Genomic DNA, 57,671 nt, shown 5'->3' with positions numbered 1-57,671 from the left:
TCAAAAAGTATAATTTAACTATAGCTACTTTTCATTAATGTATGAGGTGATAGCATTTTTCAGCAATTTCAATACCTTTTTGCCAAATTATTAAGTCTTTATAATCTCTTATTTCTGACATTTTCTAATTTTTAATAAACTTAAAATACAATTTTCTCTTCCCTCTTTCCTCTTCCCTTTTCCCTATTTTAACTAATAATTTATCATAACTATTGTAGAAGAGCCTGATTTATTCAGCAAACCCTAATTAAACAGAAAAAATTTGTTTTACAGTTAAGTTTAAATCAGGAAAAAGAGCAGATTTAAGAGTTTCTTCTCCTTGAAATTCAGTTACTTCATAAAAACCAGAAACTAACAATAAAATCGACACTTTTTCTAATATTGGATCAATAATCCAATACTCAGGAATTTCTCTGACGGCATACTCAGAGCGTTTATAACGATAGTCATCTTCACCATTATTTGGACTAACAATTTCTATCACTAATAAAGGAGAATTTTCGATAACTGCCGTTTTCATTTCACGAACTTCTTGACATTGATTTGCTGATAAAATTACTAAGTCTGGAATCCTCGATTTATTATAAGCTGTTCTTACACCTACTGTCCCCGGCATTACCTTCCAATCTTGTTTTAACTTGTCTATTTGTTGTTCCAATATTTTAAAAATAAAATGCAAAATTAAGGCATGAAAACCACTAGCAGTAGGCATAAGTTTTAATTCTCCATTGAATAATTCATATTTGTTATCAGTACCGTCATGGTAAGTTAAATATTCTTCAAAAGAATAAGTTTTTGTTAATAATTGAACCATATTAATAATTCCTGTTCTAAGTTTATATATTAATCACGATCGAGATTTATACTTTATTTAATAATAAGATATATCAATCCTCAATGAGTTGTAAAAAATTAATTAATTATTAGAAAAAATATCCAAGATACTTCCCCTTTTTGATTCTTCCCCTTTGACAACAAGATAATTTACACAACTCAAATAGGATGGCTATATGTTAGTCTAGGGCTAAATTTAAAGATAGATTAAGCTAATGGCAATGGAATCTTCATCATCAAATCAAAAATTTAGTATCACGGGTTTATCTATTCGCCGTCACATTGCAACGATTATGTTAACCCTTGCAGTGATGGTAGTCGGTATCTTTTTCATTTCTACAATTCAAGTGGATTTATTGCCGTCTATCACTTATCCCCGTATTGGGTTAAGGGTAAGCACCGATGGTATTACTCCTGAAATTGCCGTAGAAGAAATTACTCGCCCTTTAGAGGAGGCTTTTTCGGCAACGGAAGGAGTTGAGTTAGTCTATTCTCAAACCTCAGAAAATCAAATTAGTTTAGATTTATTTTTCCGAGTTGGTGGTAATATTGATCAAGCCTTAAATGATGCTACAGCTTCTTTTAACCGTGCTAGGGGTAGATTACCAGATAATTTGGAAAGCCCTCGCATTTTTAAATTTGAGCCTTCTCAACTACCAGTATATGAGTTTGCGGTTACTTCTGATATAAGGAATGTTTTGGATTTAAGGGTGTTTACTGATGAGGAGTTAGCCAGAGAGTTAACTGTTATCCCCGGTGTCGCTTCCGTTAATGTGTCTGGGGGGGTGGAAGAAGAAGTTAGAGTGCAAATAGATTTACAACGGTTACAGGCTTTGGGATTGAGTTTAAATGATGTCTTAGACGATGTAAGAGATGCCAATCAAGATATAACAGGAGGGCGCTTAAAGGGTGAAAATAATGAGCCTTTAACAAGGGTTGTAGGTAGGTTTAAAAGCGCTCAGGATTTGAATAATTTGTCTTTTGCCACTCCTGCAGGAAGGGTTTATTTAACGGAATTTGCGGATATTATTGATGGTGCGCAAGAACAACGTGTTTTTGTTTACCTTAATGGTACTCCTGCGGTAAAAGTCAGTGTGCAAAAACAACCTGATGCAAATACGATCGAAGTAGTGGACTTAGTTAAGGCAAAAATTGAGGAGTTAAAAAAGGCTAATACTATTCCTAATGATATAACAATATTGCCTACCCTTGATGAGTCCATTTTTATTAACAATGCCATCAATAATGTAATTACTTCGGGGTTAATCGGCACAGGATTAGCAGGTATTGCGGTATTATTCTTTTTAGGTTCGATTCGTCAAACTATCATTATCGTTATCTCTATTCCCATGGCTACTTTAGCGGCGGTAATTATGATGAAAATGTTTGGCTTAACTCTCAATGTTTTCAGTTTGGGAGGCTTGGCTTTAGGGGTTGGTATCGTTGTTGACAACTCGATCGTGATGTTAGAAACTATAGTAGAGGGTACAGAAAAATTCATTCATGATCCTCATCCAGATAAGGGAATTTTTCGCCGTCAAATTATTTCTCAATCGATCGAAAGTTCATCGGAAGTAGAATCGGCGTTAATTGCTTCCACCAGCACTAACTTAGTGGCAGTGTTACCCTTTTTGATGATAGGGGGTTTTATTTCTCTGTTGTTTAATGAGTTGGTGTTAACCATTAGCTTTGCCGTTGGTGCTTCGATCGTGGTAGCATTAACGATCGTACCCATGCTCACATCAAGACTTTTAGCTATCAAATTTTCTAGTCGTATTCGACATTTTTTCATCATTTCATGGTTTAACAAGGCTTTTAATGCGGGTAATAATCTTTATAGCGTAATTTTAGGTTTTTTGATCAAAATTCGTTGGGTAGTAATTATCAGTTTATTTTTCTTCTTAGGAAGCACCAGTTTAAGCCTAGCTCAACAATTACCCCAAGAGATTTTACCCACCATCAACACAGGGCAAGTTAACTTAAATGTGCAGTTTCCCCCCAGTACCACTTTAGCCACTAATCAAAAAGTTATGGGGTTAGTTGACGGGGTAATCTTAAACCATCCTCAAACACAATATGCTTTTACCACTTCTGGAGGTGGATTATTTGGCACTACCACTTCAGAAAATGTCTTACGAGGTACAAGTAACATCACCCTCAAATCAGGCACAAATGTTGATGACTATATCGCTAACCTCACTCAAGAGTTAGACAAACTCAACTTAGTTAATATTCGTTTACGATTAAATGCTGGTACTATTCGGGGTTTATTCTTGAGTAATTCTCCTATTCGTGCCGATGTCGATGTCATTTTACAAGGTAATAATCAACAACTATTAGAAGAAACAGGCAGACAAGTATTAAGAGTATTAGATGACAAAGCCCAATTAGTCAGATTTCGCCCTGATGCCGATGCTTCTCAACCAGAAGTCACTATCATTCCTGATTTACAAAGATTAGCTGACTTAAACCTCAATATCACTGATATTACTGATTCGTTACAAACAACCATTAGTGGTTTAGTTGTCTCTCAATTGCAAAGGGGCGATCGACTCATCGATATTCGAGTACAATTAGATTCTAACCTCGTCAAAAATGTCGATGCTTTGTTAGATGTACCCTTATTTACTAACGATAATCGCTTGATTCGATTAGGGGATGTAGCTTCTATTGGTAAAGGTGTCGCACCATCGCAAATCCAAAGAATTAATCAAAGACAAGTATTTCTCATCGCTGGAAGTTTAGCAGAAGGGGCATCTTTAGGAAACGCTTTAGCAGAAGTGCAAGGGATTTTAGATGACATTGATTTACCCGAAGGCATCCGCATTTTACCTAGTAGTGCGGCGGAAAGTAACGCTAATTTACAAGGTAGTTTACCAATTTTAGGAGCTTTGGCAGGTTTCCTCGTTTTTGTAGTTATGGCTGTTCAGTATAACTCTTTAATTGATCCTTTAGTGATCATGTTTACCTTACCTCTTGCTTTATCAGGAGGAATTATCGGGTTATACGTCACGGAAACCCCTATTGGCGCAACGGTAATTGTGGGCGCGGTTTTACTCATTGGGATTGTGGTAAATAATGCCATTGTTATGGTGGAGTTAGCTAACCAAATCTATGAGAAACAACAACAAAACCCAGACATCAAAATCCCTAGTCGTTATATTTCGATCGTACAAGCATCATCCCAAAGATTACGCCCAATTTTCATGACAACGATTACTACAGTTTTAGGGATGTTTCCTTTAGCCTTAGGAGTGGGAGAGGGAGGCGAGTTTTTGCAACCTTTGGGCATTGTGGTTTTTTCGGGGTTATCTCTAGCAACCATCTTGACTCTATTCTTAATTCCCTGTCTTTATGTATTACTCCATGAGCCTTTCACTTTGAGAACTCGATCAATCATATTTCATGAAAATACAGTTAAGAGTTCGATCGAAGCAGAGGTTAAGGAAGTGGTAGCAAATAAGTAATTAGGGGTTGCCTCATAGTCTTTTGATAAAGACTAGGTGTCAGGTTTTAGGTTTTAGGTTAAATAATTAAGAATCAAGGCTTTGAGGTTTTGTGCAATATATACATAAACAAACTGGTTCTAAAAAAATAAGTGAAAAATGCTAAGTTTTTGAGTAAAAATTGCTAAAACTGCGCACTTTTTGGTTAATGTAATATGCCTTAATCCTTAATTTTTATAGTTTTTAATTTATTTCTGAAAAGTTACGAGACTGACGGGGTTTACAAGGATTTCCCCAAGCGATCGATTCTGATGATATGCTTTTAAATACGCTACTTCTAGCACCGATAAGAGTATTTGCACCAATTTTAACATCAGGAGCGATAAAACAGTCCGTCGCAATCCAAACTCCGTTACCGATGGTGATGGGGTTGGTAATTAAGGGAAATTTGACATCGTCAAAATTATGACTACCTGTACAAAGATAGCTTTTTTGAGAGATGACAGTATGACAACCGATTTTAATATAATCTAAACTATAAAGATATACTTGATCTCCTACCCAACTATAGTCTCCAATTTCTACTTTCCAAGGAAAATAAATTTTGACGGTAGGGCGAATTACTACCCCTTTACCAATTTTAGCTCCAAATAGTCTTAATAAGCTCGATCGAAAACCGTTTAAATTATGGGGTGTTAAGGGGAAAATAACTCCTTCTATTAACCACCATAAAAATATCATCCACTGGGGTTTACCTCGATCGAACTTGGAGTTATATTGACTTAAATCTATCCAAGGGGGATTATCCATTATCGGTTCTGATTCTGATAAATTATCATTCATGGTAAAGTTGTTAACTTAACTAGGATTTTTTTGATAGGATTTCACCACCAGAGAAATAACAATCCATCCTACCATAACTAATAGGGCGACAATACCAAATTGAGCAATAAGATGAATTAATTCTTCTAAAGGGATCATTTTACCGACAAAATAAGACAAAGTGACGATAATAACTCCCCATACCGTTGCTCCCATAAAGTTATAGAATAAAAATTTAAAATAGGGCATTTCTACAATTCCGGCGATCGGACCTGCAAAAATCCGTAATAATGTGATAAAGCGCCCAAAAAATACTGCTTGAGGAGCATTTTCCAGAAACTTAGTTTTTGCTTTTAATACTTCTTCATCGGGAAGACGGAAGAAACGAGATAGTTTCAATAACAGTTTCCACCCCCCAATTCTTCCTAACCAATAACCGCAATTATCCCCGATTACTGCCCCAGCAATGGCGGTTACTAAAACTAACCAATACTTTAATTCTCCACTACCTGCTAAAAACCCTCCCACAATGGTAATAGTTTCTCCCGGAATCGGTATGCCAGTATTTTCGATCGCAATACCTGCAAATACCGCCCAGTATCCATAGTGACGAGCTAATTCTTGAATTTGTTCGAGTGAAAAAAACTCCATGAAACAGATATTTCCTGATTAATGATCATTAAATTTAATAAAACTCACACAACAATTACGGCATTGTGTCATTGCGAAGTACGAAGCAATCTGAGAAAAGCTATTGTTAACATTGAGAGAATTTATTCGCTAATCGCAAAATTTGCCCTGCCAACATCGCCCCACCAAAACCATTATCTATGTTAACAACCCCGATGCCCGTAGCACAGGAATTAAGCATAGTTAACAAAGCCGATAAACCACCAAAACTAGCACCATAACCGATACTTGTAGGTACAGCAATTACGGGGCAACTGGCTAAACCAGCTACTACACTAGGTAATGCTCCCTCCATTCCAGCTACCACAATCAAGACATCCGCTTCGGCGATTAAATGACTATGACTGAGAAGACGATGGATTCCTGCCACTCCCACATCCCATAATCTTACCACTTCAAAACCGCATAATTCTGCTGTTATAGCTGATTCTTCCGCTACGGGTAAGTCCGCAGTACCCGCCGTCACGATCGAGATTTTACCCCGATATTTAACGGAATTTTGCCCAATAGCGGCAATTTTTGCCAGAGGATAGTATCTTAAATCAGGTACTTGAGCTTGTAGTATTTCTGCTATGTCTGGTTCTAAACGAGTAGCCATGACAATAGGGGATTGAGTGCGCATTACTTGCATAATTTGGATCATTTGTTCGGTGGTTTTACCTTGACTCCAAATCACTTCGGGAAATCCCGTGCGTAGTTGTCGATGATGATCTATCTTAGCAAAATCTCCGATAGGTTCAAAATCTAAGTATTTTAATTTTTCGATGCCTTCTTTTGGGGATAATTTCCCTTGGGCTATTTCTAATAATATCTTTTCTAAATAAGTTCGATCGACCATAAAAAAAAATTAAGAATTAAGAATGCAGAATTAAGAATTAGGAATTAACAACCATCCACTATTGATTATTCACTATGGTTATCGAGGGTAGTCGGGATTCACTATTTAGTTAATTCAACGAAGTTAGTGAGGATTTGTAACCCATAATCGGATGATTTTTCGGGGTGAAATTGTACCGCCATGAGGTTATCTTGAGCTATAGAAGCTGTAACTGTTTGTGTGCCGTGAGTGACTTGAGAGGCAATAACATTTTTGTCGTTAGGCTCAACATAATAAGAGTGTACGAAGTAGAGATAGGGATTAGGGGGGAGATTTTTCCATAAAGGATGTTGATTTTGCGTCAAATTAAGGGTATTCCAACCCATGTGAGGAATTGTTAAATTTGCCTCAGATTTAAAGCGTTTTACCCTACCTTTGATAATACCTAAACCCTCCTTTTTGCCTTCTTCCGATGATTCAAATAAAATTTGTAATCCTAAACAGATACCTAGAAACGGTTTTCCGCTTTTCACCGCCTGTTGTATGGGGTAAATTAAATCTCTTTCTTGTAAATGTTCGATGGCTGGATCAAATGAACCAACCCCGGGTAGTACGATCGCATCTGCTTGAGCAATTTCTTGAGCGGAATCAGTGATTTTGGTAGTTGCACCCGCTTTTTCTAAACCTTTACAGGCAGAGTGCAAATTTCCCATATCGTAATCAATAACGGCAATAATAGACATAAATGAATAATGAATAATGAGGAATGAGGAATGAGGAATGAGGAGTGAGAAATGAGGAATCAGAAATGAGGAATGAGGAATCCTGTCAACTATTCACTATGCACTATTAACAAGGTTTTGGCTAAAATGGCGTTAACAATATCTGGTGCTTCATCTTGAGGACAATGCCCTAATCCTTCCAATTCGATAAAGTCTTTCACACAGGGATAATTGGCTAATTCTCTCCCTAGTTCGATCGATTCCCATGGATCATTTGTACCCCATAAAAAAGTTACAGGGCAAGATAACATAGGTAACAAGTCTTCGGGTAAAGCGCCTTGAGAATAAGCGGTGAAGGCTAAAAAGACTTCGGATGCGCCTTTGTCTTGGGAAGGTTGATAGATTAAGTCGATTAATTCATCGGTGATAGCTTCTTTTCGTTGATAGGCTTGAGATAACAAGTTTTTAATTACCTTGGGTTTGGCTATTTGTTGATAAAAAAAGTTGCCAATGGTAGGGTTTGTTAATACTTTTTGCATCACCGTTGCACCATAATTTTTAATCCAAGGGAGATTTTGTCGTTTTCGATCGTGCAATAATCGTAATGAACAGTTAAGGGCAGTAATACCTAATACTAAATCTGGATTATCTACCGCCATTTGCATTATCACCACACAACCGATGGAATTACCCACTAAATAAACAGGGGTTTTGATGACTTCTCGACAAAAATCCGCCACTTGTTGTGACCAAGTTTCAAAAGTATAGGATAAAGGATTATTGGGTGTTGGTTTATCGGATGCGCCAAAACCGATTAAGTCTAAGGCATAACAACGATAATTTTTAGCAAAAAAAGGCATATTATGTCGCCAATGTCCACTATTCGCCCCAAATCCGTGAATAAATACTATTGCTTCTCCTTTTTCTCCCTCACTGCGATAACCGATATTAAAGCCTTGCCATTGCCAATGTTTGTAGTTAACCATCATCCATTAATGTTCGATCGAAACTCAGTACTAATTAATTATTTCTCTTTCATTAATTATATAGACTCCAGTCACTTTGTCTATGGTCTGTTAACAACTCAGTGCTATCAGTCAAATTTCTTGACATTTGCGTTGTGATTCTTTACGAGTATTTTTTGAGGCAGGTTGTTGAAAAATTTTGTCTCTGGTGAAATTGATACTTTAAGAGTAAAGAATTTGTCACCACAATAATCGAACTTAGTGCCATTAATGCTCCAGCCGTGGCAGGATTTAACAAAATTTGATACTTCGGTAATAAAAAACCACTAGCTAAGGGTATTGCCATGAGGTTATAACTCAATGCCCAAAACAGATTCTGTTGAATTTTTCTTAGGGTTAGTTTACTTAAATTAATGGCTGTCACCACGTCTTTTAATTTCCCCGTAGTTAAGACAATTCCTGCGGTTTTGATGGCAATTTCTGAGCCTTGATTCAGGGCGATGGAAAACTGTGCAGTAGTCATGGCTGGTGCATCATTGATGCCATCTCCCACCATAGCCACAATATTTTTTGACTGTTGTTGTAGCTTACTAATTAAATCACTTTTTTGCGAGGGTGTCAAAGCACCATAATAAGTTTTAATGCCTAGTTTTTCCGCTATATATTGAGTTGTCAAGGCTTGATCTCCACTCATCATAATTACGTCTAAGCCCATGTTTTGTAGGGTTTTAACGGTACTTTCTGCATCAGGTCTAATTTGGTCTGAAAGGGTAATTAATCCGATTAAATCGCTATTTTTGCCCAAATAAACAACAGTTTTACCCTCCCTTGCCCATTGCTCACTTTGAATGATAATTGTAGAGTTAAGTTCGAGCGAATTTTCCCGTAGCCACGATCGATTACCAAGATAAAACCAATCACCGCCGAATTTCCCCTTAACCCCTTTTCCTGCTTGATTTGCCACGGATTCCATGGGCAAAATCTCAAGGGATAAATTTTGGGCGTGGTTAACGATAGCTTTGGCGAGGGGATGATTAGCAGAAATTTCCAAGCTGGAGGCTATCTGTAAAATTTCCTTGTCGGAATGTTGACTAAAAGTCACAACATTTTCCACTTGGGGGTATCCTTGAGTTAGTGTACCAGTTTTATCGAATACGATCAAACTTAGATTCTTAACTTGTTCTAGCACATCACCCCCTTTAATTAATAATCCATTTTCAGCGCCCGTAGTCGTGCCAACTAAAATTGCTGTGGGAGTGGCTAACCCTAAAGCGCAAGGACAAGCTATAACTAAAACATCAATGGCTAACTTTAAACTGAGGATAGTGCGACTGGTGTCTAATTCTACCAGAAGATTTGACCAAATTTGTGTTCCCCAAAAGTACCAGAAACTAAACACTAACAGTGCGATCGAGATAATGGTATAAGTAAAGTAACCTGATACCGTATCCGCCAATTTTTGCACGGGCGCTTTACGAGTTTGAGCATTTTCTACCGTAGCGATAATTTGACTCAAGGCGGTATTTTTCCCCGTATTCACCGCCTCCAAGATTACCACATCACCATTATTAATTGTACCTGCGGAAACCTTATCTCCTTTTTGCTTAAATACTGGCAACGATTCTCCCGTTAACAAAGACTCATCAACAGTAGTTTCTCCCTCCATGATGATACCATCTACAGGAAACTGCTCCCCCGATAACACTCTCACCCATTCTTCGGGTTTAACTTGTCTAGCAGGAATTTCTAAACCTTGATCTTGATTTGAGTTCATTTTACCAACTAAACGGGCAAATTGAGGACGTAAACTCAGTAAACTTTCTAAAGACTCAATGGCACGACTTCTCGCTCTTGATTCTAACACCCTACCGAGAAAAATAAAACCCAGTAGCATAACAGGCTCATCAAAAAAACACTCCCACCCCAAAGAAGGATAAAGCAAAGCCACGCAACTGGCAATATAAGCAAAAGTCGTTCCCAATCCCACTAGACTATTCATATTGGGTTTTTTTTGCCATAATCCTTGCCAACCATTGAGTAAAATTTCTCTCCCCGGAATCAATAAACTGGCGGTAGCTAAACCCCAATGAAACCAAATATTTGTTAACCAGTGTAAGGAGTGAAAGCCTAAATGATGTAAATGTCCGATAGAAGAAAATATCAGTAAAAAAATAGCACTAATTAACTGATATTGTTGTATTTTCTGCTCTAATCTGCGTTTTTCTTGAATTTTCTCTTGAGGATTCTCTAAATCGTCATCCATTACCCTCACTTGAGAGGGAAAACCCACCGCCGTTAATTTTTGGGCTAAGGTTTCTGGTTGTACGATCGAGCTTTCATACTCAATTAAAGCCACGGAAGTAATTAGATTAACATTAGCGGAGATAATGCCTTGTTGTTGGGTGATTTGTCTTTCAACGGCTTTGACGCATCCAGCGCATTTCATGCCTGTAACATCGATGGTGATTGTATCAGTAATTTTTATGTTTGGGGAGGTGAAGCTAGGAGAAACCATTATGAAGAATGAAGAATGAAGAATGGAGAATGGAGAATGGAGAATTAAGAATTAGGAGTTAGACTTTTCCAGAAAAGATATTTTATCCCTTTATCCTAGGGGTTGAATATTATTCAATCCTTATTTTATCAATTAATTTAATGAAAATAGAAAATATAGAATTATATAACTTATCCATGCCTTTTATTTCTCCCTTTAAATTTAGTAATGGAGAGTTGCTTAATCATACTTGCTTAATTGTTGCAGTAAAAAGTGAAGGCTTAACAGGTTGGGGAGAATGTCCAGTTTTTACTCAACCTTATTATACCTATGAGACGATCGAAACTGCTAAACATATTTTACAAGATTTCTTAATACCAAAACTCTTAGGAAAAACCATTAACTCTCCTACCGAAATTAGAGATTTATTCGCTTTTGTGAGAGGGCATAATATGGCAAAATCAGCTTTAGATTGTGCTGTTTGGGATGTGTTTGCTAAGGCTGAAAATGTCTCTTTATCTACATTTTTTTCTCAGTTTTTATTTAATAGTTATGATAATATTTCACGCAAAGACGCAAAGACGCAAAGTTTGATAGTTGATTCTCACAATTTCTCGTTAAGCAATACAAGGGATAAAGTTAAGGTTGGGGTGAGTGTTTCTTTGACTCAAGATATAGATTTGTTGTTAGCAAAGGTTGAAGATTTCGTCAATCAAGGTTATCAACGAATCAAGCTAAAAATCTCCCCTGATTGGGCATTACAACCTTTACAAGCCGTCAGAAAAAAATATCCTGATTTAATGTTAATGGCGGATGCTAATTCTGCTTTTACCCTTGATGATTTGCCGTTGTTTCAAAAACTCGATGACTTAAATTTGATCATGATTGAGCAACCTTTGGCTTATGATGACTTATTAGATCATCGTTATCTACAAAGTCGTATTAATACCCCCATCTGTCTCGATGAAAGTATCAACTCTGTCCATGATACTCGATTGTCGATCGAACTTAAATCTGCCCAAGTCATCAATTTAAAAGTATCCAGAGTTGGCGGTATAACTAACGCTTTAGAAATTCATCACTTATGCCAACAAGCGGGGATAAAATTATGGTGTGGCGGTATGCTAGAATCTGGCATCGGAAGGGCGACAAATCTACATCTAGCTAGTTTACCTAATTTCCTCTTACCTGCGGATATTTCTGCCACTAATCGCTATTTTCGAGAAGATATAATCACCTCCCCTATAGAATTAAATCCTCAAGATTCTACTATTAATGTGCCTCAAAATGTGGGGATTGGTGTAGAAGTGGATGAAAAAATGATTTCAAAATTTACAATAAAGTAGGATTTATTCTTTTAAAACGTCAAATTTTTAATAAAATAATATCTGTAACAATCTATAAAGTAATCAAAATGAGTTATAAAAATTTACTAATATCTATTTATAATGATGCTCTTAAAGAAAAAGATTATACATCAAAAATTGATAACAATATTTTAAACAATATTACAATTATTGCAGAAAAAAGTTTTAATCAAAAAGGTGTTTATACTGTTTTAGTTACTTTATCTATTTATAAAATTTTACATCCACAACAAGATATTAGAAATCATCAAACACAAATTAAAAATGGTTTTTCAGGAAGAACAATTGATACACAATACATTACTCCTACTTTGAAAGAATTGGGTTTGCCTTCAATGGCTGAAAGTGGTTGGTTAACTCGTTCATTAGAACAACCTAATCCTTATACTTTAGATTATAAGGGGAAAATAGCAAATAAAGAAGTTAAAAAAGCATTTTTAGAGCTAATTCATGACATAGAAGTTAAAAAAATTAATCCTAAATATATATTAGTAGAATTATTCAAGCAAATAATGAATCTTCAAAAACAAAATAAAGTTATTATTCAACCTTTAAATAATCCAGATAAGCTAACTATATCTAAAATTATATATATATTAAATAATCAATTTTCTTTTAATTATAGTATTTTTGGAGGTTCTAAATTACCAGTATTAGCTTTTTATGCTATTTATCAAATACTTATAAATGAAATTGCTAGATATAATAACTCTCAAATTAAGTCATTAGGAAATCATACCGCTTCTGATAAAAGTTCAAAAAGTGCAGGAGATATTGAGATTTTTAAAGAAGGTAAATTATTTGAAGTTTTAGAAATAAAATTAGATAAAGCTATTGATACTAATATTCTAAGAATTTCTGAGGAAAAAATAATTAAATATAACCCTGAAAGATATTATATATTTTCTTACTCAGCTATAAAAAAAGATGAGGATGATAGTATTAATGATATTATAAATCGAGTCAAAAAAAATCATGGTTGTCAAATCGTTGTTAACGGGGTAATTCCTTCATTAAAATATTATTTGAGATTAATTTCTAATTTAGAACAATTTATTAATATTTATTCTCAATTAATAATGAATGATACTGAGTTAAAAACAATACATAAACAGAAATGGAATGAGTTGATAGAGGTATTAGAAAATGACTTATAAATTTATAGATTTATTTGCAGGAATTGGCGGATTTAGATTAGGTTTTGAAAAAGCGGGTTTTGAATGTGTATTTAGTTCTGAAATTGACTCCCATGCTCAGGAAATGTACTATACTAACTTTGGTGATTTCCCTTCGGGAGATATTAGAGAAATAAGTCTAAAAAGTATTCCTTCTTTTGATATTTTATTAGCTGGTTTTCCTTGTCAACCTTTTAGTATTGCAGGAGAAAAAAAGGGGTTTAATGATATTAGGGGTACTTTATTTTTTGATATTGCTAAAATTCTTGAATATTATCAACCAAAAGTAGTAGTTTTAGAAAATGTGAAACACTTTAAAAATCACGATCGAGGTAAGACTTTAAACACAATTTTAACTACTTTAAATAATCTGGGTTACACAACTAATTGGAGTTTATTAAATGCTATCGATTTTGGTGTACCTCAGAATAGAGAAAGGACTATTATTGTAGGTTGTTTAGGTGATATAGAGTTTGATTTTAGTAAATTAAAGAAAGTTAAAACTAGAAAATTAGAAGATATTTTAGAAGATGAGAACAAAGAATTTGAATATTTAAAAGAAGATGAATATACCTTAATTGAAAATCCTAAACAACAAATGTCAGGGTTAATTTTTGCTGGTTATCTTAATAAAAATATTAGAGTTAATGGTATTCGCCCTGATACGAAACATTTATCAAGAGTGCATAAACAACCTAATCGAATTTACTCCTCCCAAGGCACTCATCCCACATTATCTTCTCAAGAATCCGCAGGAAGATATTATATTTTACACCATGAAAAAGTAAGGAAATTAACCTTAAGAGAATGTTATCGTTTAATGGGTTTTCCTGATGATTTTAAGTTAATTGGTAGTAGAGCAAAACTTTATAATCGAGTAGGTAATTCGATCGTTATTCCTATGGTTCAAGAAATTGCTATACAAATTAAAGAACAATTTTTTAATCCTAATTTTATCATCAAATATCCACTATCTCCAAAACAAATGTCTTTGTTAGATTTAGGTTTATTATGTCATTAAAATATAACTTGATTTATAGCTCTAAAACTTAATATATATTAAAAAGGTACTTAGTATATTTTGTTGTGTGCATAACATCATAAAATACAAATACCCGTTTCTAACCTTCATCAATAATCAATAAAAACTTTACCAGTAAGTAATGATATAGTAAAATATTAAGTTATTTTAAGAAATATCACGGAATCATAAAATATCCGCTACTTTTAATGGTGTTGAAAATTATTACCACTTCCCTCCATAATATTCCCCAAGATACCATCATTTCCCCTTGTGCCATTGCCCTTGGTAATTTCGATGGTATTCATAAAGGACATCAACAGGTAATTCAACCGATTTTTGACTATCCCCATTTAACCCCCTCTTTAGTAACTTTTATACCTCATCCTCAAGAATTTTTTACAGGCACACGAAAACAGTTACTTACTCCTATTCCTGAAAAGTGTCAAATTTTAGAAGACTTGGGTATTCAACAATTAATTCTATTACCTTTCGATCGAGATTTAGCCCATTTAACTCCAGAAAAATTTGTTAATAATATTTTAATTGAACAAATTCAAGCTAAATTTATTAGTGTGGGAGAAGATTTTAAATTTGGTTATCAAAGACAAGGTAATGCAGAATATTTGCAAACTTTAGCTAATAAATATAATGTCAAAGTTAGCATTACTCAAGAACAAAATTTAACGATTAATAATCAATCCATGAGAATTAGTAGTTCTTATATTCGAGATAGTTTATTAACGGGTAAACCAGAATTAGCCTCGCAAATGTTAGGTAGAGAATATCAACTTATTGGACAAGTTATTGAAGGACAAAAATTAGGAAGAAAAATAGGTTTTCCCACCGCAAATTTAAGAGTTTATCCCGAAAAATTCTTACCAAAAATAGGGGTTTATCTTGTTCAAATTTTCTTAGAAAATAAGCATTTATGGGGTGTAATGAACTTAGGAAATAAGCCCACTGTGGACGGTAAAAATATTTCGATCGAGGTTCATGTATTCGATTTTAATAATGACTTATATAACAAAAAAATAACCGTAAAATTAATTAAATTTCTGCGAAATGAACAAAAATTTTCTTCCTTAAATGAGCTAAAAAAACAAATACAAATTGATTGTGAAAAAGCTAAATTTATCATCTCAGATTTAAGTAGAAAATAAGAGTTAGCCATCAGATTGAATTACAAAAGATAATTTCAAAAAACCCCCTTTGTTAACAAATCTCAACATAAAATAAAAAAAAGACGATCAGTCAAAGAGAAAAACTAACTAAAATGAAAAAGTTATTAATAAAATTGACTCATCATCCCCTATGGATTTTCTTTCCGATACTTTAGTTTTGTCTAGGATGCAGTTTGCCTTTACTGCTATTTTCCATATGTTGTGGCCTGTTTTAACTACAGGTATGGCAATATATTTAGTTATCGTAGAAGGCTTATGGCTAAAAACCAAAAATCCTACTTACTATTATCATGCTCGATTTTGGGCAAAACTCTATGTACTAAATTTTGGTATCGGTGTCGCATCAGGCTCACCTATGGCATTTCAATTCGGCACCAATTGGGCGCCCTTTTCTGAATCCGTAGGAGATTTTTTTGGTAGTGTCTTAGGCTTTGAAGCAACTATGGCTTTTATGCTAGAGGCAGGATTTTTAGGAATTATGTTATTCGGTTGGGAAAGAGTGCCTCCAGTTATCCACTATATTGCCACTATCTTAGTAGCGGTGGGTGCAAATCTTTCTACTTTCTGGATTTTAATTGCTAATTCTTGGATGCAAACTCCCGCAGGAGGAGAATTTATTGAGGGTAAATTCATCGTCGGCAATTATTTTGCGGCTATGGCAAACCCCTTTATGATTAAGAGTGTTTCCCATATGTTTTTAGCAACCCTCGAAACCTCTCTTTTCGTTATTGGCGGTATTAGTGCATGGTATCTAATTAATAAACGCCATACGGAATTTTTCTCAAAATCTCTCAAAATTGTTTTAGTAATTGCCATCGCCATTACTCCTTTACAAATTTTTGTCGGACATTTAAGCGCCGAACAAGTGTATCATTATCAACCCACAAAATTAGCGGCAATGGAAGCGCAATGGGAAACTATCCCCGCAGGAGAAACAGGGGATTGGAGTTTACTAGCATCCCCCAACGAAAAAGCAGAAACCAATAATTGGGAAATTAAGATTCCTAACGCATTAGGTTACATTTTAGAATTTAAACCTCGTTTAAGTGCGCCTGTTTTGGGTTTAAAAGAATTTGCTCCGATCGATCGACCCAAAATGGTAGGATTGATTTACTATGCTTTTCGTTTAATGAGTGGTATTGCCTTTATTTTAGTGGGAGTAGTTATCGTTTCCGTCATTCAATGGCTAAGAGGAAAACTATCTTCAGAAAATATCAGTCAACAAAAATTACTGCTTTTATCATGGATATGGAGTGCGCCTCTAGGTTATTTAGCCGTGGAATCTGGTTGGATAGTGCGGTGTGTAGGCAGACAACCTTGGACTGTTTACGGGCAAATTCGCACAGCAGATGCGGTTTCTAACCTTCCTGCGAGTAATGTCTTAACATCCCTGTCAATTTTTCTAATTATCTACACTTTACTCTTTTTCTCGGCGTTATTCTTTGGTAGTCGCATCATCAAAAAAGGGCCAGATTTTGATTTACCCATTCCGGGGGAAGAAGTGCCTGTCACTGTTAATCCTTCCCAACATATACCAGACAGTCGCCCGGTTAATTAGGTAAGGAGTAAGGAATAAATGAGTAAGGAGTAATGAGTAAGGAGTAATGAGTAAGGAGTAAGGAGTAAGGAGTAATGAGTAATGAGTAATGAGTAATGAGGAATAACGTAGGGGTTAAATATATTAAACCCACCTCCACCAACAAATATCATTATTTCTTTTTCCTCCCCTCCCTCTCCCTCTCTCCCTCCCTCTCTCCCTCCCTCTCTCCCCCTCTCCCTCTCCTCCCCCTCTCCCTCTCCTCCCCCTCTCCCTCTCCTCCTCCTCAAGTAATTATTCACTATTCATTATTTATCATGGAATCACTAAATTCGTTTTTGCCTTTGGTATGGTTTGGCATTTTAGCCTTATTTTTATTTATGTATGTCATGTTAGATGGCTTCGATTTAGGGGTGGGAATCCTCTCTTTAACGTCATCTTCCGAAGAAAGGCGCGGTATTCTGATGACAAGTTTAAGTAACGTTTGGGATGCTAATGCTACATGGTTAATTTTAATGGGAGGTAGCCTATTTGGTGCTTTTCCCCTTGCCTATGCTACTATTTTAAGCTCACTTTATATTCCGATTATGATTATGGTTATCGGCTTAGTTTTTCGCACGGTATCCTTTGAGTTTCGGGAAAATTCCGAGAATAAAGTTTTTTGGAATTATGCTTTTGGTATCGGTAGTTTTGTCGCAACTTTAGGGCAAGGTTTTGCTTTAGCAGGAGTTATTGAGGGCATCAAAGTCGATGTGAGTGGACATTTTATCGGCACAACATGGGATTGGTTAAATTGGCGTAGTGTCGTCATTGCTTTGACTCTCATTCAAGGTTATGTTTTAATTGGCTCTTGTTATTTAATTATGAAAACCTCTGGTAAGTTGCAGGAAACTCACTTTAAAACCGCTAAACTTGCCACTATTACTACTTTTTTAGGTGCGATCGCAATTACAACAGTCTTACCGATATTTTCTCAATTTGCTAGAGAACGTTTGTTCCAACCTCCTTTTATTTATGTGTTTAGTATCATCCCAATTTTAGGCATACTTTTAGTTGCTTTATTGTTAATTAGCTTAAATAAAAAACAGGAGAAATTACCATTTATTTTAACAATTTTAATTTTCTTGTTAACATTTTTGGGATTAGCTTTAGTCGTTTTTCCTTATATTATTCCCCCTAGTATTACTATTTATCAAGCAGCTGCTTCCCCTAGCTCTCTTGTTTTTATGTTAATATTTATTGGGTTTTTAATTCCTATTATGTTATTTTATAACATCTATAATTATTTTGTTTTTCGAGGTAAAATTACTACCTTAAATTAATCATTAACTAATTAACAATTAACATATTATTAAATGGATAATTCCATCATCGTTAAGAATCTGTAATAAATAGGATTTGACAAAATGCTCAATATACACTATGGTAATGAGTTCGATCGAGCTTAATATATTTATGTCTAATAACAGTTTTCCGTCAGAAACTTTTTTGCCTAACGTGCTAAATTTAACCCCAGAAGAAAGAGAGTCTATTCCCTTAGAATTGGCGTTGAAGGTTTTAGAGTTAGGGAGTTTTGAAGAAAAATGGATTATATCGAAGGTATTAGTCAAATATGGAGAAGCTGTTATTCCACCTCTGAAAAAGATAATTCTCGATGAAAATGTTGATACTGAATCCCGTGGGTATGGTTTAAAAATCCTCAGTCAAATTCAACACCCCGAAATTATTTTAATTGTCACGGAATTATTAAGCAAAACTCAAGAAGAAGAATTAATTACCATCGCTACAGAAACTTTAGTTAGTCAAGGAAAACAATCGATTACTTTTCTTTCTCAATTACTGATTAATCCTGATTCTCGTCTTTTGGCGACAAAGGCTTTAACCCAAATTCCTCGAAAAGATGTCATCCCACTGTTATTGTCTCTAGTTAATGATGATGATACCACTATTCGATCGATCTCCATTAGTGCCTTGGGTAATTTTGACACTCCAGAAATCAAAATTGCCTTGATTAACGCGCTTAAAGATTATGCTTCATCCGTGAGAAAAGAAGCGGTGACGGCATTAGGATTAAAACTTAAATCCACTGAAGATGTGGAATTAATTAACCTTATCACTCCATTATTAGAAGATATAGATTTATCCGTAGCGCAACAAACGGCGATTTCTTTAAGTCGATGTCATCATCCCATAGTGATACAATCCCTCGAAAAAGTTTTGTATTCTTCCTATACACCGCAACCCTTAAAAATTACCATCGTGAAGGCTTTAGGATGGATAGATACCCTTGAGAGTATCCAATGTTTAGGAAAAGCTATCCATAGTTTTGATACATCTATTACTTTACCGATAATTAATATTTTGGGAAGGATAACTAAACCTAGTTTAAAATCTCCAGCCGTGACAATTCTTACCAATTTTTACTATAGTCAGTCATCAACTTTAGACTATACTGAAATTTTACAGGCTCTTTGTTATAGTTTAAAACAACTTGGCTCGATGGATGGTATTTTTATTTTACAAGATATAGTTACCCATCATAATCCACAAGTTAGTCTGTATGCTCAATCCGCCTTAGAAGAATTACAAAATCTTTAATTAGTCATGGCAAGACACTAAGCAATCTCAACATTAATATTTTTCTTCTGTCATGGCGAGGCACGAAGCAATCTCTACTCAGACTTGGATTTTGCGGTAATTACTTCTACATAACGAAGGATTTTTTCTTTTATTTTAAACCCTTGACGGACAATTTTGGTGACGGTTCGATCGGGTATATCTTCTCTTTCCTCTCGATCGACTACCTGACAGATGCTAAAATCTGGAATATCCCCATTAAAGTCGATTTTTTCGACACCCCTACGAGACAAAATAGTTAATAATTTTTCTTGCATACTAGCGGTAAATTTTGGCAATCTTTTTAAGGCTTTCTGGTTAACATTTTCTTCTTGTAAATTCTTATCCAGATAGTTAATTAAAAATTCTAAACTATCAAAAATATCCAGTAATTCCCCGTATAAAGCCTCCTCTTTTGCTTCGTTTTCTTGTTGCTGAATTTTGACAGTTTGCTGTAATTTTGTCTTGGTTTTTAATAAGTCTTCTATCTCTTTTAATAATTCATCTCTTTGTTTTAAGGAGATGTTTAAATTTTCTTGATTTTGGTTTTCTTTTATGGTAGGTTTGAAGATTCGATCGAGTAATTTTTTCATAATTTTTAGGGGTTATTTTTTTCACGCAAAGGCGCAAAGACGCAAAGTTGTTAAGTAAAAATAGTTTTTAGAAAAAGGAAAATAAGAGGTTTTTTCTGTTTAGTATAGTTTTGAGATTACCATTAACTAAATAATTCTAAACCTAATTTTTTATCCTCTGCTGAGATAGATTCACTTTCTTGATAAGCCTTATCTAAACCATCAAAGTCAGATAATAACTTTATCGCTGGTATCGGCTCATTTAATTTCGATAAATCCTCTTTTTTAAACCTTTGAATTAAAGGTAAATTCGGACGTAAATAATCAGCAATTAACCTTTGTTGACTATCCATTAATTGCTTTCTCGCTTCCGCAATTTGCTTCGGATTATACTTTTTTTTCTTCATTGCCATAGCAAATGCTTTGGTTATCTCTGCGGTAGATGCTAAAGGAGAAACTTCTAAAACATCATAAGGATTCGGTGTTATATTTGTTAAATTATTCATAATTATTACTCCTAATTAAATAATTTTTAAAGCAACATATACTTCTTGAAAATCAGCCTCATAAGGGCAAATTTCATAAGCCCATCTTGCCAATTGTTGTAAAGTTTCCCAATCTAATTCTTGGGCTTTTGCACCATTTAAAGCAATCTCAATGCAAACAGAAGCAACTAAATGTTTTATCTCTTGATTCGATGAATATTTAGCTTTTCTTACCGCATCTTCAAAACGATTTTGCTTCATTAATTTATCAATTTCTTGGGCTTCGATACTATATTCTAATCGACTCATTAAGTCAATCACTAAAGGATTATTTTTATCTATTTTTTGCACTTCTTTTAATTTCTTTATCCCCTCCCCAAAAGATAATTTTTCATCAGCTACTTGTTGTACAATTTCTCTTGCTTTATATTCTGCTAAATAACTAGAAGATTGTCCTGATTTTAATAAATCATACCAAAATTGAGCAAATTGTAAATGTTCGTTAAATTCTTCAATTTTTTGTCTTTGTTTTTCACATAATTGGTTAATTTCTTTACTCCATTCCTGATTATTTTTAATCTCACTTTTGGCATTTTGTAAGGTGATTTTAGCTTTCTTCCATGAGTTGTGTTGTAAATGATAACAACCTTCATGATAATTAATCAGACTATAAGCTAATTTTTCTATGTCAGAAGAAGGAGTTAAATTAGGTTTAATTTTTATTCCTCTTTCTACGTCATTTTTTAAACAAGCTGACACTGCTAAACCCCAATCTGTAAATAACATTCCTAAGTTATTTTTAGTTAAGGAAATATTTTTTAATTGGGATTTATGCTGTTGATAAAAAGCAGGAGTGATGAAGATTTCTTGAATTTTTACTCCAGCATTAGGGGGATTTCCCATTAACTCCATAGCTAACATTTCTCTCCGAAAAATATCCCTTAATTCATAATATTTATTTAAGTTACTCTCTTTATATTTATCAATGGCATTTTCTAGGATTTTGATTAATTCTTCTTTGGTTTTTTCATAGTCAATATGATTACTTCCTAACCAAGCTATATTTTGCAAAATCTGATTTTGTTTAATGTTTACTAATCCTGTCGCCCATACTGCTATCCATTTTTCCAGATAATTTTCATCTATTTGAGCTTGATAGTAAAGTGCGATCGAGATATTATGTAAAATAGTAATATTGGGCGTATTTTTAAAATCTTTTTCCAGTTGATTGATAACATTGACAAAATTATTAGATTGCCATAATTGACGCTGTAAAGCTGGTTCAATATGTTTAGTTAAGTTATGATTAATGTGATCATCATAACCATATTTAGTGATTAAATTTTCAGCACATTTTTTGGCTTCTTGATAGTTTTCTTGACTAACTAAATTTTCAATATGTTGAATAATTTGTAAGCGATTTCGTTGAATTAAAATTTTCAGAGATTCTTTTTGTTGATTGACTAAAGGATGATGAATTTGTTTCCATTCTCTAGTCGTATTTAGCCAGTCATTTTTCTGCAAATAACAAAATCCTCTTAAATAATTGCTTCTTTCTCCTGTAAATTTTGCTAGGCAAGATAAAGCTGAAGAATAGTCATTTTGTTTGATATAAATTAAGGCTAAACGATAACGAGCTAAATCGAAACTATGCAAATGAGATAACGCTAATTGATATTGTTTTTTAGCAATGGTAAAGTTACCTATTTTCTCCGCTAATAATCCCTGTCTATATTCAGTTTTGGCATTAATAACCGTCTCTAATTTTTGCTTTAATTCCTTTCCATCTTGACGACTAAATTTTGCTAATACTAAATCTAATTTATTTTTGGCAATAATAAAATTACCTTCTCTTGCAAGATTTTGAATTTGCTTTAAATTATTCTCATATTGAGTTTGCAATTGTGCTAAATTTTCATACTCTTTAATTTTTTTGGCGACAGTGATAACTTTATAAATTTTTTCTGCCTCCAAAAGATAAGTTAAACCTTCTCGATAAAATCCTTTTTTACCTTGATTTTTACCTTCATTATATAAGGATTGAAATTGATTTCTGCGCTTAATTTTATCCTTTAAAATTTGTTCATTAACTACATACTCTGTCTCATATAAAAGCTCGTTACATTTAGTAAAAGAATCTAAGGCTTGAGTAAGAATTGTACTGTCAAAAGGATCATTTTTATCTAAGGCAATAAATTCTTTTCCTTGACTAGCGAAAGATTCTCCTCTTTGCAGTCGCATTTTCCATGTAGTAAGCTCACTATTGACATTATATAATAAGTCAGTTATCACCACATCTCGCACTAATTGTTCGCGCCAAGAGGGATTTTCTTTCCATAAAGATTTAACTTCTTCTGCTAATTTGATAGCTTCTTTTAGTTTCTTTAATTGGGCATATTCTTTTGCTTTACTAAATTTTTCTTGACTAATTTCTTTATTTTCAAAAACCGCTTGAGTTTTGCCGATAAAATCAAATAATCCCATATTTTTTTACCTCTTTATTTAATTAAATATTAAAATTATTGACAAAAGTTTGTCAGATTAGGAATCAAAATTACTTGCCCAACTTCTAAATTTTGCGGTGAAATAATACTCGGATTTGCTTCTGTGATTAAATGCCATGCACTGCCATCCCCATAAAAACGTAAACCTAACATATATAAAGAATCTCCTGATTTTATTTGATAATTAAACCCTCCACACCATTTTAAATCTGGTTTTGATTCTTCTTTATTTACCGTAATAATAGGCTTTTGTTTATCTTGATTTATAGCATTTAAACTAGCTTGATAATTATTTTTTGCGATCGAATACCCTCCATAAATTCCTGCTATTATTGCTAATAATGCAATAACTAAAACTATGTAAATTAATGATTGTTTAACAGGTTTTGATTCGGTTTTTGTATCTAAAAAAGGTAATTCTTTTAACATCCGAATTGTTGATAAATCTGTCTCACAATTAGGACAAGTATTCGTTTCAATTTCAGCTCGATCGCACACAGGGCAGATTAATTTTTCTGTCATAAAAACTCCTTTATTATTAATTTTTTTGGGGTATTTTTGATTGTGTAGGGTGGGCATTGCCCACTAGATAACTAATATTGTGAATAAATATGACTAATTTAAGCTCCAAAAAATTGAGATAAATTACCAATAAAATTTAAAATACCTCCAACTATTTGACAACAAATATCTATCAGAAAACCAAAAAAGCCAAAGTTATAACGTTTTTTTGTTTCTTTTTCTGAATTATCAGTTTTTTCAGGGTTTTCTTTTTTGTCTAAATCCATAATTTTTGTTCCAATTTTTGTTTAAAATAACAATGTATTTGGTAAGAAATTGCTTCGTGCCTCGCAATGACAATCAGTTTTGGTGGGGTGTGCATCACCCTACAGTGTTTAATAAATAGTAGGTTGGGTTAAACAACGTGCAACCCAACATTTTTTATCGTTGGTTAACGGGTTAAGCCAGTAGCAATCGTGCCAGTAGGTAAATCTCGATCGATATACTCCCGTATTTCTTCGATTAAATCTGGTAAAATCCTATCGGCGGTTGTGCCGTCTCCCCGTTGAATGGCATCTAATACGGTGTAGAATTTATTTTCTAATACCTTGCCGTGCGCAGGTGCGATACGATTCGCCCGAACTATTCCCATACGCACTAACAGTAAAATATGGATTAGGTTGGGCAAGTTATCAAATTCTCGACTACCATCCTCTGCTAATTTCTGCATCGCCGAAATATTATTGGTATCGATCGAATCATTCATTTGTGTTAATAATATGTTCAAACGATTAATTTGATCATCGTGCATCAGATTCGTGCCAAACTTGAGGGCAAAATCAAAATCTCTTATGTACATCAGGATAGTATCTCGATCGCTACAAGCAAAAGCCTGTAACTCTTTCAACTTTTCTTCCGCAACCTGTTGTCGATCGTGCTGTAAAACTCCGTTAAGATAGATTTGATTCGATGCCCTGACTATCTCCCCTGCTAATTCATTAACCCGTTGCACACCAATTTCTGTTAATTCCCCTTCGTCATTGAGTTGTTTAATTAACCCCTCCACCTGAGAAGCAATTTTTTCGTCTTGATTACCACGAGAAAATGAGCCACTGACACGAATAGCATGATTATTTTTGAGACTGGCAGTCATGGTTAAAGCAGAATTTTCTTCGTCTAACTCCACCATCACATCAACTTCTGTGCCTTTAGGGTAAGGTTTATCTAACGCCAACCACATATCGCCAATGCGCTCATCATTTTTGCGAAAATCAATACCTTGTCTCACATCATCAGGGCTAAAAAACTTAAAATGAATTAATTCCTGCCCATTTCCTGCGGTTTTAAAAGTATGATTTTTTTGAATGGGTAACACATCCCCTTGTTTAATTAACTGAAAACGAGGATCATCATCTAATTGAATACAATAATCACGGGATACCGTGCCGACAATTTCCGTAACTCCAGCCGAAACAATACCTGCACCTTCCGCTACTCCATACATCGGGCGTGGATGCACCACCACTTTATCACTACCAAAAGCCTTTTTAACTTCCTGTTGTACTAAAGGAATTTGACTTGAGCCACCCACTAATAAGATAACATCGATCATATCTTCGGGATAATCAGAATATTTGATGGCATCTCGACAAATTTCGATACTGCGCTTGACTAAGGGTAAAATCATCGCCTCAAATTCTCCCCTTGTGATAGTCACACTAACTGTAATAGCCATACCAAACTCATCGAGAAGGGGAGTCGAAGGATTAACCATCGCTTCTGTTTTGCTACTCAAGTCAATTTTTGCCTTTTCTGTCGCCATTTTCAAATCTGCCTTAAAACGCACTTGCTGATAATAGGGCATATTGGCGATTAAGGTATCAATACTGTCTAACCCTTCCTCTTTAGCGACTTTTTGCTTCACTAATTCTGCTAATTTATCATCAATGTCGTCACCCCCTAACCACAAATCCCCTGCTTTCCCTGACTCGATAAACTGATTTCCCGAAACTGTAATTAAAGATGAGTCAAAAGTACCTCCACCAAAGTCATATACCAGAATGGTTTTTACATCATCGCTATTAGGATTAAAACCGTAGGAAATAGCTGCGGCGGTGGGTTCAGGTAATAAAATTGGTTTTCCTAAACCAGCTCTCACAGAGGCGTTTTCGGTGGCGTAACGTTGCTTATCGTTGAAATACGCAGGAATAGTAATTACTGCTTTGGTGATTTTTCCCTGTTGCCCTACACTTTCTTGATAGGCTTGAGCATTGTTTACTACTTGTTTTAAAATTTCTGCGCTAATATCTTCGGGTTTATATTCTTTTCCCCCTAAAGATACCGCAATACTGTTTTCTGTGCCTTCTTGGGATTGGGTGATTTTATAACCAAAGTTTTTTAACTGTTGTTGCACTACTTCATCGCCGAAACCACGCCCCATTAAACGCTTAATGGAGATAATAACGTTTTCTGGGTCTTGCAATAACTGATTATAGGCTTGTTGACCTACTATTAATTTATTATCACGAAAGGCAACGATCGATCGAACTAATGCACCTTCTTTTCCTTCTACTACTTGAGTTTGTGCAAATTTGAAGGAGGCAACGGAGTTGGTTGTGCCTAAATCGATTCCGACTATGTTTCCCATAAGTAAATTTCCGATTTTTGATTGTCTATTTACTTATCAGGGAGACTTTGCTAATTTATGCGCTTTTTTGGAAAAATTTTTGAAAATGATTTTTGAGATAGCATTCCTATATGAATTGTAAGAATTTGATTCCCCCTTAATACAGGCGAGGAGGAAATTGAAAAGAGTTTGTCCACAAATGATTTAGGATCGCTATATATGTTTTTTATTATTAATGATTAAAAAAAATTAAAAAAATTATGGCGATCGCAACTTTAATTAAGAGTATTCAAGACATCATGCGTAAAGATGTAGGCGTGGACGGAGACGCACAACGCATCAGTCAATTAGTATGGATGTTATTTTTAAAGATATTTGATGATAAAGAACAAGAATGGGAATTTACCATTGATAATTATAAGTCACCTTTACCCGATCGTTTTCGGTGGTCATCTTGGGCTAAAAATGACGAAGGGATTACGGGGGATGAGTTAATCGATTTTGTCAATAATGAGTTATTTCCTAATCTCAAGGAATTAGCTACTACTTCGGGAGTTTCTGAGCAAGGTAGGGTAATCGGTTCGGTGTTTGAAGATGCCTACAATTACATGAAATCAGGGACTTTATTACGTCAAGTCATTAATACCATCGAGCAAGATTTAGATTTTAACTCCTCCGACGATCGACATTTATTCAATGATATATACGAAAAAATCCTCGCTGACTTGCAATCGGCAGGAAATGCAGGAGAATATTATACTCCCCGTGCGGTAACACAATTTATGGTGGACATAATTAACCCCCAGTTAGGGGAAACTATCCTTGATCCTGCTTGTGGTACTGGCGGTTTCTTAACTTGTACGATCGATCATTTACAAAAACAAGTCAAAAATCCTGATGATCAAAAAACCATCGAAAATACCATTCAAGGGGTAGAGAAAAAACCCTTACCCCATATGTTAGCGATGACTAATTTGATGTTACATGGCATTGATGTTCCCACCAAAATTCGCCACGATAACACCCTAACACGCCCTCTCAAGGATTATTCTAATAAAGATAGGGTGGATATTATCCTCACTAATCCGCCCTTTGGAGGGGTTGAAGAAGACGGCATCGAGAACAATTTTCCCAAAAAATATCAAACCAGAGAAACCGCAGATTTATTTATGGCGTTGATTATGCACCTATTGAAAAAGGAAACGGGAAGGGGTGCGATCGTACTACCTGACGGATTTTTATTTGGGGAGGGGGTGAAAACCGCTATCAAAGAGGAACTTTTAAAGAATTTTAACCTCCATACCATTATTCGTTTACCGAAAGGGGTATTTAGCCCTTATACCAGTATTTCTACTAATATTTTATTCTTCGACCGAACCCAAGCAACGGAAAATATTTGGTTTTTTGAACATCCCTATCCGCAGGGTTATAAATCCTATTCTCGATCGAAACCCTTAACAATTCAAGAGTTTGACAGGGAGAAAGCATGGTGGCATCAACGGGAAGAAAACGAATATGCGTGGAAAGTATCCGTAGAGGAAATTATCGCTAAAAATTATAACCTTGATTGTAAAAACCCTCATCAAGAATCTATTAATCATGGAAAACCCGAAGATTTAATGAAAGAATTTACTCGAATATCTCAACGGGTTAAGGGGATTCAGGATGAATTAAAAACCCATTTAACCGAATCTTTAAAAAATTAAAACTTATATTAATATGTTTGTAGGGTGGGCAATGCCCACCAACCTCGATCGAAACATGATATTAGTAGGTTGGGTTGAGGTAACGAAACCCAACAAAAATCTTTGATACAGATAACGAAACCCAACAAAAATCGTAGGTGATGGTGGTGTTAAATCGCTATGAAAGGATTGATCCCCCCTAACCCCCCTTACCAAAGGGGGGAAAAGATAATACGATCGCACCTTTGTTAGATAAATTTAATAAACATCATCATGAGATCCAATATCTAACAAAAGAACAACTTTTTGCCCCGTATTTTTATCCACATTTAATGAAAAAATAATCCTACAATCATAACCACAGGAACAAGATAATAACTCTGATAATCTCCCCGATAGTTTATGAGTTCCTAATTTTGTCGAAAATATGTCGTTTTCCATAGTTACGATCGCATCTTGTATTTTATTTTGTAAATCAGGATGAGAACGAGCAAATTTTCGCAAAGTCTTTTTAAACTTGCTACTGATGACTATTTTATACATCTTCTAGGTTAGGATTATTCAGATAATCTTGTAATTCTTGAATAGCCTCCGAAGCGGTTTGAATTTTTAGCTTACCCGTCTCAAATTCCGCAAGGGAAACTAAGGCATCAGAAGCAATTTGTTCTCGTCGATTCTTACTGATTCGATTCTTGAGAATTTGAACTAACATTTCTTGTTGTTCTAGTGAAAGCTCCATTGCTTCATCTAAAACTTTATCTAGTTTATTCAATGTTCTCACCACCTTTAGTTTAGGATTAGTCGATTAATTATAACAAAAAATTATTGATACTCGATCGAGCCTTGAGTTAACTTTTGGTGATGATGGGTAGTGTTAAACCGTTATGAAAGGATTGATCCCCCCTTACTAAAGGGGGAAAAAGATGAGGGTCTGGTATAATGACAAAATTATCGTTATGGGGTACAAAAATTTCTATGACCATTTCTAAAAGTAAAACCGCTACGATCGAACTTTTAGATCAATATTTTAATACTGCCTTTTCTGCGCCCGAAGGGATACCCAAATTACGAGAGTTGATTCTTTCTTTGGCAATGCAAGGGCAACTTGTACCCCAAAACCCTGATGATAAACCAGCACGGGAGTTATTAAAAGACATTGAAGCGGAAAAACAACGGTTAATCAAGGAAGGAAAGCTGAAAAAATCTGATCCTTTACCAGAAATTACTCCTGATGAAATTCCCTATGATATTCCAGACACTTGGGAATGGGTGAGACTTGGAGATATAGTTTCAATACTAGGTGACGGTCTTCATGGTACACCAATTTATAACGAAACAGGAGAATATTTTTTTATTAACGGAAATAATTTATCTGATGGTTTCATTGAGATTAAACAACAGACAAAAAGAGTATCATTTGATGAATATTTAAAACACAAAAAAGTCCTTAATAACAATACCGTGTTTGTATCAATAAATGGAACGATAGGGAATGTTGCTTTTTATCGTAACGAAAAAATTATTTTAGGTAAAAGTGTTTGTTATTTTAATTTATTGTTGGATATAAATAAGTTTTATCTGAAAAAATTTATAAATAGTCATTATTTTTTTAATCATGTTTTAAAATTAGCAACAGGTACAACAATTAAAAATGTATCTTTAAAAATAATGAGAGAATTACCTATTCCTCTACCACCATTAGAAGAACAAAGGAGAATTGTAGAGAGAATAGAGTCATTGATGGAAAAGTGCGATCGACTTCAAAACTTCCATCAACAAAGGGAAGCCACAAGATTAAAAATGCAACTAGCCGTAGGGCATAAACTCTTAAATGCCCCCGATAAGAAGACATTTAACGAGGCTTGGCAATTTATGGCGGACAATTTTGAGACACTCTACAGCGTCAAGGAAAACGTTAAGGAATTAAGGAAAATCATCCTCCAATTAGCGGTAATGGGTAAATTAGTACCACAGGATACAAGAGATCGATCGGCGAGGGAATTGTTAAAGGATATTGAAACAGAGAAGGAACGGTTAATTAAGGAAGGAAAAATTAAAAAGCAAAAACCCTTACCAGCAATCACTCCCGATGAAATCCCTTATGATATTCCCGACACTTGGCAATGGATTAAATTAGATCATATTTGTTCTTATATTCAAAGAGGAAAATCTCCTAAGTATGTTGAAAAAAGCGACTTTCCTGTTATTGCTCAAAAGTGTATTCAATGGCATGGGTTAGAACTTTTTAAAGCTAAATTTATTTGTCCTCAAAGTATAGAGACGTATTCAGAAGAAAGATTTTTAAAAACAGGTGATTTATTATGGAATTCGACTGGATTAGGTACTTTAGGACGTGCTTTAATTTATGTTCATGAAAATAATATATATAAACAAGTTGTTGCTGATTCTCATGTAACAGTTATTCGACCTATTTTTGTCAAATCTAAATTTTTATATTTTTGGATAGCTAGTCCTTTTGTACAAGATTTAATAGTATCAAAATCTTCTGGATCAACTAAACAAATAGAATTAGCAACATCAACTATTAAAAATCATATTTTTCCCTTACCTCCACTTGAAGAACAAAAAAGAATAGTAGAGAAAGTGGATAAAATGATGAAGTTATGTGACGAATTAGAGAAAAAAATAACCGCTCAAACGGACACCCAAACAAGGCTTTTACACAGCACGATCGCACAAATTTTCCCCTAAATTCTCCGCTTATTAAGGGAGGTTAGGAGGGATCATATTTTTTATAAAAAAGGTTGAGTTCGATCGAATTTTATAGAATAGTTTAGGGGTTCGATCGTATAAATTGAGCCATATTTTAAGAGTGCCAAGGATTGATAATATTAATGCCACAATGTTGAAAATCATTAATATTACGAGTTACTAATGTTGCTTGATAACTATAACAAATTGAAGCTATTTGAGCATCAGCCTGAGAAATTGGTTGCCCTTTTTTTCTTCTTTCTGAGGCTATTTTAGCAAAGGCGATCGCCGATTCTTGATTAAAAGTGAGAATCCGATTATTAAAATCTTCTTGAAACATTAAATTAGCTAAATTTAACAGCTTTGTTTGGCGTTTTCCCGAAGGTAATATGGCAATTCCATAAAGAATTTCTGCTTGAGTAATAGTAGTGGTAAATAAATCTTCTATGGGTTGTTGAGAAATCCAATGATAGACATTTTCTGAACATTTATTACCCTTCATTAATTCAGAAATAACATTAGTATCTAAAATTTTCATTCGTTAAAATCAATATGATTTCTTATTTTGTCTCTGGTTATTTGAGGAATATTTATATCGTCAAACTCAGCAAAACGTAAATTAATTCTTTCTGCAAGATTTAAAGATTTTGACTGATTTTTATTTAATAAAACATTGTCTATATCTTTTTTCTGAACATCATTAATAACCTCAATTTGATATTCTTGATCAATATCTAAATCTAAGGGAGTTTTTGGTTTAAATACCTTTCCATCATAAGTGGCGGTGATTAGCATATTTTTTCGATTTTATTAGGTTCGATCTATCATAACAAAAAGAAGTGTTTAGAATAAACGAAAGTGTTAGTTAGGTATCTGTCCAGATTTTAACCACTCAACCATCAAAAAAGGATGAACTATAATTAAGCGATGATTGGCACTCGTATAAATAGCATAACGTTGTTCAATAATAATTTTTGTATCTTTATTGATAAAATCTTTAAAATTAGCAGTAACCAAAATATCGGCTTGAGAAGCCAAACAAGTTTCTAAAACATGACTATCTTCAATATCTTCCATTGCAATCACCCCTGAACCGCCTAAAGTCAACTGTGGCACATAATCCGCATATTTGCAAATAATGTTTAAGTAATTTTTTGCAGTGAAAGAAGAAACTTGCAAATCTTGTTCTAAAACTTTCTGCAATCGATTCATCATTCCCCAAGATACAATTAATTTTACTTTTCCTAAACTACATTCTCTTTGACGTATTGTTTCGACTAAAATTTGACAAGCAGTTTCATTTCTACCTTTAAAATCTGCCAGTAATGACGCACACCAAATATTCAAATCAAGACATAAACGAATAACCTTTGACATTATGAAGTAAGTTTAATTGCAGCGTTAATTATATCTTCTTCGGTTTCTAAATTTCCTAAAGATTCCACTTTCATTTGAGCAATAACTTGTTGATGTGCTAATTCGTAGGTGCGATCGAGTAAATCATCATCGGCAATAGAAATTATAATTTCCTGCCCATCAAGGATATTCAAATTTTCTTTTAATTCTAAAATATTACCTTTTTTAATCGCTTTTATTTTCATACTTTGAGTTGGTTATATGATTAAAGATTTTATTAACAATAACATTAATTTTCCTGCCATCCGCCTTGTCTAATAGCTTTTTCTCGTTCAACTTCTTCTTCACTTAACAATGGAATACCAGAATCAACTATTTTTTGACGAATTTTTCTTAATTTTTCTCCTAATGAAACATTGTCTGTATCTGTTTTCTTAACATCATTAATCACCTCAATTTGATATTCTTGATCAATATCTAAATCTAAAGGGGTTTTTGGTTTAAATACCTTTCCATCATAAATAGCAGTAATTAGCATATTTGTTCCATTTTATTAGGTTCGATCGAGCGGCGCAACTTTTAGCTCTCGATGATTTTATTATAACAGTCAAAAAAGTTAAAGAGGTTCGATCGAGATTGTTATAATCGAAAGAACTGCATAATTTTTGGTAGAATCTTAATAAATGAGTGATCCGAACTTAATATCATGAGAATAATTCAGACAAAAGGACAGATAAATAACGGTGAAATAACAGTAAAAATAGAAAAAAAAATAAATGATGGGGAAGTAGATGTACTTATTATTGCGGAAAAAGAACCTGATGAATTTGATTATCGCTATGAAATTTTGAAAGAAAAAGGTTATGATAATCGAGAACAAATTTTAAACTTAATTAAAGAGATAAGACTGGAGATGTTAGAGGAAGAAAATAATAATAAAAATGTTTGAATTTAAACGTATTTTCTTAGATACAAATATTTATATAATTGGTGATGCTGATAAAAAAAGCCCTGAAAGTATAATCCTAGAAGCCTTTGGCTACAGAAATAAATGCAAAATATTAAAAGGAGAAATCATTTTATCAGATATATTATTAGATCAAATTAGAAGGGTAGGAAAATATTTATATGGGAAAGATCAAGCTGGAGAAATTATTTCAAATATTTGGCGTTGGCTTGACATTTATTATTTACCATCTACAATTAATTGGCAACAGGAAAAAGTATTTTTAGAAAAAGAAAATTTAATTCCCCGTGAAGATATTGAAATTTATTTAACCGCTAAAATCGCAAAGGCGGATTGTTTTATTTCAGGTAATAGAAAATTACTTAAAAGTATTGCTGATTTTGACTGTTTAACCTCTGAAGATTTTATCCAGAAATATCTGAATAAAGTTATTTGATCAAACTCAGGTGATATAGATGAAAGACGCACGGGTTGATGATAAATAAATATGTTATTCTAAAAATATACTCACAACCCCTCTTATTAATTTTCAATTCTCCCCATGAATAAAAAAGAATTGTCAGAAAGAGATATTTGCACCAAATTTATCACCCCCGCTCTCATCAAAGCAGGATGGAATCTGCAAACCCAAATCCGAGAAGAATTTAGCCTCACCAAAGGGCGTATCATTGTACGGGGGAAACTCCACACTAGGGGGCAACAAAAACGAGCAGATTATGTCTTATTTTATCAACCGAATATTCCCCTTGCCGTCATCGAAGCAAAGGATAATAAGCACAGTGTCGGGGATGGAATGCAACAGGCTTTAGAGTATGCAGACTTACTGCAAGTTCCCTTTGTGTTCAGTAGTAACGGCGATCGATTTTTATTCCACAACAAACTAAATCGAGACGGGAAAATCGAACAAGAAATCGAATTTGAGCAAATGCCAAGCCCTGATGTATTATGGCGTTGGTGGTCAGATGCTCAAGGTTTAAGCGAACAACAGGAAAAACTCATCACCCAAGATTACTACAATGACGGAAGCGGAAAAACTCCCCGTTACTATCAACTTTTAGCCATTAATAAGACGATCGAAGCTATATCCCAAGGGCAACGCAGAATATTATTAGTCATGGCAACAGGCACGGGAAAAACCTTTACCGCCTTTCAAATTATCTGGCGTTTATGGAAATCTCAACACAAAAAAAGAATCCTCTTTCTAGTCGATCGAAATATTCTTGTAGATCAAGCCATGACTAACGATTTTAAACCCTTTGGTTCAACTATGACCAAAATTCAAAAACGACAAATCAATAAATCCTATGAAATTTATCTTTGTTTATACCAAGCTGTCACAGGCACAGAAGCCGATAAAAATATCTATAGACAATTTAGCCCCAACTTTTTCGACTTAATTATTATTGATGAATGTCATCGAGGTAGTGCTTCTGAAGATTCTGCATGGCGAGAAATTTTAGAGTATTTTTCCGAAGCCACCCAAATCGGCTTAACCGCCACCCCCAAAGAAACCAAAAATGTCTCCAATATCGACTATTTCGGCGAACCCATTTACACCTATTCCCTACGACAAGGCATCGATGATGGTTTTCTTGCGCCCTACAAAGTAGTGAGAATTGACATCGATAAAGATTTGTCAGGATGGCGCCCCCAAAAAGGACAAACCGATAAATATGGTTATCAAATCGAAGATAAAATCTATAATCAACGAGATTTCGATCGAACCTTAATCCTCGAAAAACGTACCGAATTAGTCGCCCAAAAAATTACCGAATTTCTAAAAAATACCGATCGTTACAATAAAACCATTATCTTTTGTGAAAATATCGATCATGCTGAAAGAATGCGTCAAGCCCTAGCTAATGCCAATAGTGATTTAGTCGCCCAAAACTCCAAATACGTTATGCGCATCACAGGGGATAATCCAGAAGGAAAAGCCCAATTAGATAACTTTATTTTTCCTGAAAGCGTTTATCCTGTCATCGCCACCACTTCCAAATTGATGACAACGGGAGTCGATGCTCAAACTTGTAAGTTAATCGTACTAGATCAACGCATCCAATCCATGACGGAATTTAAACAAATCATCGGTAGAGGCACAAGGATTAACGAAGAATACGATAAATATTACTTTACCATCATCGACTTTAAAAAAGCCACTGAACTCTTTGCCGATAGCGACTTTGACGGCGATCCAGTGCAGATATACGAACCGAAAACCCTAGAAGATTCCCCCGTACCACCTGACGATTTCGATCGAGCAGATGAGCCTTATAGCTACTCAGAAATGAATAATAATAAACGTAGGGGCAAAACCTCAGAATTATCTGCTCATTGGGGAGCATGGACAAACGAATATCAAACAAAACAATATGTAGTCAATAATGTAGAGGTAAGAATCGCCTCCGAGAGAGTGCAATATTACGACGCAGAAGGCAAATTAATCACCGAATCCTTAAAAGACTATACCCGTAAAACCGTTGGTAAAAAATATCAATCCCTCGACGAATTTTTAAGAAAATGGAGTAAAACGGAAAAGAAACAAATCATTATTGAGGAATTAGCCCAAGCAGGGGTATTTTTCCCCGAATTAGCCCAAGAAGTAGGCAGAAATTACGATCCCTTCGACTTAATTTGTCATATCGTTTGGGATGTACCTCCCTTAACTCGTCAGGAAAGAGCGAGGGAAGTCAAAAAACGTGATTACTTCAGTAAGTATGTCGATCGAGCGCGACAAGTATTAGATGCCTTATTAGATAAATATGCCGATGAAGGCATAGATGCAGTAATCGAACCTCAAATCTTAAAAATCGATCCCTTTGTGGGTATCGGTACACCTATGGAGATAGCGAAGTTATTTGGAGGAAAGAAAGGTTATCTTCAAGCCGTCAAAGAATTAGAAACACAATTATTTGAAATAAATAGGTAGGGTGGGCATTGCCCACAATTTCATCACAATTAAGCTCAATCGTATTTAACTTATTTAACTTACTTTTTTTTCTAATTGTTAAAATGTTATGATTTGTGAAACATTTATTAAGATTGAAATGAAGGAAGTTGTTACAGTATTATTTGATGGAAAAGTATTGCTTCCAGAAAAACCTTTAAAGCTGATTCCTAATCAAACCTATACAATTACGATCGAATCTGAAAAGAAAATTTCTGATGATGAACAAGGTTGGGATTGTCTTGAAAAATTAATTGGCACTGTTGAAGCACCTGAAGACTGGGCTTTAGAACACGATCACTATTTATACGGATTACCGAAAAGATATAATAAAAACAACTTGATACTTTCAAAGAAGCTGTTTAAAAAGTCGTAATTTTGACAATCAATCCTCCCTTATTGAAAAAAAGGGAAATATGACAAAAAGTCCCCCTTATTAAGGGGGATTTAGGGGGATCAGAAACTTCTAAGCAAAAAAAAAGAGTGTAAAATCTTTACACTCCCTCTATATTTGATAATCAATTCTGTTGTTAACTGTTATTTTTTCTTCCAGAAGATTAATTTTTTTGTGCATTATAAGCGTCGATCGAGTAAGCTGGAACTCTTACGAGATAATCAGTTTCAGTACCAGTAAAGGACTTTGCGAGTCGATCGAACGATTCCGAATTCCAGTTACGTTGATGAATGGGTTTTGTTTGCTCTCCTAAGAAGTACGCTTGAGTACCGATAAGAGAAACTGCTAACCAACCGATGATGAATAATGATATTAAGATTGCCATTTGTTTGTATCCTTTGTTTTCTTACTCTTTTATATTAACTTATGTAAATTTTTATTGCAAAGTGTTGACACTACCTTAATTTTCGGTTAGCAAGGGTTGACATTCAGGAAAAGATGTTATAAGATTTTTGGTCAAAATGAGCTACTATTAATTTTTTAGTTTTATTAATAGGGTGATAATCCATGACTAAGTTAAAAGTAGGCTTATTATTTGGTGGTAAATCAGGAGAACATCAAGTTTCCATTATCTCAGCTCGATCGATCTTCAAAGGCTTAACCGAAGGAAGCAACGGGGATAAATATGAGGCTATTCCTATCTATATCGATAAATCTGGTTACTGGTGGGGTAGTGACACCGCCCAAGACATTTTAACTTCTGGCATTCCTTTAGATATAGAGTCTATCACCGTTTCAAAATGGAATTTTCCCTCAGAATGCAACAATGTGGACGTTTGGTTTCCCATTTTACATGGTCCTAACGGTGAAGATGGTACAGTACAAGGACTATTAACTTTAATGGGTGTACCCTTTGTTGGTTCTGGTGTACTAGGTTCAGCCGTAGGCATGGACAAAATCGCCATGAAAAATATTTTTGCCCAATTCGGTTTACCCCAAGTCGCTTATATCGGAGTAAGTCGAGATGAAATTTATAGTGGAGCTTGTGTATTTCCTAAATTGTGTGATGGAATTGAGGAGAAATTGGGCTATCCTTGTTTTGTTAAACCTGCTAATCTAGGTTCATCCGTTGGTATTGCTAAGGTAAAAACTCGATCGGAATTAGAAACCGCTTTAGATCATGCCGCCAGTCTCGATCGACGAGTTATTATAGAAGCAGGAGTAAAAGCCAGAGAAGTGGAATGTGCCGTCTTAGGTAACGATAACCCAAAAGCCTCCGTTATCGGAGAGATAACCTATGATGCAGATTTTTACGACTACGAAACCAAATATACCGATGGTAGAGCAAATTTAATCATTCCCGCCGACATTCCCCCTCATATTGCTACTAAAATTCAAGAGATGTCTGTTAAAGCCTTTCGTGCCGTTTGCGCTAGAGGATTATCGAGAGTTGACTTTTTCTTCAACCCTGACACTGAAGAAATTTTCATCAATGAAATTAACACCCTCCCCGGTTTCACTTCTTTGAGTATGTATCCTCAACTTTGGGAAGCATCAGGAGTGAGTTTTTCTGATTTGCTTGATCGATTAATTACTTTTGCTTTATAAAATTAGATAATCCACCGTGTAATTCATAAAATTATCGGTTAAGATAAGGTGTCAGGTATCAGGTAAAGATAAGGTAAAAAAGTTGAACAAAAATTGATCTAAACAAAGAAATTATTAACCTGCAACCTGCACCCTGTCACCCGAAACCTATTAACCTCAAGAATTCTTTTATCTAATTCAGGTAGTTTTGGGGATTTTTATTCAAAATTTTTAATAATATTTCTATATTTTTTTGTATTGTGCAAAGTCTCAAAACCTTGATTTTTCATTTTTTAACCTAAAACCTAACACCCTAATCGATAAAGACTTTTTCAGGAAACCCGAATTATAAATTGGGAGTGTTTCTGAATATCCAAAAAAAAGAAGTCAAAAAACCCGTTAAAAGAATGATGGATATTTGTTTCCAGTTTTTATATTCGCCTATTTTTTCCGATAGGTCAAGTATTTTATCGAAAACTGGTTTCATGGTATTGACTTTAGTTTCAATATTACTAACACTTTTGTCGAGACTGATATAATTAGATTCTAGGTTATCTATTTTAGTTTCAAGACGATCTATTTTAGTTTCAATATTGCTAACACTTTTCTCAAGACTGATATAGTTAGATTCTAGGTTATCTATTTTAGTTTCAAAACGATCTAATCGGTTATTAATTAAATCCTTTAACTCTTTTAAATCATTATCTGTTACTGTACTCATGGTAAAATCCCCTTATGAATGATTGAGTTAGGAGTAGTTGCTTCTTATTTTTTACACCTAACTCTAATTGTAACAGGACTTACGCTGAGATAACGCTATTACGTCATTCACTATTCACTACTCACTATTCACTACTGAGATTGATATTTCTCAATCATCTCGATCGAACCTGTAACACTTTCAGGGAAAATAACTACTAAACCACCTTTATCGACTTTTTTGAGTCCAGTTTCAATGGCTTCGGTTTCATCGAGGATGACATCATAACTAGCGTTAGGATTTTCAGCCACAATACCTTTAGCTATCAAATCAGCTACAGTACCTCGATCGCGCCCTCGATTATCGTCATCTTCTTTGATGATAATGTGATCAAAAATTTGAGAGGCAATTTTACCTAAAAGCATCAAATCCTCATCCCGTCTGTCACCCGGTCCTCCGATTACTCCAAGGCGATCGCCCTTCCAATTTTTCACAAACTCCCCTACGGCTAAATAACCCGCAGGATTATGGGCGTAATCGATCAACACAGAAAAATCTTTCATGTCAAAAAGGTTCATTCTGCCGGGGGTTTGATTCGCCCCAGGGTTAAAACTGCGTACCCCTTGACGAATTAATTCGATGTCGATACCGTGAACAAAGGCGGCTAAGGATGCGGCTAAAGCATTGGCAATCATAAAAGGCGCCATGGCTTTCATGGTAACAGGGATATTTTCCGCTTTCTCAATTCTTAATGTCCATTCTCCTTCAAAAATGGAAAGATAGCCGTTTTCATACACCGCCGCCATACCATTACGCCGTAAATGATCGATAATGATGGGATTATCTTTACTCATGGAAAAATAAGCAATTTTACCCTTGACATTTTTCGCCATTTGTGCTACTAAAGGATCGTCTGCATTCAGGACTGCATAACCATCGGCATTGACTGATTCGGCGATGACTCCTTTTACTTTTGCCATTTGTTCGATGGTGTCTATGTCTCCCAATCCTAGATGATCTTCGGCTACGTTTAAGACAACGCCAACATCACAGCTTTCAAAGGCTAAACCCGATCGTAAAATTCCCCCTCTAGCACACTCTAACACGGCAACTTCTACGGTGGGGTCTCTCAAAATCACTCCAGCGCTCACAGGACCAGTGTTATCGCCTTTTTCTACCATGTAATCACCTAAGTAAATACCGTCAGTACTGGTATAACCCACAACTTTCCCCGTTTGACGATAGATATGGGCTAATAGTCTAGTCGTGGTGGTTTTTCCGTTTGTGCCTGTCACCGCTAAAATGGGGATGCGACTAGGGTGATTATCAGGGAATAACATATCGATGACGGGAGCGGCTACGTTACGGGGTAAGCCTTGACTGGGGGCAACGTGCATCCTAAAGCCGGGGGCAGCGTTGACTTCCACAATTACCCCATCGACTTCTGTTAAGGGTTTGGTAATGTCTGGGGTAACTACGTCAATTCCAGCAATGTCTAAACCAATAATTTTGGCGACTCTTTCGGCTATCCAAATATTTTGAGGATGTATTTCATCGGTTCGATCGATGGCAATACCCCCGGTACTAAGGTTAGCCGTAGCTCGTAAATAGGCAACTTCTCCTTTTTTGAGAACGGTATCCATCTCGAAACCTTGTCTTTTTAAGACTCCTAAGGAAGTTCGATCGATACTGATTCTAGTTAAGACATTATCATGACCGTCACCTCGATCGGGATGTTCATTGGTTTCTTGAATCAATTCCTCAATGGTAGAAGAACCATTGCCCGTGACGTGGGCGGGGATTCTCTCGGAGACTGCCACCAGTTTACCATTGATGACTAAAACCCGATGATCATTACCTTTATAGTATCTTTCCACAATGACTGATCGAGTTTTAGAAGCGGCACTAGCCAAATCATAAGCCTCCTCAGCTTCCTGTTGAGAGTTAATATCAATGGTAATGCCTCTACCATGATTGCCGTCTAAGGGTTTGAGAACAATGGGATAACCACCGACATCAGCGATGGCATCAGCTAATTCATCAGCATAGTAAATAACAGTCCCCCTAGGCACAGGAATACCAGCTTCCGCTAAAGTGGTTTTAGTGCCTTCTTTATCACAAGCTAACTCCACCCCTAAGATGCCCGTTTTATTACTCAGAGTTGCTTGAATCCGTTGTTGATTTGCCCCATAACCTAACTGTACCATTGCCCTTGCACTAAGCAACATCCAAGGAATTTGTCTCGCTTCGGCTTCTTTGATAATAGTTTCGGTGGAAGGACCTAAAGCAGAATTGGCTCGTAAATCCTTGAGATCAGATAAATCTTGAGCTAATTCGTCTAGCCCATAAGCCCCTGTAGTAATGATAGAGTTACAAAGTCTGACGGCGGCTCTACCTGCGTATCTTCCAGCCTCCTCATAAACATACTCAAAAACTACGTTATAAATACCCGGAGTTGAAGTTTCTCTGGTACGCCCAAAACCTACAGGCATTCCTGCTAATTCTTGCAATTCTAGGGCAATGTGTTCAATGATATGCCCCATATAAGTACCTTCTTGTACTCTTTCTAGGAAGCCTCCTCGATGATCTCTGGAACAGAAATGTTCTACTAAAGAGGGTAATATTTTCACTAAGCCTTCATAAAACCCCGGTATCAGGTTAGAAGGTTTTTCGGCTACGTCTTCTAAATCCAGACGCATTTGGATTAATTTTTGGCGACGGATACTCCAATAGTTAGGTCCCCGTAGGGTTTGTGTTTTGAGGATTTTCATGATTTTTGCTCTTTAACGGTAATCACTTTTAGAGGCATTTTTTAGTGTCTCGTTTTTAATCTTTATTTAACTGTTCAATTTGAACATTTTTTGTTTTTTTTAGGAAAAAACTGTAGGTAGTAAGCAATTTATTTTTGATGGTAAAGCGCATTGATGAAACAATTATTTAAAATTCCTAGAAATACTGAAAATTAAAGATTTTCTTCCTGCATTCTACATTATAAATTTTGCATTCTACCACTAGCTTTTGTCTTGGATTATTCAACAATTCCCGCCATGGGTTGATGAGTTTTGCGGTTATAACGATCGCCATGACCGAGAATATGTAATCTGAGGTTATGAAGTGCCAAAGGGTCTTCGGCGGCTACTTTTCCATGATTAGTATAACTCATGGCTTGACCATCTACGATCGTCACTGTACCTTTACCAATAACTTCAATATATTCATCTTTTTGAAAAACGGCGCAAGTATCTTCATCGATACCAATACCTAACCTTTCAGGGTGATTGGATAGGGCGCTTAATAACCTTGCCATACGGTTACGATTGTGAAAATGTTGATCTACGATCACTTCGGGAATGATACCCAACCCCATAGCCATATCCACTAAAGCCCGATTAGGAGATTCGCCACTGCTACCTCCGGCGATCATGTGATGCCCCATCACCGCCGCCCCTGCACTTGTTCCCCCAAGGGTAACTTCTCCCAACTTAACTCGTTGACGGATTCTTTCCATGAGGGGAGTATCTGCTAATAAACCGCATAATCTAAGTTGATCTCCCCCTGTCATAAAAATAGCAGTGCATTTTTCTACATATTCTTGATAGTCTTTATCTTCTCCTTGAATACGATCTCTTACATCTAGTACTTTTAAATCTTTTGCACCCATTTCGCTAAAAATACTCACATATCGATCGCCGATAATGGTAGGTTCACGGGAGGCGGAGGGAATAATTCCGATAATTGCATCAGTACCACCAGCACAATGCCAAAAACTTTGTAAAATTTCTTTGCCGTGGACTTTATCTTCTGCACCTCCTATGACTAGGACAGAACTTCTAAGATATTGCTTCATGTTATTTTATATAATTCCCTACTTAGACTAAATTTTCATATCTTCAAGTTTACAGCAATTAGGAGAATGGGGAATAATCAGGAATCAGGAAAACAAGACAGGAGGGGTGGAGAGAGACAGGGGAATAGGATGACAGGGATAAATTGATAATCTGCTATTTTCTTGACCCTTAATGCACTATAATTAGCAAATATAAGCCTATACTCCATTAAGTCAAATTATTATCGAGAATTGCCGTGCAAATTGATGTTATTACCATTTTCCCTAATTTTTTTCAAACACCTTTAGAATGTGGGTTGATGGGAAAGGCTTTAAATAAGGGAATTGCCACGGTTAATCTAATTAATCCAAGGGATTTTACTACGGATAAACATCATCATGTTGACGATATTCCCTATGGCGGAGGGGTTGGCATGGTTTTAAAACCTGAACCAATTTTTGCGGCGGTGGAGTCTTTACCTATTTTACAACCACGAGAGGTTATTTTACTTAGCCCTCAAGGGCAAACTCTCGATCAAAATTTATTAAGAGATTTGGCGATTAATTATCAACAATTAGTCATGATTTGTGGACATTATGAGGGGGTTGATGAACGAGTACAACATTTGGTTACAAGAGAGGTTTCGATCGGAGATTTTGTGTTAACCTGTGGTGAAATTCCTGCTTTAACTCTGATTAATGGGGTAATCAGGCTTTTACCCGGTACGGTGGGGAAGGCTGAATCTATTGATGCGGATAGTTTTGAGGATGGTTTATTGGATTATCCCCATTATACTCGTCCTCCTGTGTTTCGAGGTTGGGAAGTGCCTCCTGTATTACGATCGGGCAATCATAAGGAAATTGCGAAATGGCGTTATCAGAAACAACTGGAAGCTACAGACAAAAAACGCCCTGATTTAATGACTAAATATAATTTAGACAGGAGAATTGGAGAATTAGAAGAATCGCCATAAGAAACAAATTAATTACTATTACCATCTTTGAACTTGAGCTAGTACAATGGGTTAAATTTAAGTTCTAATTTGATAGTTTGTTCACAGAATTAAGTCCTGATTAAAAATATCTATTTTAATTTACTCGATCGAACTAGCCTAGTATGAGAAATGTTTAAGTTACAAAAAATATTATATGAGGAAACTGAGACTATGAATAAATTTACTTTTACCCTTCATAATTTATCTCCCCGTATCGGATTATTGTCTCTAGGAATTATGGGATTATGGATTTCTCCGATGTTAACTCTTAATGCTTTTGCCAGTATAGAGATTTCGATCGATCCTTATAATGATTCTGGATTCAATAGTACTCCAGTAATGACGCAACCTCTACCCATTAAAAATAATTCTCCATCACCTGTGACGAATAGTCCACAACTACCGCCGACTAATAGTCAACCTCTACCCACAGGCAATCAAAATAACGTTATAGGAGAAGTATTTATCAATGGTAATCCTACCCCGAATCGTCCCGAAGTGGTATCAGGAAATGTGATCAAGTCTAATCAAAGTTTACCCCAAATACCACCATTATCCGAACCCTATCGTTCTCCTAATAATAACCCCACTCCAGCGGATAATGAGACCATAGAAAGCAATAATCCTGTTTTATCGGTATCTTCGGTTTCTCCATTTGATGAAACTCCTACAGATAATCAATCTACGGTAGAGAAAAAACCACTTAATAATTCTCATACCATGAGATCGATCGATCTTAGTCCCAATTCCCCCCCCTCCCCTCTTAATAAAGTTGTTACCCCTTCAGTATCTCCTACCACAGAAACGAGTATTCCTTCCATCACATCCCCTAATACTTTAGGACGAAGAAGAAGTTTAAATGATATTTTAGTATTATCTAATCCTTCTGCTAATCCTCCTAATCCTGCTAATTCTTCTCCGACAATGGCTTCCTCATCTTCCACCACTCAAAATGTGTATAAAGTTTTAGTAGGGGTTACGAATGCTAGTCAAGAATCTCAGGTTAAATATCTCTATCCCGAAGCCTTCCGAACGGTTTTTAATGGTCAATCTATGCTACAAGTAGGTGTTTTTAGTACGGTTAATAATGCCGATGATGTAGCTCGATCGTTACAAAGTAGAGGTTTTAAGACAGAAATCACGAATTAATGGAGAATGGAAAATGGAGAATGGAGAATGAAGAATGGAGAATGAAGAATAGAGAATGAAGAATGAAGAATGGAGAATGGAGAATGGAGAATGGAGAATGGAGAATGGAGAATGGAGAGAATGGAGAATGGAGAATGGAGAATGGAGAATGGAGAATGGAGAATGGAGAATGGAGAATGGAGAATGGAGAATGGAGAATGGAGAATGGAGAATGAAGAATGAAGAATAAATAGGCGAGATTTTTAATTGTTAATTGTTAATTAGGGTTTGCTGAATAACTCAGAAAGCTATTAAAATCAAGGATTTAGGCATAATACATTAAGAAAAAAGTGCGCAGTTTTAAGGATTTTTATTCAAAAATTCAACACTTTTAACCTTATTTTTAATAATATCTCTATATTTTTTTATTATGCAAAGCCTCAAAACCTTGATTTTTCATTCTTTAACCTAATACCTAACATCCTTTCCGATACCTATCCTCATCAAAAGACTATGAGGCAACCCCTAATTATTAATTTCCTTCAAGGCTTGTTGAATGCACTCTACCTTAATGGGTTTGGAAATATAATCATTCATCCCCGCATCTAAACAAATTTGTCGATCGCCCTCCATGGCATTCGCCGTCATAGCTATAATATAAGGTTGAATGGGGAGATTTTCACGAATCCACTGGGTAGCTTGTAAACCATCCATTTTTGGCATTTGCACATCCATAAAAATAACGTCATAATTCTGAGATTGCACGGCGGAAATAACATCTAACCCATTGGTAACGACATCGGCTTGATAATTTAATTTTTTGAGGGTTAATAATGCTACTTTTTGATTAACTTTGTTGTCTTCTGCTAACAAAATTTTGAGAGAATTATTGACAGAATTGCTAGTTTCTACCATTAAAGTGTTTGTATTTTCTATAATTTGTGCCGCTATTTCCGTCATAATGGTGAAGTAAAAAGTTGAGCCTGTACCCATTTCTGATTTTACCCACATTGTACCCCCCATAATCTCCGCTAAACGCTTACTAATAATCAATCCTAGCCCCGTTCCGCCATATTTACGAGATACGGTAGCATCGACTTGAGAAAAGGCTTTAAACAGGCGATTTTGTCTTTCTAGGGGAATGCCGATACCTGTGTCTTGAATGGAAAATATAATTTTATATCGATTGTCTAAGTAATAATTACAGATGACGTTTAGGGTTACTGAGCCTTTTTCTGTGAATTTGAGGGCATTACCGATAAGATTCACTAAAATTTGTCTAATTCTGGTTACGTCACCGATGAAAAAAAGAGGATTTTCAGGGGCATAATTATAGCTAAGTTGTAGATTTTTTTCTTTTGCCTGAAATTGTAGTAAATCGATAACGCTTTTAATGGATTCTAAGAGATTGAAAGGTAGTTTTTCTAATTCTAATTTTCCTGATTCTATTTTGGAAAAATCGAGAATGTCATTGATAATAACTAAGAGACTTTCTCCACTATGACGAATAGTTTTAATATAGTCTAATTGTTCAGGGTTTAAAGGGGTATCTTGTAAAAGGTTAATCATGCCGATTACTCCATTCATGGGAGTGCGGATTTCATGACTCATCATTGCTAGAAATTCACTTTTTGATTGATTGGCTAAGTCTGCTTCTTTTCTGGCTTGTTGCAATAATTTATTTTTTAAGGCTAGTTGATGTAATCTTTGTTTTTCTCTTTTGAGTAAATCTGCTTGGGCGATGGCAATGCCTAATTGAGAAGCAACGGCTTCTAATAATTCTATTTCTTCGTCACTCCAAAGGTGATATTCATGGCAGTTATATAAAACGATACTACCGTTAACTTTATTTTGATAAAATGTACTGCAAACTAATAGGGATGTGATATTTCTTTCTTTTAATTGTGTTTGAAACTGAAGCAGTAGAGGATGATTGGAGACATCATCAATGGCAATGGCTTTTTCTGTGGATAAAAAGGCTTCGATGTTAGTATTATCAAGGCTTAAACCTAGCAAGGATTCTACGTTGTCTTTGATATATTCAGAAACACAATTAATTTTTTTCTTGTGGTTGATGTCTGAAGATTGGTAAGTAAAAATTAAGGTATGACTGACTTCAAAGGCTTTGCCTATTTCTTGGGCTGCGGTGGCAAATATTTCTTCTGGGTTTAATGTTTGACGGATTTTGTCAATGATGGTGGTTAATAATAAATTTTTGTTGAACTGCTGTTGTAATTTGTTCTCTGCTATTTTTCGATCGCTAATATCAGTACAAGAACCAATATAGCCTAAAAATTCCCCCGATCGATCGTAACGAGGAATTGCAACATTAAAAAACCAACAATACTCTCCATCATAACGACGCATTCGATATTCCATTTGAAAGGGAAAATGATGATTAAAACAAGAGAAATAAATATTTTGACAGGATTCTTTATCATCGGGATGCACATTAATTAACCAATCATTGCCCATTTGTGCCTCGACATTGCATCCGATAAAATCTAACCATGTTTTATTAAAATAGTTACATAAACCATCTTTACCAGATACCCAAATTAACACGGGGGCGTTATCCGCCATCATCTGAAAACGTTTTTCACTTTCTTTTAAAGCCGATTCCGCTTGTTTTCTGGAGGTTATATCATTACCAATGGCAAGAAATACAGATTTGTCATCCTGTTTAACTAACTGTAAATGAATTTCCACGGGGTAACAAGAATTATCCTGTCGTTGATGGATGGTTTGAAAAACAAGAATTTCTTTTTCTTGGGTTAATAAGGGTTGAATCAAATCATGAAATGTCTCTAAAGAATATTCTGGCTGAATATCAAGGGGGGTTAAGTTTTGTAAAGTTTTTAAGTCATAACCAATGTTTTGTAATGCGCCTCGATTGACATAAATGAATTTAAGAGTATCCGCAGAAAAAACATAAATTTCATTGAGAGACACTTCGAGAAAATAAGCCAATTGTTTTCTTTCTTTTTCTAAGGCTACTTTTTCGGTAATATCCCTTAAAATTAGTGTCGAGATAATTTTATTGTCAATGGTTAATTGAGAAAGGGAAGCCTCCGCAGGAAATTCGATGCCATTTCTACGTTTTCCCCAAATTAATCCATTTTGATTTTGGGTTATCGTATCTTGGGCATGATTGACTAATGAAGCAAATGGCGACAATGTTTCACTATGAGGTTGAATATATTTTGAAGGTAACAATACCTCTAAGGGGTTGCCGATAATTTCTTCTGGGGTATAACCAAAGATTTGACTTGCCCCTTGATTAAACATAATAATATTTTGGTCTTCATTGACGGATATAATGGCATCATTAGCAACATCGAGAATCCCCGATAAAGTCTTTTGAGTGCGGATTAATTCTAATTGGGTTTGTTGTGTTTTGATTAATTCTTGTTGATATTTATAGTTTAATATCTGTAATTCTTGGGTACGTTGATTGACTTTAAATTCTAAGTCATTACTGGCTTTTTGTACTTCTTTTAAGAGGGTAGCTTGTTTAATCCCGATGGCTAATTGTACTGATAATTGTTCTAAAAATTCGATTTCTGGTGCTAACCAAGTATGGGGATTGGTGCAGTCATGGGCGATTAATAACCCCCATAAGCTATCACTAACTATAATGGGAATGACTAAATTGGCTTTGACATCAAAGGTTTCTAATAATTCTTTATAGCAAAGATGAATATTTGCTTGGGCGACATTTTCGATAATTTTGACTTGGCGAGAGGTTTGCGATTCTATCCATTGAGGGGTAAAACATTCATCTTTTACAATATAACCTTCTAGGGATAACCTCTTGTGTTTTACTGCTTCTACGGCAATTTCGCCGTCTCCATCAAGAAAACGATAGATAATGACTCTATCTACTTCTAAAATGGGGAGAATTTCATTGACGGCTGTTTGTAAAATGGTGGTTAAATCTAGGGATGAGCGAATGCGTAAGGCTATATCTGAGATTAGTTTACTTCTTTGCTCTACGGATTGTAAATTTTGTTTTTCCTGTGCGATTATTTTTTGCAATAATTTGGTTTTCTCGGTTTGTAACATTTCTACTTGACGTTCTAAAACGTTGATTACGCCTTGTAACTCTCTAGGGTCTATTCCTTCTAATACGCTACTTTGAGTAATGATTCCTGATAAGTCTCCTAAGTCATTGACTACGACTAATCGCCGTAGATAATTATTTTGCATAATTTGATGAGCATTCCAAAGACATTCATTTTCGGAAATGACTATCAGGGGTTTAGTCATGACTTCTTCGGCGATGATATTTTTTAAGTTTAGCCTTTGAGCTTGATAACGCACTATATCTCTTTCGGTAATAATGCCGATGGGTTTTAGGGTTTCTCTGTCGGTATTTTCGACAATTACGACACAACTAATATTTTCTTTTGCCATGAGGTTGACTAAATCTATCACCCTTTGATGGGCAAAGCCATAAATTATATTTCTACGCACTACATCACTAATGTGTCGGTGTTTGAGTAAGTCGAGGGGTTGTAAGCTCGATCGAATGCTATCAGGGGTAACTATTCCAACTACTTCCGTTCGATCGTTCACAATGGGTAAATGTCGGATATTATGTTGTTTAAAAATATCAATTAAATCAATAATATTAACTAATTTATCGGAGGGGAAAGTAATTAAATCCCGTGTCATTACCTCTGCCGCTACCATTTTATCTAAAGGCAATAACTGGGAAGATAGTTTAACGATGTCTCTTTCGGTGATTAACCCTACTAAACGATTATTACTTACGACAAAAACACAACTTACGGAAAAATTTTGACAGTTATTATTATTATTATTATCTCTTTTAAAATGACGTTCACTAATTTTAATAATAACATCTAATAAAGGGGTATCTAAAGCAACAATGATAAAATGATCGCTTATGGGAGGTTTTTTATCGGCTTTAAACATATTTGTTCTTTTCTCATGTAGAGATGCTCAGGATACTGATAACTGATACTCAGTTTTAGGCACAATTAGTATAACTAATTATAACTTTTTTTTGCTTCTCTTATATTAGACTTCGATCGTGTTTGAGGTAGAGACGTAAAATTTTACACCCCTACAAATGAATGGCTAAAGCCATCACTACAAACTTAAAATCCTAATTACTTGCAAAGTTCTTCACCACGACGATATAATTCACGAGCATAATCTGTCCATGTGCCTTGCCCCCAATAACGGAAACAGCTTGTTTGTACCAATAAGTTATATAATAGAGCTTCTTGATAGTCAGGGCGTTGTGTGACTGTAGGGTCTTCTGCTACCAGTCGATCGAACTTTTGATGAAACATAGCGCTTAATTTGTTCATCGGTTCAAGAACATTCTCGTAACCTCTTACCCAACTTAAATCATTAGTCCATGATGCACCATCCATGTGAAATTGATGATCATTTTTGTTAAGATGTTCGATCGAACTTTCTACATTAGCAGGGGTAATCTCATCCCCCACTTTAGCCCAAATTTTATGTTGCCCGACAGGTTGACAGACAGGGAAATCTTCAGGATTAACGCCACTAGCTTCCACTAACTCAAGATATTCAGTACCATTGAAACCAACCACATCACCATTACCCTTGATCTCATGCCAAACAGGGAAAAACCCTCCCGGAAACTCATTCATCATCACCCCACCGTTTTCGCCGTCAGCAATTTGACTAACACAGGAAGGAATAGACACTCCCCCTATGTCTTGTTTGCCTAAAGTTTTGGCTTCATAATAGGGTTGCATTTGTGCCACTAACTTAGTATCCGAGCCTTGAGTTTTAATTAAAGCCGTGATACTAATGGTTTCTCCACGGGAATTTTTCGCTACTAAACGATTAGGCACATATTTTTGTTCATGATGTAACCCCGAACCGTCAGGACGCTCTACAGTATGCTCTTGTACTAACAACCAACGATAACCGCAATCTTTCAACGCTTTCACATATTCAAAAAGGGTGTCAGGGTGATTAGGAAGGTGCATTTCTGGAGGCGAAAAACCTTTAACTCTTGATAAGGCTTCCTCCCCGAAAATAGACGAAAAATGATGTTGCCATGCTTGAATTTGTAATTTTAAGTCAGGAATTGGAGTTGAAGGTGCTACGGCATGAGACCACATTGTACCTAACCATTCTACATAAGGTTGATATTGGGCATCACAGGCAAGTTTTTTGAGATTATCAAGTACATCATTGCGCCCCATTTGTTGTAAACCCCAGAGTAAATTGCCTGAGTAATCTAACATGATGCGAGGATTGCAACCATCGGCGACTAATTGAGGGATAAATTCACCCATGCGACTGTAACACCAAGCAAAAACCCCAGCGTTGTGGTTATCACCATCACCCTGATTATTGAACATATGCTCTAAATTACAGATTAATGAGCCATTATGCCCTGCGGGAATGGTGGGTTGGTGCATATGTAAGGCACAGGCAAATCCCGATTTTATGTTATCTAATTTTAAGTTAGTCTTAGGTAAATATACTCGATTATTATTGTTAACTAAGGCGGAGATTTTTGTTTCTAAACCGCAGATAGGAGGAAGATGGGATGTATTTGTAGCAAAGGTTTTGGATTCTGCTGTAGCAATCATAAATTTTTTTTAAAGTAATTATTTAAGAGATTAACTTTTTTTTTAAGTATTTCTTTTAACCTTTATTTTACCTTACGTTTTCGCAACATTTTTTCTAAGATTTAATAAGTTAATTTCAGAATTTTAATATTTATTCATAAAAATTGATATTTCTTATTATATTGTTATATAAAGTTCGGATAATCAGTTATAAAAAAGTTTGTAGTGATGGCTTTAGCCATTCATGAATAAGGGTTAAAACCTACAAACTTAGAAAATTTTTTAATCAATTTTTTATCTCCTGTCTCCTGTTTTCTATCTCCTACCTTCATCGAAAATTTGATAGCTTATTGACATTAACACCATGCGTGAAAAATTGCTCTATCTTTACGCCATTTTACTAATTCTGCTTTTCTAAATCCTGCGGTGAGTAACCAAGATTTTACTAAAGCGATATTTGCACCAGTCCAATTTGTGACATCTTTACTTAATTCATTGCTAGGATAAAACTGCATTAATGGTTGAGGAAATAAGCTAAAAAATAAGCTAATATGGGTTTCTAAAACTAATAATTCTTTGGTGACACTTCTTACTTTTTCGAGGGCAAAAAGGGGGTATTTCATATGATATAAAACTCCTAAAAATAAGACTATATCAAAAGTTCCTATTTTATCTTTATCTAGTTCTAAAACATCAATATTATAGTCTTCAACTTGAGAATTATAAATTTTTCTAGCTAATTCAAAACCTTGTTTTCCTGCTCCAAAATCACGCCAAAAATTATGATCTAAACCGTATAATTCTTGTTGTTGCCAAATGAAAGAATCTGTGGCTAAAACTCTTTTTGCTCCTCTTTTTTCGGCAGAAAAAGAATAAAATCCATCCCAAGCACCAATATCTAAAACGGTTTTATCGGTTAAATCTTCGGGAATACCGCTTAAAATCCATTGTTGAAATTTACGGCAAAATTTACCTTCTTTTCCTTGTTTTGTTTCTATGCCATCCCCAAAGTCAAAATGATGATGCCAATATTTTATTTTAGCTATTTCTGTAGATATTTCGATCGAATTCATAGTTTTATAAATTGAGAATGGAGAATTAAGAATTAAGAATTAAGAATTAAGAATTAAGAATTAAGAATTAAGAATGGAGAATGGAGAATGGAGAATGGAGAATGGAGAATGAAGAATTAGGAATTAAGAATGGAGAATGGAGAATGAAGAATGGAGAATGGAGAATGAAGAATTAGGAATAAATAGGCGAGACTTTTAATTGTTAATTATTGATTGTTGATTGAGGGTTAACGTCTTTAAGATTACGAATATCCCCTTGATAACCAAAGGTGCTTAAAATTCTTCCTGCTTCGTCTAATGTAACGGGTTTTTGCGGTTGAAACAAGGTAATGTAACCAAATCCCCGTCTAATGTTCGATTCTTCGCCGTTTTGCCAATCTACATATAATTCTTGCCATGCTTTAGGGCTTATTTTTGTCGCATCTTGAAAACCCCATGTTTCTTTGATGGTGTCAAGACTGGCGTTAGGTAATTTTTGGCGGAAATCTAAAGGTATTTTCCATGTAATTAAGTCTTCTCTGGTTAAAGGTGTATCTGGTTTAAATGCGATCGAACTGCTATCTTGAGTTAGAGTAGAAGGAATTAACCCTGCTTCAGCTAAACCTTGAATAATAGCAAAATCGGGATCATTTGTGGGAATATCAGTAAAAACGGGCTTATTATTGGGGGTAGCAAGGCGAATTAACTTACTATTGACATCACTATAGATCAGATTATTCACTTTCACCAGCCAACGGGCATATTCTCTACGGGTAATCGACTCATGAGGGTTGAGTTTTTCAGTCGAGGGAATAATTTGCAGTCTGACTAATTCCTCAAGACTAGATGAGTTTTGATTGTTAAGAGGTGGTTTGTTGTCATTATTATTATTGGGAATAGTGACATTATTAGGGTTAGTTTGTGTGGGAATTATTACCGTAGCTTCTGTTTCATAGGTGATAGTAAATTCCGTTTCATCGTTACTCGGTGTCAAAGATAATTTGAAAGATTCTTGGGTGTCGGGTTTCGTGGCAACAATCAAGTTTTCTTCGGCTTGGGTTATATTCCAATTTTGTGCTGGTAACTGTTGTTGATAAAACTCTGTAATTAAGTTTAACGGATCGATCGAACTCCATACCGTTTGTTTTCCATCCACGGTAATTAATTTAGCTTGATTATAGATAGGAATATCTTTCGGAAAATCATCAGGAAGTTTTACCCCCGTAGGATTTTCTACAGGAGTAGGAAGATTATTCGGAGTAGTATTATTTTCCGTATTAGGGTTAACAGGTGCAAAACGAGATTGTAAACTTTGATTTCCGCTACAAGCAGTAACAGTAATTATTAAACAAGACAATAAAATATAACGCAATAAAAACATATGGAGAATTAAGAATTAAGAATGGAGAATTAAGAATGGAGAATGGATAATTAACACCCGATTATTTGTTACTTATTAATTCTTACTTTTCATTTAGGGTTGAGGTTGTGGAATTATTTGAGTTATGATACCCTGACTTTGCAATTTTTGAGATTGTATTTTCGCTTCCGTTTCTGTTGCAAAAATACCTAATTGAATTTTTATCTCCTTTTCAACATTGAGAATTAAAGCATTAGGAATAATGTTTTTTATCTTATTAAAATTATCCATATTTTCATAGTTAGTTACTAGATAATATTTGGTATTTTTCGATGGTGATGAAGGAGAAGTTACGGAAGAATTGGGAGAATTAATCGTTAAGGGAGGAGGGTTATTCTCAGAAGGAGAAGGCTTGGTAATTTCCTTTAACAAAGCCGTTTTTAAATTAGGATGAGGAGATTGATTTTCTACAGAGTTATTCGTATCGGGTAAGGGAAGGGGTAAAGGAGGAGGATTATTTTCCGTAGGATTTAATGAATTTAATTCTACAATATTATTCTGATTATTTTCTGGAATTGATGGATTAGTTTCGCTAATATTTTGGGGATTTTCATTGTTGTTATTAACAGCTATTTTTGTGTCTTGATTGATAAAAATAAAAAGATTTGCACCACAAAAAATGAGTATCCCCATGATACCCCAAGGGGTTAAAATAAAATCTAGTAAGGATTTTTCCTCTACATTCGGAGCATCTAATAAACGAGAAGCTACAGAAATAGGCTCATCTGATTCGATCGAAAAACCCCGCTGTGCGATCGAATCAGGGTAATATATTAAAGAAGAAGATGATAAATCTTGTTTTGGTGGAATATCAGACACAATGTCAGGAATTAAGATAGAATCTTGATAAAGACTTTGTTCAAACTTAGTTAACTCTGATCCTAAATCTAAATCGAGAGTTTGAATAATTTTTTTGATGTGAGGATGAACTGATATTATTGAACTCATATAATCAATGACATTTTACTCTATAGATAAACTCTTAAATGTTATTCTTGCGCAACCCCAATGGGAGAAACAAAGAAAATACCATGAATTAACTAAATGTTGGTATCAAGTGGTTAATCATAAGATAGCACAACATACCCGTCCCATTTCCCTTAACAATGAAGTTTTATATATTGCTACCGCTAGTTCGTCATGGGCGCAAGATTTAAACTTACAAAGACGTTCTTTAATACTCAAAATTAATCGGCGTATCGATTTTACCGTGAAAGATTTACATTTTGCTACGGTTAAATGGTATCAAAATAATTCTCTTAACCTCGATCGATCGGATAATAGTGACTCACATCCTAGCACAATTATTTCTGATTCTACCTTAAATTTACTTCCTCCAGAAAACCCCCAAGAAGCCTTACAAACATGGTTTAATATCATCAAAAAAAGAGAACAAAAATTTGTCACTTGTCCAGTATGTAACATTAATTGTCCTGAAGGAGAATTAAAAAGATGGGGTTATTGTGCCATTTGTTTTCAAAAAGAAACATCAGATAACAATTAACAATGAACAATTAACAATGTACAATGAAAAATGATGAATTAATAAGTAAAATTAATTTTTTGATCCCTAAAACTATTGTAGAAACCTAAAATTTCACGTCTCTATCGGAAATATAATTACTCCTTACTCCTTACTCCTTACTCCTTACTTCTTACTTGCTAATTGTGTTATGACTTCTCCCACTCTGACGAAACCATCATTAATTTCCTATCCCGTCAACACCATTAAACGAGGTGAAAGAGCATTACGCTGTAGTCCATTTCAGTTAACTTTATTTACTACGATGATTAATGCTAGTGTTGACTTAAAAGAGATAGCAACCACAAGAGGATTAGAAAAAAATTACACTCTTAAATCCGTTACGGAAAATAAAGTAGAAAATGACTTAATGTGGTTAATCAAAGTTGGTATTCTACGGAGGGAAGTGGATGGGCAAGGTATTACAGACAGCTTTAGATTAACGCCGTTGGGTAGAATGATTATTGGTAATTGGCAAAAAGATTTAGGTAAAATTCCTTCCCCGTCATGGAGAGATTATCTTTTCAATTTTCTAAGTTACTACTTCAACAGAAGATAAAAAAGTTCGTAGTAAGGGTTTCAACCCTTATTAATTAACGGCTAAAGCCGTAACTACAAACTTAGTAACTTTTTTCTCATGGCAATGAAATGTTTGAATTTAATAGGCTAGTGCGCCTTTAAATTCTGTCATGTTAGCATTCGCAGACTCACCGCAGGTGCGAGGGGTGGGAAAAATCTTGTCGGGATTTGCCAAGCCTTTGGGGTTAAAACTGCTTCTGACATACTGCATGGTTTCGATAAAAAAGTTCGTAGTAAGGGTTTCAACCCTTATTAATTAACGGCTAAAGCCGTAACTACAAACTTAGTAACTTTTTTCTCATGGCAATGAAATGTTTGAATTTAATAGGCTAGTGCGCCTTTAAATTTTGTCATGTTAGCATTCGCAGACTCACCGCAGGTGCGAGGGGTGGGAAAAATCTTGTCGGGATTTGCCAAGCCTTTGGGGTTAAAACTGCTTCTGACATACTGCATGGTTTCGATAAAAAAGTTCGTAGTAAGGGTGTCAACCCTTATTAATTAACGGCTAAAGCCGTCACTACAAACTTAGTAACTTTTTTCTCATGGCAATGAAATGTTTGAATTTAATAGGCTATTGCGCCTTTAAACTCCGTCTTGTTAGCATTAGCTGACTCACCGCAGGTGCGAGGGGTGGGGAAAATCTTTTCTGGATTTGCCAAGCCTTTGGGGTTAAAACTGCTTCTGACATATTGCATGGTTTCTAAGTCGGTTTCGGTAAACATATCACTCATATAACATTTTTTGTCGCTACCAATACCATGCTCTCCTGAAATACTACCTCCAACTCTCACACATAACTTGAGGATTTCTCCTCCTAATTCTTCTACTTGATGGAATGAACCTTCGATCGAATTATTGTATAATATCAAAGGGTGTAAGTTACCATCTCCTGCGTGGAAAACATTAGCGATGCGATAGCCATATTGTTCACCTAAAGCATTTATTTCCCCTAAGACTTGGGATAATTTCGATCGAGGTACTACTCCATCTTGTACAAAATAATTAGGGCTAATTTTGCCCATCGCCGCAAAAGCTGCCTTTCTTCCTTTCCAGAGTTTGAGACGAGTGGGCGCATCACTAGCAGATGTAACACTTCTTGCACCGTTCGATCGACAAATAGCATCGACTTGTTGCTTATAAGTATCAACTTCTACTTGTAAACCGTCTAATTCTACTAATAAAATAGCCTCAGCATCCCTCGGATAGCAGTCAGTAGCTACCACATCCTCCACCGCATTAATACTAAAATTGTCCATCATTTCCATTCCCGCAGGAATAATACCAGCACGAATAATCTCGGCAACGGCGCTTCCTGCTTCCTCAATGCTATTAAAATCTGCTAACACCACACAGATAGCGTCAGGAGTTTTGAGGATTTTCAAGGTTATCTCCGTAGCGATGCCTAGCGTACCCTCAGAGCCTACAAACAAGCCCGTAAGATCAAATCCGGGGGTTTCTGGCACTTTTCCCCCAATTTTGAGTATATTACCCTCGGCAGTTACGATCGTCAAGCCTAAAACATGATTTGTAGTTGTGCCGTATTTTAGGCAGTGAACACCTCCCGAATTTTCTGCCACATTACCCCCAATAGAGCATATTATCTGACTAGAAGGATCAGGTGCATAGTAAAAACCTGCACCACTTACTGCTTGTGTTACCCAATTATTGATAATACCGGGTTGCACCACAATTCTTTGATTCTCATAGTCAACATCTAAAATTTGACGCATTCTCGCAGTGACAATTAAAAGGCAGTCTTCCACAGGTAACGCGCCTCCAGATAAACCTGTACCTGCTCCCCTTGCAACCCATTTTATTTCATACTTATTGCAG

General features: G+C 35.3%; 52 protein-coding genes (1 of these 52 running past the window's edge). 20 read left to right on the top strand and 32 right to left on the bottom strand.

Features of this window, described 5'->3' with window-relative positions:
* Positions 1 to 247: 247 nt before the first annotated feature.
* Entirely contained in the window at positions 248 to 814 is a 567-nt protein-coding gene (locus SYN6308_RS14155) for a Uma2 family endonuclease (RefSeq protein WP_017295111.1), read from the bottom strand.
* A 241-nt stretch (positions 815 to 1,055) separates the two neighbouring features.
* On the opposite strand from SYN6308_RS14155, the gene SYN6308_RS14150 reads away from it, so the two are divergent.
* Positions 1,056 to 4,301, top strand: coding sequence for an efflux RND transporter permease subunit (locus SYN6308_RS14150; protein ID WP_026102082.1), 3,246 nt, complete (start codon positions 1,056 to 1,058; stop codon positions 4,299 to 4,301).
* Positions 4,302 to 4,523: 222 nt separating this feature from the next.
* On the opposite strand, the gene SYN6308_RS14145 is transcribed toward SYN6308_RS14150, so the two are convergent.
* The 6 genes from SYN6308_RS14145 to SYN6308_RS22535 all read right to left on the bottom strand — a co-directional run bounded on the left by SYN6308_RS14145 (position 4,524) and on the right by SYN6308_RS22535 (position 10,811).
* The gene (locus SYN6308_RS14145) at positions 4,524 to 5,123 is read right to left on the bottom strand and encodes a WcaF family extracellular polysaccharide biosynthesis acetyltransferase (protein WP_017295109.1); all 600 of its coding nucleotides are present in this window, start codon (positions 5,121 to 5,123) and stop codon (positions 4,524 to 4,526) included.
* A gap of 15 nt (positions 5,124 to 5,138) precedes the next feature.
* Positions 5,139 to 5,753 (bottom strand): DedA family protein, encoded by a 615-nt coding sequence (locus tag SYN6308_RS14140; RefSeq protein ID WP_017295108.1) that lies wholly within the window; start codon positions 5,751 to 5,753, stop codon positions 5,139 to 5,141.
* A gap of 106 nt (positions 5,754 to 5,859) precedes the next feature.
* Positions 5,860 to 6,630 (bottom strand): nickel pincer cofactor biosynthesis protein LarB, encoded by a 771-nt coding sequence (gene larB / locus SYN6308_RS14135; protein ID WP_017295107.1) that lies wholly within the window; start codon positions 6,628 to 6,630, stop codon positions 5,860 to 5,862.
* 101 nt (positions 6,631 to 6,731) lie between these two features.
* On the bottom strand, positions 6,732 to 7,352 hold the full coding sequence (gene hisH, locus SYN6308_RS14130) for an imidazole glycerol phosphate synthase subunit HisH (protein WP_017295106.1): 621 nt from the start codon (positions 7,350 to 7,352) through the stop codon (positions 6,732 to 6,734).
* 89 nt (positions 7,353 to 7,441) lie between these two features.
* Positions 7,442 to 8,317, bottom strand: coding sequence for an alpha/beta fold hydrolase (locus SYN6308_RS14125; RefSeq protein ID WP_026102081.1), 876 nt, complete (start codon positions 8,315 to 8,317; stop codon positions 7,442 to 7,444).
* A 142-nt stretch (positions 8,318 to 8,459) separates the two neighbouring features.
* Entirely contained in the window at positions 8,460 to 10,811 is a 2,352-nt protein-coding gene (locus SYN6308_RS22535; RefSeq protein WP_052312606.1) for a heavy metal translocating P-type ATPase, read from the bottom strand.
* Positions 10,812 to 10,951: 140 nt separating this feature from the next.
* Here SYN6308_RS22535 and menC point away from each other — a divergent pair, with 140 nt between their 5' ends.
* From menC to SYN6308_RS22525, 7 genes are all read left to right on the top strand, one after another.
* Positions 10,952 to 12,136: an o-succinylbenzoate synthase gene (menC, locus tag SYN6308_RS14115; RefSeq protein ID WP_017295103.1), complete on the top strand. Its 1,185-nt coding sequence runs from the start codon at positions 10,952 to 10,954 to the stop codon at positions 12,134 to 12,136.
* A gap of 68 nt (positions 12,137 to 12,204) precedes the next feature.
* A complete protein-coding gene (locus SYN6308_RS22530) occupies positions 12,205 to 13,314 on the top strand; it encodes a hypothetical protein (RefSeq protein ID WP_017295102.1) in 1,110 nt (369 codons plus the stop codon).
* A complete protein-coding gene (locus SYN6308_RS14105) occupies positions 13,304 to 14,353 on the top strand; it encodes a DNA cytosine methyltransferase (protein ID WP_017295101.1) in 1,050 nt (349 codons plus the stop codon). The genes SYN6308_RS22530 and SYN6308_RS14105 overlap by 11 nt, the downstream gene beginning before the upstream one ends.
* A 209-nt stretch (positions 14,354 to 14,562) precedes the next feature.
* Positions 14,563 to 15,516 (top strand): bifunctional riboflavin kinase/FAD synthetase, encoded by a 954-nt coding sequence (locus tag SYN6308_RS14100; RefSeq protein ID WP_017295100.1) that lies wholly within the window; start codon positions 14,563 to 14,565, stop codon positions 15,514 to 15,516.
* 151 nt (positions 15,517 to 15,667) lie between these two features.
* Positions 15,668 to 17,095, top strand: coding sequence for a cytochrome ubiquinol oxidase subunit I (locus tag SYN6308_RS14095; RefSeq protein WP_017295099.1), 1,428 nt, complete (start codon positions 15,668 to 15,670; stop codon positions 17,093 to 17,095).
* Positions 17,096 to 17,391: 296 nt separating this feature from the next.
* The gene (gene cydB / locus SYN6308_RS14090; protein ID WP_026102079.1) at positions 17,392 to 18,396 is read left to right on the top strand and encodes a cytochrome d ubiquinol oxidase subunit II; all 1,005 of its coding nucleotides are present in this window, start codon (positions 17,392 to 17,394) and stop codon (positions 18,394 to 18,396) included.
* Between the two features lie 133 nt (positions 18,397 to 18,529).
* Positions 18,530 to 19,672, top strand: a complete 1,143-nt coding sequence (locus SYN6308_RS22525) for a HEAT repeat domain-containing protein (protein ID WP_017295097.1) — start codon at positions 18,530 to 18,532, stop codon at positions 19,670 to 19,672.
* A 74-nt stretch (positions 19,673 to 19,746) separates the two neighbouring features.
* Here the strand turns inward: SYN6308_RS22525 and SYN6308_RS14080 are convergent, their stop codons facing one another.
* The 6 genes from SYN6308_RS14080 to SYN6308_RS14055 form a co-directional block, all read right to left on the bottom strand.
* Positions 19,747 to 20,283 (bottom strand): nucleotide exchange factor GrpE, encoded by a 537-nt coding sequence (locus SYN6308_RS14080; protein ID WP_017295096.1) that lies wholly within the window; start codon positions 20,281 to 20,283, stop codon positions 19,747 to 19,749.
* A 122-nt stretch (positions 20,284 to 20,405) separates the two neighbouring features.
* Positions 20,406 to 20,768: a hypothetical protein gene (locus SYN6308_RS14075; RefSeq protein ID WP_017295095.1), complete on the bottom strand. Its 363-nt coding sequence runs from the start codon at positions 20,766 to 20,768 to the stop codon at positions 20,406 to 20,408.
* 15 nt (positions 20,769 to 20,783) lie between these two features.
* The gene (locus tag SYN6308_RS14070; protein ID WP_017295094.1) at positions 20,784 to 23,231 is read right to left on the bottom strand and encodes a hypothetical protein; all 2,448 of its coding nucleotides are present in this window, start codon (positions 23,229 to 23,231) and stop codon (positions 20,784 to 20,786) included.
* A gap of 35 nt (positions 23,232 to 23,266) precedes the next feature.
* Complete coding sequence (locus SYN6308_RS14065) at positions 23,267 to 23,773, bottom strand: LysM peptidoglycan-binding domain-containing protein (protein ID WP_026102076.1); 507 nt, start codon at positions 23,771 to 23,773, stop codon at positions 23,267 to 23,269.
* A gap of 98 nt (positions 23,774 to 23,871) precedes the next feature.
* Positions 23,872 to 24,039, bottom strand: a complete 168-nt coding sequence (locus SYN6308_RS24925; RefSeq protein ID WP_017295092.1) for a hypothetical protein — start codon at positions 24,037 to 24,039, stop codon at positions 23,872 to 23,874.
* 164 nt (positions 24,040 to 24,203) lie between these two features.
* Positions 24,204 to 26,399, bottom strand: a complete 2,196-nt coding sequence (locus SYN6308_RS14055) for an Hsp70 family protein (protein WP_017295091.1) — start codon at positions 26,397 to 26,399, stop codon at positions 24,204 to 24,206.
* Between the two features lie 239 nt (positions 26,400 to 26,638).
* Here SYN6308_RS14055 and SYN6308_RS14050 point away from each other — a divergent pair, with 239 nt between their 5' ends.
* Positions 26,639 to 28,084, top strand: a complete 1,446-nt coding sequence (locus tag SYN6308_RS14050) for a type I restriction-modification system subunit M (RefSeq protein ID WP_017295090.1) — start codon at positions 26,639 to 26,641, stop codon at positions 28,082 to 28,084.
* Between the two features lie 237 nt (positions 28,085 to 28,321).
* On the opposite strand, the gene SYN6308_RS14045 is transcribed toward SYN6308_RS14050, so the two are convergent.
* Both SYN6308_RS14045 and SYN6308_RS14040 read right to left on the bottom strand, forming a co-directional pair.
* A complete protein-coding gene (locus SYN6308_RS14045; RefSeq protein WP_017295089.1) occupies positions 28,322 to 28,606 on the bottom strand; it encodes a type II toxin-antitoxin system RelE/ParE family toxin in 285 nt (94 codons plus the stop codon).
* The gene (locus SYN6308_RS14040; RefSeq protein ID WP_026102075.1) at positions 28,599 to 28,844 is read right to left on the bottom strand and encodes a hypothetical protein; all 246 of its coding nucleotides are present in this window, start codon (positions 28,842 to 28,844) and stop codon (positions 28,599 to 28,601) included. Before SYN6308_RS14040 ends, SYN6308_RS14045 begins: the two co-directional genes overlap by 8 nt.
* A 158-nt stretch (positions 28,845 to 29,002) precedes the next feature.
* Between SYN6308_RS14040 and SYN6308_RS14030 the strand changes: the two genes are divergently transcribed.
* Positions 29,003 to 30,775 (top strand): restriction endonuclease subunit S, encoded by a 1,773-nt coding sequence (locus SYN6308_RS14030; protein WP_083879536.1) that lies wholly within the window; start codon positions 29,003 to 29,005, stop codon positions 30,773 to 30,775.
* 115 nt (positions 30,776 to 30,890) lie between these two features.
* Here the strand turns inward: SYN6308_RS14030 and SYN6308_RS14025 are convergent, their stop codons facing one another.
* The 5 genes from SYN6308_RS14025 to SYN6308_RS22510 form a co-directional block, all read right to left on the bottom strand.
* Positions 30,891 to 31,313, bottom strand: coding sequence for a type II toxin-antitoxin system VapC family toxin (locus SYN6308_RS14025; protein WP_017295085.1), 423 nt, complete (start codon positions 31,311 to 31,313; stop codon positions 30,891 to 30,893).
* Positions 31,310 to 31,570 (bottom strand): hypothetical protein, encoded by a 261-nt coding sequence (locus SYN6308_RS22520; protein ID WP_017295084.1) that lies wholly within the window; start codon positions 31,568 to 31,570, stop codon positions 31,310 to 31,312. Before SYN6308_RS22520 ends, SYN6308_RS14025 begins: the two co-directional genes overlap by 4 nt.
* Before the next feature lie 66 nt (positions 31,571 to 31,636).
* On the bottom strand, positions 31,637 to 32,152 hold the full coding sequence (locus tag SYN6308_RS14015; RefSeq protein WP_017295083.1) for a PIN domain-containing protein: 516 nt from the start codon (positions 32,150 to 32,152) through the stop codon (positions 31,637 to 31,639).
* Entirely contained in the window at positions 32,152 to 32,376 is a 225-nt protein-coding gene (locus SYN6308_RS22515) for a hypothetical protein (RefSeq protein WP_017295082.1), read from the bottom strand. Before SYN6308_RS22515 ends, SYN6308_RS14015 begins: the two co-directional genes overlap by 1 nt.
* 44 nt (positions 32,377 to 32,420) lie before the next feature.
* The gene (locus SYN6308_RS22510; protein ID WP_017295081.1) at positions 32,421 to 32,669 is read right to left on the bottom strand and encodes a hypothetical protein; all 249 of its coding nucleotides are present in this window, start codon (positions 32,667 to 32,669) and stop codon (positions 32,421 to 32,423) included.
* Between the two features lie 168 nt (positions 32,670 to 32,837).
* Between SYN6308_RS22510 and SYN6308_RS14000 the strand changes: the two genes are divergently transcribed.
* The 4 genes from SYN6308_RS14000 (at position 32,838) to SYN6308_RS22505 (ending at position 36,421) form a co-directional block, all read left to right on the top strand.
* Positions 32,838 to 33,080, top strand: a complete 243-nt coding sequence (locus SYN6308_RS14000; protein ID WP_017295080.1) for a hypothetical protein — start codon at positions 32,838 to 32,840, stop codon at positions 33,078 to 33,080.
* Entirely contained in the window at positions 33,073 to 33,534 is a 462-nt protein-coding gene (locus SYN6308_RS13995; protein ID WP_017295079.1) for a PIN domain-containing protein, read from the top strand. Before SYN6308_RS14000 ends, SYN6308_RS13995 begins: the two co-directional genes overlap by 8 nt.
* A gap of 105 nt (positions 33,535 to 33,639) precedes the next feature.
* A complete protein-coding gene (gene hsdR, locus SYN6308_RS13990; RefSeq protein ID WP_017295078.1) occupies positions 33,640 to 36,027 on the top strand; it encodes an EcoAI/FtnUII family type I restriction enzme subunit R in 2,388 nt (795 codons plus the stop codon).
* 88 nt (positions 36,028 to 36,115) lie between these two features.
* Complete coding sequence (locus tag SYN6308_RS22505) at positions 36,116 to 36,421, top strand: hypothetical protein (RefSeq protein WP_017295077.1); 306 nt, start codon at positions 36,116 to 36,118, stop codon at positions 36,419 to 36,421.
* A gap of 181 nt (positions 36,422 to 36,602) precedes the next feature.
* Here the strand turns inward: SYN6308_RS22505 and SYN6308_RS13980 are convergent, their stop codons facing one another.
* Complete coding sequence (locus tag SYN6308_RS13980) at positions 36,603 to 36,824, bottom strand: photosystem II protein, Psb35-related (RefSeq protein ID WP_017295076.1); 222 nt, start codon at positions 36,822 to 36,824, stop codon at positions 36,603 to 36,605.
* Positions 36,825 to 37,006: 182 nt separating this feature from the next.
* Between SYN6308_RS13980 and SYN6308_RS13975 the strand changes: the two genes are divergently transcribed.
* Positions 37,007 to 38,047 carry a D-alanine--D-alanine ligase family protein gene (locus SYN6308_RS13975; RefSeq protein ID WP_017295075.1) on the top strand — a complete coding sequence of 347 codons (1,041 nt, stop codon included), beginning with the start codon at positions 37,007 to 37,009 and terminating at the stop codon, positions 38,045 to 38,047.
* 325 nt (positions 38,048 to 38,372) lie between these two features.
* Here SYN6308_RS13975 and SYN6308_RS13970 read toward each other — a convergent pair whose 3' ends face one another.
* The 3 genes from SYN6308_RS13970 to SYN6308_RS13960 form a co-directional block, all read right to left on the bottom strand.
* Positions 38,373 to 38,747, bottom strand: coding sequence for a hypothetical protein (locus tag SYN6308_RS13970; RefSeq protein ID WP_017295074.1), 375 nt, complete (start codon positions 38,745 to 38,747; stop codon positions 38,373 to 38,375).
* A 131-nt stretch (positions 38,748 to 38,878) separates the two neighbouring features.
* Complete coding sequence (cphA, locus tag SYN6308_RS13965; protein ID WP_017295073.1) at positions 38,879 to 41,497, bottom strand: cyanophycin synthetase; 2,619 nt, start codon at positions 41,495 to 41,497, stop codon at positions 38,879 to 38,881.
* 257 nt (positions 41,498 to 41,754) lie between these two features.
* Positions 41,755 to 42,573 carry a cyanophycinase gene (locus SYN6308_RS13960; protein WP_017295072.1) on the bottom strand — a complete coding sequence of 273 codons (819 nt, stop codon included), beginning with the start codon at positions 42,571 to 42,573 and terminating at the stop codon, positions 41,755 to 41,757.
* 236 nt (positions 42,574 to 42,809) lie between these two features.
* Here SYN6308_RS13960 and trmD point away from each other — a divergent pair, with 236 nt between their 5' ends.
* The 3 genes from trmD to SYN6308_RS24920 all read left to right on the top strand — a co-directional run bounded on the left by trmD (position 42,810) and on the right by SYN6308_RS24920 (position 44,925).
* Positions 42,810 to 43,526, top strand: a complete 717-nt coding sequence (gene trmD / locus SYN6308_RS13955; protein WP_017295071.1) for a tRNA (guanosine(37)-N1)-methyltransferase TrmD — start codon at positions 42,810 to 42,812, stop codon at positions 43,524 to 43,526.
* 192 nt (positions 43,527 to 43,718) lie between these two features.
* Entirely contained in the window at positions 43,719 to 44,696 is a 978-nt protein-coding gene (locus tag SYN6308_RS13950) for a hypothetical protein (RefSeq protein WP_144051443.1), read from the top strand.
* 55 nt (positions 44,697 to 44,751) lie between these two features.
* A complete protein-coding gene (locus tag SYN6308_RS24920) occupies positions 44,752 to 44,925 on the top strand; it encodes a hypothetical protein (RefSeq protein ID WP_017295069.1) in 174 nt (57 codons plus the stop codon).
* Between the two features lie 275 nt (positions 44,926 to 45,200).
* Here SYN6308_RS24920 and SYN6308_RS13940 read toward each other — a convergent pair whose 3' ends face one another.
* From SYN6308_RS13940 to SYN6308_RS13910, 5 genes are all read right to left on the bottom strand, one after another.
* The gene (locus tag SYN6308_RS13940; protein ID WP_017295068.1) at positions 45,201 to 49,616 is read right to left on the bottom strand and encodes a PAS domain S-box protein; all 4,416 of its coding nucleotides are present in this window, start codon (positions 49,614 to 49,616) and stop codon (positions 45,201 to 45,203) included.
* Between the two features lie 197 nt (positions 49,617 to 49,813).
* Complete coding sequence (locus SYN6308_RS13935; protein ID WP_017295067.1) at positions 49,814 to 51,286, bottom strand: hypothetical protein; 1,473 nt, start codon at positions 51,284 to 51,286, stop codon at positions 49,814 to 49,816.
* A gap of 335 nt (positions 51,287 to 51,621) precedes the next feature.
* Positions 51,622 to 52,338, bottom strand: a complete 717-nt coding sequence (locus SYN6308_RS13925) for a class I SAM-dependent methyltransferase (protein WP_017295065.1) — start codon at positions 52,336 to 52,338, stop codon at positions 51,622 to 51,624.
* 202 nt (positions 52,339 to 52,540) lie between these two features.
* Positions 52,541 to 53,698 carry an S-layer homology domain-containing protein gene (locus SYN6308_RS13915; protein ID WP_017295063.1) on the bottom strand — a complete coding sequence of 386 codons (1,158 nt, stop codon included), beginning with the start codon at positions 53,696 to 53,698 and terminating at the stop codon, positions 52,541 to 52,543.
* 93 nt (positions 53,699 to 53,791) lie between these two features.
* Positions 53,792 to 54,685 (bottom strand): hypothetical protein, encoded by an 894-nt coding sequence (locus SYN6308_RS13910; protein WP_017295062.1) that lies wholly within the window; start codon positions 54,683 to 54,685, stop codon positions 53,792 to 53,794.
* Between the two features lie 7 nt (positions 54,686 to 54,692).
* Between SYN6308_RS13910 and SYN6308_RS13905 the strand changes: the two genes are divergently transcribed.
* A complete protein-coding gene (locus SYN6308_RS13905) occupies positions 54,693 to 55,241 on the top strand; it encodes a DUF721 domain-containing protein (RefSeq protein ID WP_017295061.1) in 549 nt (182 codons plus the stop codon).
* Between the two features lie 169 nt (positions 55,242 to 55,410).
* A complete protein-coding gene (locus SYN6308_RS13900; protein ID WP_017295060.1) occupies positions 55,411 to 55,818 on the top strand; it encodes an Npun_F0494 family protein in 408 nt (135 codons plus the stop codon).
* A gap of 99 nt (positions 55,819 to 55,917) precedes the next feature.
* Here SYN6308_RS13900 and SYN6308_RS25800 read toward each other — a convergent pair whose 3' ends face one another.
* From SYN6308_RS25800 to glcD, 3 genes are all read right to left on the bottom strand, one after another.
* Positions 55,918 to 56,049, bottom strand: coding sequence for a hypothetical protein (locus SYN6308_RS25800; protein ID WP_017295059.1), 132 nt, complete (start codon positions 56,047 to 56,049; stop codon positions 55,918 to 55,920).
* A gap of 110 nt (positions 56,050 to 56,159) precedes the next feature.
* The gene (locus SYN6308_RS25795; protein WP_272943032.1) at positions 56,160 to 56,291 is read right to left on the bottom strand and encodes a hypothetical protein; all 132 of its coding nucleotides are present in this window, start codon (positions 56,289 to 56,291) and stop codon (positions 56,160 to 56,162) included.
* A gap of 110 nt (positions 56,292 to 56,401) precedes the next feature.
* Positions 56,402 to 57,671: the 3' portion of a glycolate oxidase subunit GlcD gene (gene glcD, locus SYN6308_RS13890; RefSeq protein ID WP_017295058.1), read on the bottom strand. The gene runs 197 nt beyond the window's last position; 1,270 of the gene's 1,467 nt are visible here — the last part of the coding sequence; its start codon lies beyond the right edge, outside the window — the gene reads right to left on this strand; the stop codon is at positions 56,402 to 56,404.

It is taken from the genome of Geminocystis herdmanii PCC 6308, from assembly GCF_000332235.1.
In the GTDB taxonomy this organism is placed as follows: Bacteria; Cyanobacteriota; Cyanobacteriia; order Cyanobacteriales; family Cyanobacteriaceae; genus Geminocystis; species Geminocystis herdmanii.
The sequence above is the reverse complement of the archived record's forward strand: the minus strand, read 5'-3'. Positions and strand labels throughout refer to the sequence as shown.

What these genes read in the sequence shown, in the direction of transcription:
- SYN6308_RS22520 (WP_017295084.1), bottom strand. Translation starts at nt 31,570, where the DNA reads ATGCTAATCACCGCCACTTATGATGGAAAGGTATTTAAACCAAAAACT.
- SYN6308_RS14145 (WP_017295109.1), bottom strand. Translation starts at nt 5,123, where the DNA reads ATGAATGATAATTTATCAGAATCAGAACCGATAATGGATAATCCCCCT.
- SYN6308_RS13900 (WP_017295060.1), top strand. Translation starts at nt 55,411, where the DNA reads ATGACTTCTCCCACTCTGACGAAACCATCATTAATTTCCTATCCCGTC.
- larB (WP_017295107.1), bottom strand. Translation starts at nt 6,630, where the DNA reads ATGGTCGATCGAACTTATTTAGAAAAGATATTATTAGAAATAGCCCAA.
- SYN6308_RS13915 (WP_017295063.1), bottom strand. Translation starts at nt 53,698, where the DNA reads ATGTTTTTATTGCGTTATATTTTATTGTCTTGTTTAATAATTACTGTT.
- SYN6308_RS14105 (WP_017295101.1), top strand. Translation starts at nt 13,304, where the DNA reads ATGACTTATAAATTTATAGATTTATTTGCAGGAATTGGCGGATTTAGA.
- SYN6308_RS13940 (WP_017295068.1), bottom strand. Translation starts at nt 49,616, where the DNA reads ATGTTTAAAGCCGATAAAAAACCTCCCATAAGCGATCATTTTATCATT.
- SYN6308_RS24925 (WP_017295092.1), bottom strand. Translation starts at nt 24,039, where the DNA reads ATGGATTTAGACAAAAAAGAAAACCCTGAAAAAACTGATAATTCAGAA.
- SYN6308_RS14030 (WP_083879536.1), top strand. Translation starts at nt 29,003, where the DNA reads ATGACAAAATTATCGTTATGGGGTACAAAAATTTCTATGACCATTTCT.
- SYN6308_RS22530 (WP_017295102.1), top strand. Translation starts at nt 12,205, where the DNA reads ATGAGTTATAAAAATTTACTAATATCTATTTATAATGATGCTCTTAAA.
- SYN6308_RS14125 (WP_026102081.1), bottom strand. Translation starts at nt 8,317, where the DNA reads ATGGTTAACTACAAACATTGGCAATGGCAAGGCTTTAATATCGGTTAT.
- SYN6308_RS13980 (WP_017295076.1), bottom strand. Translation starts at nt 36,824, where the DNA reads ATGGCAATCTTAATATCATTATTCATCATCGGTTGGTTAGCAGTTTCT.
- menC (WP_017295103.1), top strand. Translation starts at nt 10,952, where the DNA reads ATGAAAATAGAAAATATAGAATTATATAACTTATCCATGCCTTTTATT.
- SYN6308_RS13995 (WP_017295079.1), top strand. Translation starts at nt 33,073, where the DNA reads ATGTTTGAATTTAAACGTATTTTCTTAGATACAAATATTTATATAATT.
- SYN6308_RS22525 (WP_017295097.1), top strand. Translation starts at nt 18,530, where the DNA reads ATGTCTAATAACAGTTTTCCGTCAGAAACTTTTTTGCCTAACGTGCTA.
- SYN6308_RS14095 (WP_017295099.1), top strand. Translation starts at nt 15,668, where the DNA reads ATGGATTTTCTTTCCGATACTTTAGTTTTGTCTAGGATGCAGTTTGCC.
- SYN6308_RS13910 (WP_017295062.1), bottom strand. Translation starts at nt 54,685, where the DNA reads ATGAGTTCAATAATATCAGTTCATCCTCACATCAAAAAAATTATTCAA.
- hsdR (WP_017295078.1), top strand. Translation starts at nt 33,640, where the DNA reads ATGAATAAAAAAGAATTGTCAGAAAGAGATATTTGCACCAAATTTATC.
- SYN6308_RS14070 (WP_017295094.1), bottom strand. Translation starts at nt 23,231, where the DNA reads ATGGGATTATTTGATTTTATCGGCAAAACTCAAGCGGTTTTTGAAAAT.
- SYN6308_RS13950 (WP_144051443.1), top strand. Translation starts at nt 43,719, where the DNA reads ATGAATAAATTTACTTTTACCCTTCATAATTTATCTCCCCGTATCGGA.
- SYN6308_RS13935 (WP_017295067.1), bottom strand. Translation starts at nt 51,286, where the DNA reads ATGATTGCTACAGCAGAATCCAAAACCTTTGCTACAAATACATCCCAT.
- SYN6308_RS24920 (WP_017295069.1), top strand. Translation starts at nt 44,752, where the DNA reads ATGAAGAATGAAGAATGGAGAATGGAGAATGGAGAATGGAGAATGGAG.
- SYN6308_RS13905 (WP_017295061.1), top strand. Translation starts at nt 54,693, where the DNA reads ATGACATTTTACTCTATAGATAAACTCTTAAATGTTATTCTTGCGCAA.
- SYN6308_RS22515 (WP_017295082.1), bottom strand. Translation starts at nt 32,376, where the DNA reads ATGAAAATAAAAGCGATTAAAAAAGGTAATATTTTAGAATTAAAAGAA.
- hisH (WP_017295106.1), bottom strand. Translation starts at nt 7,352, where the DNA reads ATGTCTATTATTGCCGTTATTGATTACGATATGGGAAATTTGCACTCT.
- SYN6308_RS13925 (WP_017295065.1), bottom strand. Translation starts at nt 52,338, where the DNA reads ATGAATTCGATCGAAATATCTACAGAAATAGCTAAAATAAAATATTGG.
- SYN6308_RS22505 (WP_017295077.1), top strand. Translation starts at nt 36,116, where the DNA reads ATGATTTGTGAAACATTTATTAAGATTGAAATGAAGGAAGTTGTTACA.
- SYN6308_RS14015 (WP_017295083.1), bottom strand. Translation starts at nt 32,152, where the DNA reads ATGTCAAAGGTTATTCGTTTATGTCTTGATTTGAATATTTGGTGTGCG.
- SYN6308_RS14025 (WP_017295085.1), bottom strand. Translation starts at nt 31,313, where the DNA reads ATGAAAATTTTAGATACTAATGTTATTTCTGAATTAATGAAGGGTAAT.
- SYN6308_RS13960 (WP_017295072.1), bottom strand. Translation starts at nt 42,573, where the DNA reads ATGAAGCAATATCTTAGAAGTTCTGTCCTAGTCATAGGAGGTGCAGAA.
- SYN6308_RS25800 (WP_017295059.1), bottom strand. Translation starts at nt 56,049, where the DNA reads ATGCAGTATGTCAGAAGCAGTTTTAACCCCAAAGGCTTGGCAAATCCC.
- SYN6308_RS22510 (WP_017295081.1), bottom strand. Translation starts at nt 32,669, where the DNA reads ATGCTAATTACTGCTATTTATGATGGAAAGGTATTTAAACCAAAAACC.
- SYN6308_RS14065 (WP_026102076.1), bottom strand. Translation starts at nt 23,773, where the DNA reads ATGACAGAAAAATTAATCTGCCCTGTGTGCGATCGAGCTGAAATTGAA.
- cphA (WP_017295073.1), bottom strand. Translation starts at nt 41,497, where the DNA reads ATGAAAATCCTCAAAACACAAACCCTACGGGGACCTAACTATTGGAGT.
- cydB (WP_026102079.1), top strand. Translation starts at nt 17,392, where the DNA reads ATGGAATCACTAAATTCGTTTTTGCCTTTGGTATGGTTTGGCATTTTA.
- SYN6308_RS14150 (WP_026102082.1), top strand. Translation starts at nt 1,056, where the DNA reads ATGGAATCTTCATCATCAAATCAAAAATTTAGTATCACGGGTTTATCT.
- SYN6308_RS14055 (WP_017295091.1), bottom strand. Translation starts at nt 26,399, where the DNA reads ATGGGAAACATAGTCGGAATCGATTTAGGCACAACCAACTCCGTTGCC.
- SYN6308_RS14140 (WP_017295108.1), bottom strand. Translation starts at nt 5,753, where the DNA reads ATGGAGTTTTTTTCACTCGAACAAATTCAAGAATTAGCTCGTCACTAT.
- SYN6308_RS14045 (WP_017295089.1), bottom strand. Translation starts at nt 28,606, where the DNA reads ATGTATAAAATAGTCATCAGTAGCAAGTTTAAAAAGACTTTGCGAAAA.
- SYN6308_RS13975 (WP_017295075.1), top strand. Translation starts at nt 37,007, where the DNA reads ATGACTAAGTTAAAAGTAGGCTTATTATTTGGTGGTAAATCAGGAGAA.
- SYN6308_RS25795 (WP_272943032.1), bottom strand. Translation starts at nt 56,291, where the DNA reads ATGCAGTATGTCAGAAGCAGTTTTAACCCCAAAGGCTTGGCAAATCCC.
- SYN6308_RS14050 (WP_017295090.1), top strand. Translation starts at nt 26,639, where the DNA reads ATGGCGATCGCAACTTTAATTAAGAGTATTCAAGACATCATGCGTAAA.
- SYN6308_RS22535 (WP_052312606.1), bottom strand. Translation starts at nt 10,811, where the DNA reads ATGGTTTCTCCTAGCTTCACCTCCCCAAACATAAAAATTACTGATACA.
- SYN6308_RS13970 (WP_017295074.1), bottom strand. Translation starts at nt 38,747, where the DNA reads ATGAGTACAGTAACAGATAATGATTTAAAAGAGTTAAAGGATTTAATT.
- SYN6308_RS14000 (WP_017295080.1), top strand. Translation starts at nt 32,838, where the DNA reads ATGAGAATAATTCAGACAAAAGGACAGATAAATAACGGTGAAATAACA.
- SYN6308_RS14075 (WP_017295095.1), bottom strand. Translation starts at nt 20,768, where the DNA reads ATGAATAATTTAACAAATATAACACCGAATCCTTATGATGTTTTAGAA.
- SYN6308_RS14080 (WP_017295096.1), bottom strand. Translation starts at nt 20,283, where the DNA reads ATGAAAAAATTACTCGATCGAATCTTCAAACCTACCATAAAAGAAAAC.
- SYN6308_RS14155 (WP_017295111.1), bottom strand. Translation starts at nt 814, where the DNA reads ATGGTTCAATTATTAACAAAAACTTATTCTTTTGAAGAATATTTAACT.
- SYN6308_RS14100 (WP_017295100.1), top strand. Translation starts at nt 14,563, where the DNA reads ATGGTGTTGAAAATTATTACCACTTCCCTCCATAATATTCCCCAAGAT.